Annotated in this window: 52 protein-coding genes and 1 tRNA gene (2 of these 53 cut by a window edge); 20 read left to right on the top strand and 33 right to left on the bottom strand. The window is 47.2% G+C overall.

The annotated features are described in order from the left end of the window. On the bottom strand, nt 1-839 hold the 5' portion of the coding sequence (gene metX / locus ACBP46_RS02360) for a homoserine O-succinyltransferase MetX (RefSeq protein WP_371015128.1). It extends 379 nt beyond the left edge of the window; only the first 839 of its 1,218 coding nucleotides appear in the window; the start codon lies at nt 837-839; the stop codon falls past the left edge of the window. A 272-nt stretch (nt 840-1,111) separates the two neighbouring features. Between metX and ACBP46_RS02355 the strand changes: the two genes are divergently transcribed. Then, nucleotides 1,112-1,348: a response regulator transcription factor gene (locus ACBP46_RS02355; protein ID WP_371015127.1), complete on the top strand. Its 237-nt coding sequence runs from the start codon at nt 1,112-1,114 to the stop codon at nt 1,346-1,348. A gap of 150 nt (nt 1,349-1,498) precedes the next feature. Next, the gene (gshA, locus tag ACBP46_RS02350) at nt 1,499-3,076 is read left to right on the top strand and encodes a glutamate--cysteine ligase (protein WP_371015126.1); all 1,578 of its coding nucleotides are present in this window, start codon (nt 1,499-1,501) and stop codon (nt 3,074-3,076) included. Nucleotides 3,077-3,107: 31 nt separating this feature from the next. Here the strand turns inward: gshA and ACBP46_RS02345 are convergent. After that, nucleotides 3,108-3,182: transfer RNA gene (locus ACBP46_RS02345), tRNA-Arg, on the bottom strand. Nucleotides 3,183-3,380: 198 nt separating this feature from the next. On the opposite strand from ACBP46_RS02345, the gene ACBP46_RS02340 reads away from it, so the two are divergent. Next, entirely contained in the window at nt 3,381-4,259 is an 879-nt protein-coding gene (locus ACBP46_RS02340) for a c-type cytochrome (protein ID WP_371015125.1), read from the top strand. Between the two features lie 77 nt (nt 4,260-4,336). On the opposite strand, the gene ACBP46_RS02335 is transcribed toward ACBP46_RS02340, so the two are convergent. Then, nucleotides 4,337-5,857: a 3-hydroxyacyl-CoA dehydrogenase gene (locus ACBP46_RS02335; RefSeq protein WP_371015124.1), complete on the bottom strand. Its 1,521-nt coding sequence runs from the start codon at nt 5,855-5,857 to the stop codon at nt 4,337-4,339. A gap of 127 nt (nt 5,858-5,984) precedes the next feature. After that, the gene (locus ACBP46_RS02330; protein ID WP_371015123.1) at nt 5,985-8,357 is read right to left on the bottom strand and encodes a xylulose 5-phosphate 3-epimerase; all 2,373 of its coding nucleotides are present in this window, start codon (nt 8,355-8,357) and stop codon (nt 5,985-5,987) included. A gap of 276 nt (nt 8,358-8,633) precedes the next feature. Here ACBP46_RS02330 and ACBP46_RS02325 point away from each other — a divergent pair, with 276 nt between their 5' ends. Beyond that, the gene (locus ACBP46_RS02325; protein WP_371015122.1) at nt 8,634-8,810 is read left to right on the top strand and encodes a hypothetical protein; all 177 of its coding nucleotides are present in this window, start codon (nt 8,634-8,636) and stop codon (nt 8,808-8,810) included. 131 nt (nt 8,811-8,941) lie between these two features. Here ACBP46_RS02325 and ACBP46_RS02320 read toward each other — a convergent pair whose 3' ends face one another. The 14 genes from ACBP46_RS02320 to ACBP46_RS02255 form a co-directional block, all read right to left on the bottom strand. Beyond that, nucleotides 8,942-10,963 (bottom strand): UvrD-helicase domain-containing protein, encoded by a 2,022-nt coding sequence (locus ACBP46_RS02320; RefSeq protein ID WP_371015121.1) that lies wholly within the window; start codon nt 10,961-10,963, stop codon nt 8,942-8,944. Then, complete coding sequence (locus tag ACBP46_RS02315) at nt 10,964-13,021, bottom strand: primosomal protein N' (protein WP_371015120.1); 2,058 nt, start codon at nt 13,019-13,021, stop codon at nt 10,964-10,966. Nucleotides 13,022-13,298: 277 nt separating this feature from the next. Continuing rightward, nucleotides 13,299-14,375, bottom strand: a complete 1,077-nt coding sequence (gene hemE / locus ACBP46_RS02310; protein WP_371015119.1) for a uroporphyrinogen decarboxylase — start codon at nt 14,373-14,375, stop codon at nt 13,299-13,301. A 32-nt stretch (nt 14,376-14,407) separates the two neighbouring features. Beyond that, the gene (locus ACBP46_RS02305) at nt 14,408-15,181 is read right to left on the bottom strand and encodes a hypothetical protein (RefSeq protein ID WP_371015118.1); all 774 of its coding nucleotides are present in this window, start codon (nt 15,179-15,181) and stop codon (nt 14,408-14,410) included. 144 nt (nt 15,182-15,325) lie between these two features. Further along, nucleotides 15,326-15,748 (bottom strand): F0F1 ATP synthase subunit epsilon, encoded by a 423-nt coding sequence (locus tag ACBP46_RS02300; RefSeq protein ID WP_371015117.1) that lies wholly within the window; start codon nt 15,746-15,748, stop codon nt 15,326-15,328. A 12-nt stretch (nt 15,749-15,760) separates the two neighbouring features. Next, a complete protein-coding gene (gene atpD / locus ACBP46_RS02295; RefSeq protein ID WP_371015116.1) occupies nt 15,761-17,179 on the bottom strand; it encodes a F0F1 ATP synthase subunit beta in 1,419 nt (472 codons plus the stop codon). Between the two features lie 44 nt (nt 17,180-17,223). Beyond that, on the bottom strand, nt 17,224-18,138 hold the full coding sequence (atpG, locus tag ACBP46_RS02290) for a F0F1 ATP synthase subunit gamma (RefSeq protein WP_371015409.1): 915 nt from the start codon (nt 18,136-18,138) through the stop codon (nt 17,224-17,226). Nucleotides 18,139-18,201: 63 nt separating this feature from the next. Then, nucleotides 18,202-19,743 carry a F0F1 ATP synthase subunit alpha gene (gene atpA, locus ACBP46_RS02285; RefSeq protein ID WP_371015115.1) on the bottom strand — a complete coding sequence of 514 codons (1,542 nt, stop codon included), beginning with the start codon at nt 19,741-19,743 and terminating at the stop codon, nt 18,202-18,204. Nucleotides 19,744-19,779: 36 nt separating this feature from the next. Further along, entirely contained in the window at nt 19,780-20,316 is a 537-nt protein-coding gene (locus ACBP46_RS02280) for a F0F1 ATP synthase subunit delta (protein WP_371015114.1), read from the bottom strand. Nucleotides 20,317-20,330: 14 nt separating this feature from the next. After that, nucleotides 20,331-20,801, bottom strand: a complete 471-nt coding sequence (locus ACBP46_RS02275) for a F0F1 ATP synthase subunit B (RefSeq protein ID WP_077734423.1) — start codon at nt 20,799-20,801, stop codon at nt 20,331-20,333. A 138-nt stretch (nt 20,802-20,939) separates the two neighbouring features. Next, the gene (gene atpE, locus ACBP46_RS02270) at nt 20,940-21,182 is read right to left on the bottom strand and encodes a F0F1 ATP synthase subunit C (RefSeq protein WP_077734422.1); all 243 of its coding nucleotides are present in this window, start codon (nt 21,180-21,182) and stop codon (nt 20,940-20,942) included. Between the two features lie 108 nt (nt 21,183-21,290). Beyond that, nucleotides 21,291-22,172, bottom strand: a complete 882-nt coding sequence (gene atpB / locus ACBP46_RS02265) for a F0F1 ATP synthase subunit A (RefSeq protein WP_371015113.1) — start codon at nt 22,170-22,172, stop codon at nt 21,291-21,293. Nucleotides 22,173-22,212: 40 nt separating this feature from the next. Beyond that, nucleotides 22,213-22,692 (bottom strand): ATP synthase subunit I, encoded by a 480-nt coding sequence (locus ACBP46_RS02260; protein ID WP_371015112.1) that lies wholly within the window; start codon nt 22,690-22,692, stop codon nt 22,213-22,215. A 252-nt stretch (nt 22,693-22,944) separates the two neighbouring features. Next, a complete protein-coding gene (locus tag ACBP46_RS02255) occupies nt 22,945-23,721 on the bottom strand; it encodes an enoyl-CoA hydratase (RefSeq protein ID WP_371015111.1) in 777 nt (258 codons plus the stop codon). A 32-nt stretch (nt 23,722-23,753) separates the two neighbouring features. On the opposite strand from ACBP46_RS02255, the gene ACBP46_RS02250 reads away from it, so the two are divergent. The 5 genes from ACBP46_RS02250 (at nt 23,754) to ACBP46_RS02230 (ending at nt 29,187) form a co-directional block, all read left to right on the top strand. Continuing rightward, entirely contained in the window at nt 23,754-25,529 is a 1,776-nt protein-coding gene (locus tag ACBP46_RS02250) for a M61 family metallopeptidase (RefSeq protein WP_371015408.1), read from the top strand. Next, nucleotides 25,526-26,281 carry an SDR family oxidoreductase gene (locus ACBP46_RS02245; RefSeq protein ID WP_371015110.1) on the top strand — a complete coding sequence of 252 codons (756 nt, stop codon included), beginning with the start codon at nt 25,526-25,528 and terminating at the stop codon, nt 26,279-26,281. Before ACBP46_RS02250 ends, ACBP46_RS02245 begins: the two co-directional genes overlap by 4 nt. Nucleotides 26,282-26,299: 18 nt before the next feature. Continuing rightward, complete coding sequence (locus tag ACBP46_RS02240; protein WP_371015109.1) at nt 26,300-26,671, top strand: dihydroneopterin aldolase; 372 nt, start codon at nt 26,300-26,302, stop codon at nt 26,669-26,671. A gap of 5 nt (nt 26,672-26,676) precedes the next feature. Then, complete coding sequence (gene ttcA / locus ACBP46_RS02235; protein ID WP_371015108.1) at nt 26,677-27,645, top strand: tRNA 2-thiocytidine(32) synthetase TtcA; 969 nt, start codon at nt 26,677-26,679, stop codon at nt 27,643-27,645. Between the two features lie 225 nt (nt 27,646-27,870). Further along, a complete protein-coding gene (locus ACBP46_RS02230) occupies nt 27,871-29,187 on the top strand; it encodes an amidohydrolase (protein WP_371015107.1) in 1,317 nt (438 codons plus the stop codon). A 2-nt stretch (nt 29,188-29,189) separates the two neighbouring features. Here ACBP46_RS02230 and ACBP46_RS02225 read toward each other — a convergent pair whose 3' ends face one another. Further along, nucleotides 29,190-30,011: a helix-turn-helix transcriptional regulator gene (locus ACBP46_RS02225; RefSeq protein ID WP_371015106.1), complete on the bottom strand. Its 822-nt coding sequence runs from the start codon at nt 30,009-30,011 to the stop codon at nt 29,190-29,192. 500 nt (nt 30,012-30,511) lie between these two features. On the opposite strand from ACBP46_RS02225, the gene ACBP46_RS02220 reads away from it, so the two are divergent. From ACBP46_RS02220 to ACBP46_RS02200, 5 genes are all read left to right on the top strand, one after another. Continuing rightward, nucleotides 30,512-31,315, top strand: a complete 804-nt coding sequence (locus tag ACBP46_RS02220) for a thiazole synthase (protein ID WP_371015105.1) — start codon at nt 30,512-30,514, stop codon at nt 31,313-31,315. A 1-nt stretch (nt 31,316) separates the two neighbouring features. Beyond that, on the top strand, nt 31,317-32,147 hold the full coding sequence (gene thiD / locus ACBP46_RS02215) for a bifunctional hydroxymethylpyrimidine kinase/phosphomethylpyrimidine kinase (protein ID WP_371015104.1): 831 nt from the start codon (nt 31,317-31,319) through the stop codon (nt 32,145-32,147). Nucleotides 32,148-32,198: 51 nt separating this feature from the next. After that, nucleotides 32,199-32,921, top strand: coding sequence for a 5'-methylthioadenosine/adenosylhomocysteine nucleosidase (locus ACBP46_RS02210; protein WP_371015103.1), 723 nt, complete (start codon nt 32,199-32,201; stop codon nt 32,919-32,921). Between the two features lie 77 nt (nt 32,922-32,998). After that, a complete protein-coding gene (locus tag ACBP46_RS02205; protein WP_371015102.1) occupies nt 32,999-33,679 on the top strand; it encodes a protein-L-isoaspartate O-methyltransferase family protein in 681 nt (226 codons plus the stop codon). Nucleotides 33,680-33,684: 5 nt separating this feature from the next. Continuing rightward, nucleotides 33,685-35,016 (top strand): TolC family outer membrane protein, encoded by a 1,332-nt coding sequence (locus ACBP46_RS02200; RefSeq protein ID WP_371015101.1) that lies wholly within the window; start codon nt 33,685-33,687, stop codon nt 35,014-35,016. On the opposite strand, the gene ACBP46_RS02195 is transcribed toward ACBP46_RS02200, so the two are convergent. The 11 genes from ACBP46_RS02195 to ACBP46_RS02145 all read right to left on the bottom strand — a co-directional run bounded on the left by ACBP46_RS02195 (nt 35,013) and on the right by ACBP46_RS02145 (nt 45,858). Continuing rightward, nucleotides 35,013-35,495 (bottom strand): adenylyltransferase/cytidyltransferase family protein, encoded by a 483-nt coding sequence (locus ACBP46_RS02195; RefSeq protein ID WP_371015100.1) that lies wholly within the window; start codon nt 35,493-35,495, stop codon nt 35,013-35,015. The genes ACBP46_RS02200 and ACBP46_RS02195 overlap by 4 nt on opposite strands. 1 nt (nt 35,496) lies before the next feature. Next, nucleotides 35,497-36,351 carry a ferritin-like domain-containing protein gene (locus tag ACBP46_RS02190; RefSeq protein WP_371015099.1) on the bottom strand — a complete coding sequence of 285 codons (855 nt, stop codon included), beginning with the start codon at nt 36,349-36,351 and terminating at the stop codon, nt 35,497-35,499. Between the two features lie 143 nt (nt 36,352-36,494). Further along, entirely contained in the window at nt 36,495-38,048 is a 1,554-nt protein-coding gene (ubiB, locus tag ACBP46_RS02185; RefSeq protein ID WP_371015098.1) for a ubiquinone biosynthesis regulatory protein kinase UbiB, read from the bottom strand. Between the two features lie 3 nt (nt 38,049-38,051). Next, nucleotides 38,052-38,696 carry a ubiquinone biosynthesis accessory factor UbiJ gene (locus tag ACBP46_RS02180; protein WP_371015097.1) on the bottom strand — a complete coding sequence of 215 codons (645 nt, stop codon included), beginning with the start codon at nt 38,694-38,696 and terminating at the stop codon, nt 38,052-38,054. Between the two features lie 52 nt (nt 38,697-38,748). Beyond that, nucleotides 38,749-39,714, bottom strand: coding sequence for a Tim44 domain-containing protein (locus ACBP46_RS02175; protein ID WP_371015096.1), 966 nt, complete (start codon nt 39,712-39,714; stop codon nt 38,749-38,751). Between the two features lie 130 nt (nt 39,715-39,844). Continuing rightward, nucleotides 39,845-41,425 carry a phytoene desaturase family protein gene (locus tag ACBP46_RS02170; RefSeq protein WP_371015095.1) on the bottom strand — a complete coding sequence of 527 codons (1,581 nt, stop codon included), beginning with the start codon at nt 41,423-41,425 and terminating at the stop codon, nt 39,845-39,847. A gap of 3 nt (nt 41,426-41,428) precedes the next feature. Then, a complete protein-coding gene (locus ACBP46_RS02165; protein ID WP_371015094.1) occupies nt 41,429-42,223 on the bottom strand; it encodes an SDR family oxidoreductase in 795 nt (264 codons plus the stop codon). Between the two features lie 9 nt (nt 42,224-42,232). Beyond that, the gene (locus tag ACBP46_RS02160; protein WP_371015093.1) at nt 42,233-42,820 is read right to left on the bottom strand and encodes a cysteine hydrolase family protein; all 588 of its coding nucleotides are present in this window, start codon (nt 42,818-42,820) and stop codon (nt 42,233-42,235) included. Between the two features lie 16 nt (nt 42,821-42,836). Then, nucleotides 42,837-43,370, bottom strand: coding sequence for an aromatic-ring-hydroxylating dioxygenase subunit beta (locus tag ACBP46_RS02155; RefSeq protein WP_371015092.1), 534 nt, complete (start codon nt 43,368-43,370; stop codon nt 42,837-42,839). A gap of 9 nt (nt 43,371-43,379) precedes the next feature. Next, nucleotides 43,380-44,681 (bottom strand): aromatic ring-hydroxylating dioxygenase subunit alpha, encoded by a 1,302-nt coding sequence (locus tag ACBP46_RS02150; protein ID WP_371015091.1) that lies wholly within the window; start codon nt 44,679-44,681, stop codon nt 43,380-43,382. A 10-nt stretch (nt 44,682-44,691) separates the two neighbouring features. Continuing rightward, nucleotides 44,692-45,858 carry an ABC transporter substrate-binding protein gene (locus ACBP46_RS02145; protein ID WP_371015090.1) on the bottom strand — a complete coding sequence of 389 codons (1,167 nt, stop codon included), beginning with the start codon at nt 45,856-45,858 and terminating at the stop codon, nt 44,692-44,694. Between the two features lie 179 nt (nt 45,859-46,037). Here ACBP46_RS02145 and ACBP46_RS02140 point away from each other — a divergent pair, with 179 nt between their 5' ends. After that, entirely contained in the window at nt 46,038-47,018 is a 981-nt protein-coding gene (locus tag ACBP46_RS02140; protein WP_371015089.1) for an AraC family transcriptional regulator, read from the top strand. A gap of 46 nt (nt 47,019-47,064) precedes the next feature. Here ACBP46_RS02140 and ubiE read toward each other — a convergent pair whose 3' ends face one another. After that, a complete protein-coding gene (ubiE, locus tag ACBP46_RS02135; RefSeq protein ID WP_371015088.1) occupies nt 47,065-47,829 on the bottom strand; it encodes a bifunctional demethylmenaquinone methyltransferase/2-methoxy-6-polyprenyl-1,4-benzoquinol methylase UbiE in 765 nt (254 codons plus the stop codon). 145 nt (nt 47,830-47,974) lie between these two features. Here ubiE and phoB point away from each other — a divergent pair, with 145 nt between their 5' ends. From phoB to ACBP46_RS02120, 3 genes are read left to right on the top strand one after another with little or no spacing between them, the layout of a single operon-like run. Beyond that, entirely contained in the window at nt 47,975-48,682 is a 708-nt protein-coding gene (phoB, locus tag ACBP46_RS02130; RefSeq protein ID WP_371015087.1) for a phosphate regulon transcriptional regulator PhoB, read from the top strand. A gap of 10 nt (nt 48,683-48,692) precedes the next feature. Next, nucleotides 48,693-49,991, top strand: coding sequence for a phosphate regulon sensor histidine kinase PhoR (gene phoR, locus ACBP46_RS02125; RefSeq protein WP_371015086.1), 1,299 nt, complete (start codon nt 48,693-48,695; stop codon nt 49,989-49,991). 53 nt (nt 49,992-50,044) lie between these two features. After that, a complete protein-coding gene (locus ACBP46_RS02120) occupies nt 50,045-50,476 on the top strand; it encodes a VOC family protein (protein WP_371015085.1) in 432 nt (143 codons plus the stop codon). A gap of 46 nt (nt 50,477-50,522) precedes the next feature. Here the strand turns inward: ACBP46_RS02120 and ilvA are convergent, their stop codons facing one another. After that, nucleotides 50,523-52,031, bottom strand: coding sequence for a threonine ammonia-lyase, biosynthetic (gene ilvA / locus ACBP46_RS02115; RefSeq protein ID WP_371015084.1), 1,509 nt, complete (start codon nt 52,029-52,031; stop codon nt 50,523-50,525). 113 nt (nt 52,032-52,144) lie between these two features. Here ilvA and ACBP46_RS02110 point away from each other — a divergent pair, with 113 nt between their 5' ends. Next, nucleotides 52,145-52,690 (top strand): YqaA family protein, encoded by a 546-nt coding sequence (locus ACBP46_RS02110; protein WP_371015083.1) that lies wholly within the window; start codon nt 52,145-52,147, stop codon nt 52,688-52,690. A gap of 117 nt (nt 52,691-52,807) precedes the next feature. Further along, nucleotides 52,808-56,740 (top strand): DUF3683 domain-containing protein, encoded by a 3,933-nt coding sequence (locus tag ACBP46_RS02105; RefSeq protein ID WP_371015082.1) that lies wholly within the window; start codon nt 52,808-52,810, stop codon nt 56,738-56,740. Between the two features lie 60 nt (nt 56,741-56,800). On the opposite strand, the gene ACBP46_RS02100 is transcribed toward ACBP46_RS02105, so the two are convergent. Further along, on the bottom strand, nt 56,801-57,671 hold the 3' portion of the coding sequence (locus ACBP46_RS02100; protein ID WP_371015081.1) for an MFS transporter. The gene runs 350 nt beyond the window's last position; 871 of the gene's 1,221 nt are visible here — the last part of the coding sequence; its start codon lies beyond the right edge, outside the window — the gene reads right to left on this strand; its stop codon occupies nt 56,801-56,803.

Here is a 57,671-nt window from a genome sequence, read left to right as displayed (position 1 = left end):
CGCAAGTAAGACTCAACCTCGAATTCCACATCGTAGTTATAGCGGTATTGACCGCTATCGTTGGGGTTGCGTTGAGCGCGACCAAACTTTTCTGCCATGACCTCGTCTGACAAATACGTAATATGACCAAGCATGCGTGCGACAGATAAACCACGGGTGGGAACGGTTTGGTGTTTATAGTAATTCCCATCATGAAATTCGGGGTCGGTAATAATGGCACGACGCGCGACCTCGTTAAACGCAATATTTTGTGCGCTTAATCGGGGGGTACTGGCAATAACAATACAGTTTTCTACGCGGTCAGGGCAGGTAATAGCCCAGCTTAGTGCTTGCATGCCACCTAAAGACCCGCCCATCACGGCAGCAAACTTTTTTATGCCCAAGTAATCCGCCAAACGGGCTTGAGCATGGACCCAGTCTTCTACAGTAAGCATAGGGAAACTTGCCCCCCATGGTTCGCCTGTTGCGGGATTAATAGACGCAGGCCCTGTTGACCCAAAGCAGGAACCAATATTATTGACACCAATCACAAAAAAACGATCAGTATCTAGCGCCTTGCCTGGTCCAACCATATTATCCCACCAGCCCACACTATCTGGGTTTTGAGCGTCGAAGCCTGCCACATGATGGGAGGCATTTAAGGCGTGACAAATCAACACCGCGTTGCTGTGATCGCGGTTAAGTTGACCATAGGTTTGTATAGCTAATTCGTACTGAGGCAGGACTTGACCGCTAGATAAACGTAACGGTTCGTCAAATTGAATAAACTCGGAAAGAACCACCCCCACCGAGCCCTGGGGAATAGAAATTGATGTATCAGTAATAGATGTCGAGACCATTTATGGACCTCTTTAGCTGGATTTATGGAGCGCCCGCAAGCGGATCAAGCAAATCGGCGCCAACAATAAGAAATAATGAGTTTACCACCTTGAACAACAAAATACAGGCGGAACTAGCAGCAAGATCACCTTATTGCCTACTGTGACAACTACGTAAGGATTAATCCTAAAGACAAAACACTTGAATAATTTGTAGAAAAACACAAATATTAGACACTATGAGAAATCTTTAGATACATTTTTACGACTTTTTGATTTAAGGATGCAATAACATGAGAAAAATACCCTTAAGCCCTAAAGAAAGAGAATGTTTGTACTGGGTCGCTCTAGGCAAAACTTCGGTGGAAATTAGTTATATCTTGGGTTTAAGCCGCCATACCGTTAATTTCCACATTCGCAATTGTTTTATTAAACTCAACGTATCAAGCCGACCAGCAGCTATAGCTAAAGCACTGACTCATTCCTTGTTGCCTTTACCAAACCCCACCATCCCATCCAGACACTCGTAGCTCTAGGCCAATACGGCATTATTTTCCACTTATACCCAAGGGTTTTCAGTTCGTCTGATAACCCTTGTCCTTGCCAGATGTCTTTCCCTTTATTCTGAATGCGCATTACAATCAACGGCATATTTAGCCAGTTATAAGCGAACTTAGGTAATGACATTAAGCCAGAATCACATAAAAAAACTAGCATCTAATTTAACTCTACTTAGTGATATTCGTCGTGGAGTTGAAAAAGAAGGCTTACGTGTAGATACTCAGGCCTCTTTAAGTGCCACCCCTCACCCACGTTCATTAGGCTCTGCTTTATGCAATGGTCATATCACCACTGATTATGCTGAAGCCTTATTAGAGCTCATCACTAGTCCTCGCTCTTCAGTAGAGGGTCTACAGTCTGATTTGTTGCATGTGCATCAATTCGTCGCGCAACACATAGGCGAAGAAATCATGTGGAACCAATCCATGCCAGCGTATTTGCCTCCCGAGTCTGAGATTCAAATTGGCTGGTATGGCACCTCTAACTCCGGTTTGTTTAAAAATGTGTATCGCCGCGGACTAGCAGAACGTTATGGAAAACGTATGCAATGTATTGCTGGTGTGCATTACAACTACTCCTTACCCGATCAGATTTGGGCATTATTAGAAACAGAGGGGCATACCCTTCAAGAGCAGCGCTCTAACGGATATCTGGCTTTAATCCGAAATTTCACGCGCTTTTCTTGGCTACTTATGTACCTGTTTGGGGCATCACCTATTGTGTCCAAAGACTTTCTGCATGGGCACGATCTTCCCCTAGAGCAACTTGGCCCTGACTCGTACTACCTTCCTTGGGCTACAAGTTTGCGCATGAGCAACTTAGGCTACCAAAACAAAGAAGCTCAAGCAGAACTGCAACTTTGCTACAACGATTTAGACACGTTTTTATTACGTATGCGCCGCGCGGCGACTACTTCTTGGCCTGCCTACGCCGCCATTGGTACACACCGTGATGGTGAGTGGATTCAACTCAACACCAATATCTTACAAATCGAAAACGAATACTACTCGAACATTCGCCCCAAGCGCACGCCTAAATCAACTGAGCGCCCTGCTACTGCCTTAGCTAATCGTGGCGTAGAGTATATAGAGGTACGTTGTCTCGATATTGATCCGTTTGACCCCATTGGTTTGTCGGCGGCATCGTCGCGCTTTTTAGATGCTTTTTTATTATTCTGTGCTGCCGAACCAAGCCCTATTTTCCCAGATGGGGGCTTCTGTCAAGACAGTAAAAACAACTTTGCTTTGGTCGTTACCGAAGGGCGTAAACCCGGTTTGCTCTTAAAGAACCAGTGCAAACAAGATGTCGAATTAAAAAGCTGGGCAGAGGAAATCCTAATTGCTATGCAGCCTTATGTAGAGCTGTTCGACAAAGGCACAGGGCATACCTATTACCAAGACGCATTACAAGAACAATTCGCCAAAGTACAAGACGCTAGTCTCTGTCCTTCTGCGCAGCTTTTACATCAAGTTAAAGCCTCGGGTCTAAGCTTTGTAGATTTCACCTATGCCCAGAGTCAAGCACATAAGATGGCTTTGCTTGAGCAAGAAATAGCGTCGGATGCGTTAGAAGCCCTAACAAAAGAAGCCAACGAGTCACTACTACAGCAAGAGCAAGTCGAGGCCAACGAGGCCGGGCAAAGTTTTGAGGAGTTTGTATTGGCTTTTGAGAAAAAGCTAGAGATGGCTAAAGGCTAAACAGATGAAATAAGCGATTAGCTAAAATAGATGGCGCGCCCGACAGGAATCGAACCTGTATCGAGAGCTTCGGAAACTCTAATTCTATCCATTGAACTACGGGCGCCTAATAAAGCATTTTAACCCGTATAATGCTTTTTGTTGAGCTATTTTTATTATAGATTGAATTTAGCCCCCCAGACCCTATCCCTATAGTGCGCTTACTCCGCTATAATTATGGGTTAGTAACTCTCCTTTATTTTTGTGGCGACGTCCTAAACAGTAGTCAGCCCGCCCACTTTGTACGATTTCGCAGGATCCGACTATGAGCCTTACGGAACAACAACCTCACAACAACGATAGCAAAAGCACCATAGAAGTCAAAAATCCAGCCCGTATTTTCTGGTTGTCTATTTTGTTCTTGGTCGTTGTTGGTGCAGCCATGTATTACATCGACATCAACACCAATGACTTACGTACTGGTAAATCACGCTCAGACCACACCGAAAGCGTATCTGCTCGTATTCAGCCAGTCGCTAAATTTGCTTTGGCCGTAGTCGAGGGCGATCTCCCCTTAAAATCAGGTAAAGAAGTCTACGATACTACCTGTACAACCTGTCACGCAGCCAGCGTAGCGGGTGCGCCTAAATTCGGCGATAGCGCAGCGTGGGCTCCTTATATTCAAACCGGTTACGAAGCCATGCTGCAAGTCGCCTTAAATGGTAAAGGCGCTATGCCAGCCAAAGGCGGTAACACTGCTCTCGAGGACATCGAAGTAGAACGCGCCATGGTTTATATGGCCAATGCAGCGGGTGCTAACTTCGATGAGCCCACTGACGGCGATGATGTGGCCGCAGAGAAATCCGACGCCGCTCCTGCTGAAGCCACTGCTGCCGATACCGCTCCTGCTGCGGACACTGCCGCTGCTGGCAACGACATCCCTGCTGCCACCGCAGACCAACTCGCTAATGGTAAAAAACTTTACGATGCAGCGTGTTTTGCTTGTCATGGTTCTGGGGTAGCGGGTGCACCTAAATTCGGCGATAACGCTAGCTGGGCACCTTATATTGAAACAGGTCTAGATACCATGTTGCAAATTGCTATTGCGGGCAAGGGCGCTATGCCTCCCCGTGGTACCGCAATGAATGCGTCAGATGACGATTTACGTGACGCTATTTTGTACATGATCGAAGACGCTCGCTAGGCAGAATCAGCACATCAATAAAAAACCGAATGGTAAATACCATTCGGTTTTTTTATTCACCCCACCGTGTCGTCTACTTAGCCTGTGGTGCGCAATGACGTATTTAACTGAACACGACGTTGTAGCCACAGACTAGGCCTATAACGCATATCGCCTGTTATATGCTGCATAGATTGCAGTATCTCTAACAATAGGTCTCCCCCTATCGCATCCCCTAATGACAAGGGCCCACCTTGAGGGTAACCCAAGCCTAAAGCAACAGCAGTATCAATATCAGCTGGGGTCGCAATACCTTGCTGGGCAATGTCACACGCTCCATTAACTATAGACGCAACCAAACGCTGCGCTACAAAACCAGCTGAATCCTCAATCAAGCTCACAGGGGTCTGATCATGACTAAACAAAGCTAAGGCTTTGTTGGCCCAGTCTTCCGTCGTTAAAAGCGAGCGCATCAAGACGCGTCGTTGACCTGCCTCTAAACCAAAAGCCGTGTCTAATGCAATGGTGCGCTGCGCATCTAAGCCAAAATTAGCCACCACTGTTGCTACATCTTCGCCATACGGTGTGATTAAAATCAGCGCATCATCAGGAGGCAGTTCGCTTTCATCCACTACTATGCCTAAACGCTCTAATAGCTCTGTTGCGCGTGCATAACCCACCTCGTGGTGTGGTAATACCCAGACTTTAACTTCGCCGTTTAACGCAGGTATAGCTACCGGCTCGGGAAGTTGCTTCTTGCCATTCACATACGTATAAAAGCCTTGACCTGTTTTACGCCCATACATACCCCCAGCATGACGCACGGCAGTAATGGGAGAGGGCCTAAAGCGTGGCTCTTCATAGAACTGGTGATAAATGGACTCCATCACAGGATGAGATACATCTAAAGCGGTAAGGTCCAAGAGCTCAAAGGGCCCCATTCTAAACCCAGCTTGCTCGCGCATAATGGCATCGACCGTGGCAAAGTCAGTGACTTGCTCTTGGGCAATTTTTAACCCTTCTATATTCATTGGACGACCGGCATGGTTCACTATAAAGCCAGGCATGTCTTTGGCTCGGACTGGCGTGTGGCCCATACGCTGCGCTACTTGAGCTAACGCATCACAGATCTCAGGCTCTGTACGCAAGCCCTCAATCACCTCCACGACTTTCATTAATGGCACAGGATTGAAAAAATGGAATCCGGCTACTCGCTCTGGGTGCTCACACGCTTGTGCAATAGCTGTAATAGATAAAGAAGAGGTGTTAGATGCCAAAATACATGAAGCGTTAACAAGCGCTTCCAGTTGTTTGAAAACCCCCTGTTTAACCTCGAGGTTTTCTACAATAGCCTCAACCACCAAATCAACATCAGCCATTTCTTCTAAGGTAGCACACGCTGTAATTTGAGCTTGAGCAGCTTTGACTTGCTCAACACTCATGCGCCCTCGTTCTATTTGACGCTCCCAAATGCTTGTTAGCTGGGCTTGGGCCTTACTGACTGCAGCAGCACTGACATCAAATAAAAAGACCTGCAAATTGGCTTGGGCGGCAATTTGAGCAATACCTTGGCCCATCGCGCCTGCACCAATAATGCCTATTTTTTGTATTCCAGACATAATGTCTCCTCTGGAGTGAAAAACTAAACGATACGGATTAAAAGAATAATATCAAATAAATGTAATATGTTTAGTCTTTAAAAAACCCACTGTACTTTCTGTACAGTGGGTTGAACAACTCTGGCTTTTAATCGCTCCGCAATACAGTTGGGTCACCTTTGCCTGCTACAGCAGCCCGTTCCTCTGCATTTAGAAATAGAGCTAAATCCATACCCGTTAATTGCGCATAAGCTGCGACTGCATGTGCCCAGGTAGACTGATTGGCAAACAACATACCAAAATCATCTAGAGTCCCTCCTCTATTTTTGTAACCCAAGACCTGCTGGAATTGTGCTTGGGGGAAAAGGGTAGGTAAATGTCCCCTGAACACCTCGGGTCGAATATGGGTTAATGCGACTCTATAAGCATAAGACGCCGGAAACAGCGTGTCGAACTGCTCTGCGCCCAATAACACTTGGGCCTCGTACTCATCACGAGGTTGACGTAGGCGACCCGGCTCCTGAACATACACAAGCCGATAACCAACCCCTTGCTCATGTAAGCGCTGTGCCGCTAACTCTAATTGAGTTAACTGGTAACTACCGTTGGCAATTAATAAAACAGGCTGCTCTCCAGACTGCTCAGTCACCACTAGTGCACCTTCCTCAGCAAGTTGTTCAGCCTGCGTGGCACTAAACCGTGTTTTTTGATCGCGTTTAGGCACAACCATACATACAATTTGCCCGCGTGATTGATAGATACCTGGTAAAAGCGCTAATACACTATTGTAATCCGCTGGAAATACCACTTTAGACACATCGCTCATTTCCCCCAAGAGAGCTTCTGCAAATGTGGTGTCCTGATGAGACTGCTGATTTTTCCCATTTTCCCAGGTGTGTGAGGTAGCCATGACAGGCCAGCTTAACCATTGTGCAGGTCGCCCCACTTCTTTCTGCTGACGTGCAAAAATAATGCGCTGCCGTAATGCCCCTAACATCTTGACGCAAAACGCCTCATAACTGGCAACTAGATTAAGACCGGCTTGGTTACCTATACACGCCGAAACCACGGCCTCTTCGTTTAAAGCAGTAATAATATTGCCCGTAAGTGATTCGCTTGCGCTTTCAGGGTCAGATACTCGATGTTTTAAGTGCTGTAACACCGAATTCAGACGATTACTCGCCAGCTCGTCTGGGTTGCCAACCCGCGCCCGTAAGCTTGGGTTTAAACGCACTAACTCGACGAAGAAGCGGTCCATTGCGGTCATAGGACTGAGCTTAGTATCTAAAGCCTCATAAGGCACTTCAGGCAAAACGGGCAACGCAGGACGTCGTGTTGCTAAAGCATTATCACGCTCTAAAGCGCGATTTTGTTGCTGATGCGTCTGCAATAACTGTATGCTCTCGTCAAGCTCTGTAGGGGCCACCCATAAAGGAGCCGTATAAGTCGTAAATAAATCACGTGCGGCTTGATCCAAACGTGGATTAGCAGGCAAGGGTAAGTTATGGGCCCGATTCTCATCAGCGCCATAAAAACCAAATCCTTTAGTGGTATGAGCAATCCCATAAGGGATTTTCACTGGATAGTGCAACTGCCCCGTTTGCACGGCCTGAGTGCGCTGCGCCAATCGTTGTTCCATGTCCCACAGCACATAAACAAACATAGCTGGGTCGCGCCCATCAAACGCAATGGGGTCAAATCCACACCCTTTTAAATGATCAATAAAACTACTGAGTCCCTCTAAGGTACCCATTTGAGTACGTTGTTCAATCCGACGCCCATTTGCAATCATAATAGGCAGAGGCATGCCTGTATCATGGGCGCGCCACCACCGTGGAATCCAGTCGCTACCGCGTTGCTCTTCAGCAGCTCCGTCTGAAAGAAAGGTGACTAATTTTTCACCTGGCAAAGGCATATGCACATATTGCAACTCGGCAAAGCCCAGATAGCCGCCCTCAATCAACCCACCAGCTGTGTGTGGGTTCACATGGCTTCCTAGTGGTGCAGCCGCTGAACCGTCTGCTGCCTGCGCATAACCATAAAAATCTTGGACCAATTGATTTAAACCAGTCTCCCCGTGCCCATACACTTCTTTTTGCTCGGGATGCATATTTCCTAGTAAAACATTAATAGCATCAACAGCGGCAACGCTATGCCCTTGCCCCATCAACCATGCCCTCGTTTCACCGGTTAAAGCATTCAGTGTCATATAAGCAGCATAGGCAGGAACCATATTTAAGGCTCCACCTGTATGCCCCTCGGGTTGAGTTTTAAAATCCTCTGCTTCTAGGGGCTGACCATCCATTCGCACTCGATTCGCATAGGTCATGTGTATCACTAACCACATCGCTGCAGCGGTTAATCGGTCTAAGGCAATCATCTTTTTATAAAAAGTATCTAGGTTAGGCTGCAAGTTCAGCTCGACCATGCGCTGCCCCATTTGATGAATAACTTGACGTGTTTCTTCGCTATGCTCAATAGGCCCGTAACCTTGTTGCCATTTTTTTCTCGTTTGACTCATCGCCTTTCCTCGTCGTTATCAGATACCTGTATTGACACCCTCGCCTTTAAGGACGAGACCTTTCATCCTACTAAATAAAATAGCGTACTTCGCCTTGGCCTTTTGTGTTCTTTACCAACAACCTAGGGTTTACCCTTGACTAGACACTAGGGAAAACCCTACAATATGGATACTGTCAGTTTCTAAATGACTTTTCTAACTGAGGATTTACACATGGCAACGCTAAATGCTAATTTAAAAGACGCACGCTAGAGCGATTCGATTGAGCGTTCAATCATGGATCAGACTCTAAGCAATGGCGAAGCTGTATCCTTAAAAGATGTAGTGACAACCATTGGTGGCACGATCAAAAAAATTGCTAAAGCTTTTGGCAATAAGATGATTGCTTTATCCGAGGCAGTATACGAGGCACGTATGGCAGATGCTCGTATTCACTCTCGTATGTTTTATTAAAGAGCTACAGCCTAAACTAGGCTCAGCCACATTTGGGAACACTTCGTTCTTAAATAAGACTACCGCCGCTTAGCGGTACTCTGGATACCAAGCGCAAAGCACCACTTATTATCGTGGTGCTTTTATTTTTTCTACTTTAATAACTCTTTCAACATACTTAAACGCTGCTTAGGCGTCATATGAGCCTGCGCCTCTTCAACAATAGCGGCTTCAGCCAAACCCATTTCTGGGATAAAGCGTGATTTTTCTCTGACGGTGTACTCCTTGGCTCGACGTCGTCGTTTACACCAGCTAATACGCAAGCTACGTTGTGCTCGTGTAATACCTACATACATGAGGCGACGCTCTTCTTGAATACGCTGGGTTAGCACAAGCTCTTCTTGGCCTACAGGTATATCCTCATCATCGCGGCCTAGGTGTGGCAGCAGCCCCTCCTCGACGCCAATTAAAAACACATGCTTGTACTCTAGACCTTTGGCTGCATGCAGTGTAGATAAATGCACCGCATCCACCTCGTCTTCTTGCTCATTGCGCTCAAGCATCGTGATCAATGCCACATGCTGTGATAAATCCAATAAGCTCATATCATCGGACTCCGCTTTGCTTTTTAACCAGTCGACGAACTCCAACACATTATGCCAACGCGCTAATGCGGGCTTGTCATCAAATACATCGTATAAGTAACCCTCGTAATTAATAGCGGACAAAAGCTCATCCAACACCGCAGCCCCCTCTAGCCCCGTTTGTTCGGCCTTGCGTGTTAGGCGCAGAATAAACTCACGAAAAACCTGCAGTGGCTTGTGCTGACGCTCGGCTAGCTGCTCAGTTAAAGCCGCTACCTCGATGGCTTCAAACATAGAAAGCTGATGTGCTACAGCGATTGCCCCTAACTGAGTTAATGTGGTTTGACCTATACCGCGTCGAGGTGTGGTAGCTGCTCGGATAAAAGCAGGGTCATCGTCATGATTCGCTATCAATCGGATATAAGCCAAGATATCTCGAATTTCAGCCTTATCAAAAAAACTTTGACCACCACTCATTACATAAGGGATCCGCAGCTCACGAAGCTGCTGCTCGATTAAGCGTGCTTGTTGGTTACTACGATACAGCACCGCAAAATCCCCCCATTTTGCCTTGCGCTCAAACTGCTCGGCAGAGAGACTAATACCTACCCACTGTGCCTCGGACTGCTCATCGTCACAGTCTTTAATATGGATGGACTCGCCTAAGCCTAATTCTGACCAGAGCTTTTTGCCAAATACCACGGGATTGTGACCAATCACGTTGTTGGCTGCCTCGAGGATACGCTGAGAAGAACGGTAATTTTGCTCGAGCTTAATCAGTTTTAACTGCGGATAGTCCACTGTAAGCTGCTCTAGGTTTTCCACCGTAGCACCACGCCAAGCATAAATGGCCTGATCATCATCACCAACGGCTGTGAACATAGCTCGTTCACCCACTAGTGCCTGTACCAAACGATACTGACACGTGTTTGTATCCTGATACTCATCGACCAATAAATAATGGACTTTTTTCTGCCAACGGTGACGCACCTCGGCATTTTGCTCTAGCAGTTCGGTAGGTAAACGAATTAAATCATCAAAATCGACAGCTTGATATGCACGTAAAGTTTCCTCATAACTACGATACACTTTAGCGGACTCGGCTTGGCTAGGTGTTTGCACTGCCTGAGCCGCTGCATTAGGCCCTAATAACGCATTTTTCCATAAAGAGATGTCTTGCTGTACTGCTCGTAAACGAGCCTTATCTGTTGTAGCTAGAATTTCTTGAATAATACCCAAGGTATCATTGGCATCCATGATGGAAAAGCGCGGCTTTAAGCCTGCGTGCTCAGCCTCCTCACGCAAAATTTTTAAACCTAGAGAGTGAAAAGTACTAATAGTTAAGCCCCGTGCCAAGCGGCGTTCTATTAAGCCATGTACACGCTCGGCCATCTCTCGAGCCGCTTTATTTGTAAAAGTTAAAGCCGTAATCTGCCTAGCACTATAGCCGCACTCGCCAATTAAATAAGCTATTTTTTGCGTAATAACTCGCGTTTTACCACTACCTGCTCCGGCTAATACTAAAGCGGGACCATCTAAGTATCGCACCGCCTCTGCCTGAGCCGGATTTAATCCTAACGCAGCACTCATTTATATTTCCTGGGGATCCACTTCTAGGGTAAATTTGCATCGAAAATGTTTGGCTAACTGGTCTAGCTGAGCCCCCCATGCCCATAAGAAAGCTTGTAGCGCAGAGCGGTTCTGACTTTCTATAAGCAATTGCGCACGCTCGATATTAGCCACCCTAACAATACGTAGTGGCACAGCATCATACAAAAACACCTGTTCTGCACCAGGCATGTCGGGATGCTGTGCCCATTGCTTGGCATGTTTTAAAAAGCTTAGGGCTTGATCTAAGGTTTTGGCCTCTGCGGTAATAAGTGCCAAATGCACATAGGGCGGTAAGCCAACAGCCTGACGTTGCTGTAGCTCATGATGGGCAAAAAGTGCATAGTCGTGCTTGATTAAGGCTTGGTAAACCGCCTGATCGGGATAATCTGTTTGCACCAAAACCTGGGCCCCCTCGTGATGACGACCAGCACGCCCAGCTACCTGCATCAGCTGCGCAAACAAACGCTCGGGTGCCCGAAAGTCTTGGGCAAATAACATGGTGTCGGCGTTCAATATACCTACCAATGCCAGACGGCTAAAATCGTGACCTTTAGAGACCATTTGTGTGCCAATCACAATATCGACCTCGCCAGCATGCACCTGAGCAAATAAGCGCTCTGCACTACCTTTACGCCGTGTGGCATCCGCATCAATACGCAGAATACGGGCGTTAGGAAAACGATCTGTTAGGAACTCTTCGATACGTTGAGTGCCATGACCAACGGGTTTTAAATCTACGTGTCCACAATCTGGGCAATGTCTGACCACTGGCTGTTGGGTGCCACAATGATGGCACTGCATGTAGTGTTTATGCCCTTTATGCAGCACCGAGTAAGCAGAGCAATGAGGGCATTGGCTTAGCCAACCACACGCACCACAATGCAATACAGGTGCATAACCACGTCGATTAAGAAAAATTAACGACTGCTGCCCTTGGTCTAAGGTGCTTTGCAAAGCCTCTAGCAGTTGTGGTGACCACCCCTGCTCGAGTTGAGCGCGGCGCGTGTCAATGAGTCGTACACTAGGTAATGCCACCGCTTTGGCTCGTTGCGTTAAGCGTAATAGTTGGTAGTGCCCCTGCTCTGCATGACGCCAACTTTCAAAAGAAGGCGTTGCCGAACCTAGAATTACGTGTATTCCTAGCTGCTGTGCGCGCCATACAGCCAAATCCCGCGCAGAATACCGTAAGCCATCTTGTTGTTTATAAGAAGCGTCGTGCTCTTCATCGACAATAATTAAGCCTAGCTCAGGCAGAGGACAAAAAATAGCCATGCGGGTGCCTAGTAACACACGCGCCTTGCCTTGGCTTGCTGCTAACCACGAGGCCAATCGCTTGCCATCAGCCAAACCGCTATGCATAACGGCAATAGGATAAGGATGCCCGTCAACACTAACTAAGCGCTGACGTAAGGTTTTTTCAAACTGCGGGGTTAGGTTAATTTCAGGCACCATAAATAGCACCTGTTTACCCTGAGCTAAGACCTCTAGCGCAAGACGCAGATAGGTTTCGGTCTTGCCACTACCCGTCACACCATAGAGTAAAAAACGCGTAGGGTGTGGGCTTTGTACAATGCTATCTACTACGACTTGTTGCTCGGCATTCAGCTCTGGTGCGGACTGTGGCATTATTTTTTTTGGGGATGCCGTTTTTTTCTGTTCCCGTGCGATTAAGCGTGCTACTGGCCCACCTGCAGCATTTTTCCCTGTATATGCGGCAGGCCGCCGTAATGGAGCAGGCAACACAGGTAAAACCACTTCGCCTAGAGGCCGTTGGTAGTAGCGTGCTGCAAACTGTGCCATGGTTAGCCATGATGCAGGCATAGGAGGCAAATCGGCTAGCACTTGTTCAATGCTTTTAACGCGATCCGCTTCATATGCAGGCTGATCGGGTGTTTCTATCACCATCCCAACCATCTGCCGATGCCCAAAGCGAACTAGGACTCGCACCCCTATGGCAACCGGCTCGGTATGAAAATAATCAAATAAATCGGGCAAAGGCACATCCAATGCCACTCGAAGCCAATAACGCGCTGTCATATTAAAAGCGCCATGTTAAACCTGAGACAGACCCCTTGTGCACCATTTTAGAGAGGAAATGCTTTTGACTACAGTAGACGCTTAGAGCGCTGCAACCTAATTGGGCTGAAAGAACAGTAGCACCACTTTGCTTGAGTGTCTGAGCGTATGCGGCCCCAGCAAATAAACCTAAAAACATAATACCAATCAATTTTTGATACAGCTTCACAGCAGGTTCCTTGTGAGAAAAAGGGCGCAAGAGGAAGAAACAAAAGCGGCCGAAGCCGCTTTTGTTTTATTAGGCTTGATGCATTTTTTTACTGTAGCTGTGAACCTCGTCCACTAATACTTTAACCATTTCAGGGTCGGTAAACTGAGAGATACCATGACCAAAGTTAAAGACATGACCGCCCTTGCCTACTACACCGAAATCATCAATAACACGACGAACCTCTTTGGTGACGGCCTCTGCACCGCCAAACATGACCATTGGGTCCATGTTGCCCTGGAAAGCAACCTGATCTTGTAAACGCTGACGGGCACGCGTTAGATTAACGGTCCAATCCACACCTACAGCATCAGCACCACACTGAACAATGTCTTCGAGCCACTGACCACCGCCTTTAGTGAAAACAATAACAGGCACACGACGGCCATCGTTATCACGGATAAGGCCATCAACCACTTTTTTGGTGTAGGCCAAGGAGAATTCTTGGAATAAGGTGTCAGCCATAACACCACCCCAGCTGTCGAAAATCATGGCTGCTTGAGCACCAGCACGGATTTGCTCGTTGAGGTATTCAATAGTGGTTTGGGCGTTGATTTCAAGGATTTGATGAACCAAGTCAGGGCGACCATACATCATGCCTTTGATTTTACGGTAATCTACAGAACCACGGCCTTCGACCATATAGCAAGCAATAGTCCATGGGCTACCTGCAAAACCAATAAGAGGTACTTTACCATCTAGTTCACGGCGAATTAAATTAACCGCATCAAATACATATTGCAATTTAGCCATATCTGGAACAGCTAAACGCTTTACATCCTCTTCGTCTTTAATGGGATGCGCAAACTGGGGACCTTCACCATGCACAAAATCTAGGCCTAAACCCATCGCATGGGGAATGGTTAAAATATCTGAAAACAGAATGGCCGCATCTAAATCAAAACGACGTAAAGGCTGCAAGGTGACCTCGCACGCGTATTCCTTGTTTTGCGCTAACCCCATAAAAGAACCGGCTTCCGCACGTGTTGCACGGTATTCAGGCAAATAACGACCGGCTTGACGCATCAGCCAGACGGGAGTGTAAGGCACGGGCTCGCGCAATAAAGAGCGCAACAAAATATCGTTTTTTAGTTGGGGTAATGACACGGCAATTCCTAATAAATCAATGCCTGCTTATTTTAACGAATTGATAGCTGTTCTGGGCAGGCAGACACCCGATAAATTTCAGCATCAATGTTATGTTTTCGCATGAGCTCCCAAAAGGAGCGTCTATGTTTTTGTGCACTGCGCGCAGCCCGAGTGATATTGCCCTGATTACGTACCAAAATAGCGCGTATATAAGCTTTTTCAAAGCGTTGAATCACTGTGTTTTTAGCTTGCTGAAAAGGCTGACTATGCACAGCGTATCGAGTGGCTAATGCTGCAGTATAGGCCTCTAGGGAGCTTGGCTCGTGGGCTTCGGCATGAGGGGAGAGGTTTTCCTCTGGAGGAGCTTGTTCAGATCGGTTGAATAATTTGTGCAAACGTTGCTGCAAAATCTTAACACGAATGAGAAACTCTGTACTAAAACGGTAGTCCATGATGAAATCGACAGCCCCTACATCTAAGACATCCTGAATTGCAATTGGTTGCAAGTCTTTAACTAAAGCTAGTACAGGAGTGCGTAAATAAGGACGGGCATAGTAGAGTTGACTACGAACCCAAGCCACATTGCTAGGACTAACAACCACAATAGCTAAATCGTAATAAAGCAGGTTTGTAGCGAGGTGACGCACCCCTTGTTCAGGCGTAGCGCCCTGCAACAACGACTCGAAACTAAGCGCATGAACCTGCAGTTGTTTGTAAGTGCCCGCATAAGTTTGGGCCCAAGCACTGTGCTGATCCAGCAATAATACACACTGATTAATAGGTTTCATGGTGATCCCCTGTAAATAACTAAGTGCTTTCATCATAAAAAGCCCTGAGTAGAGTCACCATTCGTATTAAACGCAAAAACTCATTATTGTGGGAGCGTAGTAATACGTAAGGTTAAACCTGCAGTTAGCACTCACAAAATAGGCGCCTAAAGGCGCCTATTTAAGCAAATTCAACTCGACTTAGTGACGAGGTGCTTTGCGGAATTTGCGGGCAGCTAGAGCTTGAGCTGCCAACATAGCTAGTTCAGCTTCGACTACGGCGATATCGGCTTTGTCTTTGGTTTTGCTTAAGGCTTCTTCAGCTTGCTGACGTGCTGCAAGTGCTTTTTCCTCATCCAAATCCTCGGCACGAATCGCTGTATCAGATAAGACCGAAACCATACCGGGCTGAACCTCGAGAATACCACCAGCAATAAAGATAACCTCTTCAGTGCCATCGGTAAGTTCGATTTTCATGGTACCCGGACGAACGCGAGAAATCAAAGGCGTGTGGCCTGGCAAAATACCTAGCTCACCGGTTTCTCCGGGTAACACCACAAATTTGGCTTCACCGGAGAATAATGATTTTTCTGCGCTGACTACGTCAACTTGAAGCGTACCCATGATCAATCCTTATTAGAGGGTTTTGGCTTTCTCGATGGCTTCGTCAATACCACCTACCATGTAGAAGGCTTGCTCGGGCAACGCATCGCACTCGCCATCAACAATCATCTTGAAGCCACGTAAAGTTTCAGCCAAGGACACAAACTTACCTGGTGCGCCAGTAAAGACTTCAGCAACGTGGAAAGGCTGTGACAAGAAGCGTTGGATCTTACGTGCACGGGCCACGATGAGTTTGTCTTCAGGGGACAATTCATCCATACCCAAAATAGCAATAATATCGCGTAGCTCTTTATAGCGTTGCAATGTCTGTTGTACACCACGTGCAATAGCATAGTGCTCTTCACCCACAATTTGTGGATCAAGCTGACGGCTGGTGGAGTCTAGTGGATCTACTGCAGGATAAATACCCAAAGCAGCAATATCACGAGACAATACAACCGTAGAGTCTAAGTGCAAGAACGTAGTGGCTGGAGACGGGTCAGTCAAGTCATCCGCAGGCACGTAAACGGCTTGAATCGATGTAATAGAACCGGTCTTAGTGGAAGTAATACGCTCTTGGAGCTTACCCATTTCCTCGGCTAGAGTAGGCTGATAACCTACAGCAGAAGGCATACGGCCTAGTAGCGCAGATACCTCTGTACCGGCCAAGGTGTAACGGTAGATATTATCAACGAAAAATAGAACGTCACGACCTTCGTCACGGAATTTCTCAGCCATGGTTAGGCCGGAAAGCGCAACACGTAGACGGTTTCCAGGTGGTTCGTTCATCTGACCGAATACCATGGATACTTTGGACTCTTTCAGGTCATCAAGTTGAATTACACCCGCTTCAGCCATTTCGTGGTAGAAGTCGTTACCTTCACGAGTACGCTCACCCACGCCAGCAAACACAGATAAACCGCTGTGCTGTTTAGCGATGTTGTTAATGAGTTCGAGCATGTTAACTGTCTTACCCACACCCGCACCACCGAATAGACCTACCTTACCACCTTTAGCAAAGGGGCAAACCAAGTCAATCACTTTAATACCGGTTTCGAGTAATTCAACAGAAGGAGACAGCTCGTCAAATTTGGGGGCTTCTTGGTGAATAGAACGAGTCTCGTCTGACTCGATCGGGCCTACCTCATCAATTGGACGCCCTAACACGTCCATAATGCGGCCCAAAGTGCCCGTACCTACAGGCACAGAAATAGGTGCACCTGTGTTTAATACGCCCATACCACGGCGTAAGCCATCGCTGGAACCCATAGCAATAGTGCGAACTATGCCGTCGCCTAATTGCTGCTGCACTTCAAATGTTAAGTCGTGTTCTGCAAATTTAGAATCTGCATCCACTAACTTGAGTGCATCATAAACTTTTGGAATGCTGTCGCGGGGGAACTGAATATCCACCACGGCGCCGATGCACTGAACGATGGTACCGTTGCTCATGTTTAGTCCTTGCTTAATAACGTATACGGTAAGCCTAGCGATAATTAAACCGCAGCGGCTCCCCCCACGATTTCAGAAATTTCTTTAGTAATAGCAGCTTGACGAGTTTTGTTGTAGACCAATTGCAACTCATCAATCACTTTTGCCGCGTTATCGGATGCGGATTTCATCGCAACCATACGCGCTGATTGTTCCGAGGCCATATTTTCAGCCACAGCTTGGTAAATCAGGCCTTCTACGTAACGCTGTAATAGATCATCGATTACAGCCTTAGGATTGGGCTCGTAGATATAATCCCAGCCATATTCGGACTTATTAGCTTTCTGTGCGTGTTTGAGGGCGTCGTCGTCTTTAGACTGGAAAGGATCATTAAGATCGCTAGGCAGTGGTAAAAGACGAATAAAAGTGGGCTCTTGTTTCATGGTGTTTACAAACAAACTAGTTGCTAAGTAAACGGCATCAATTTTGCCATCCATGTAATCATCAAGCTGTACTTTAATTGAGCCGATTAGACGGTTTAGGTCTGGTTCGTCACCCAACTGCACCTCTTGTGACACCAAGTTCGCACCAATACGTGCTAGCGTCGATGCACCTTTGCTACCGAAGGCAGTAGCCTGAACTTGAACATTTTGATCCGCAAAGTCGCGCAAGCGGCTTAAAACCAAACGTAAAATGTTCGTATTCAACCCACCACACAGGCCTTTATCGGTAGTAACTACAATCACGCCTACGCTTTTCAGCTCTTTGGCTTCAACCATATAAGGATGAGAGTAGTCAGGGTTAGCCTGCATCAAATGTGCAGCAATTTCGCGCACTTTTTCTGCATAGGGACGGCCAGCACGCATCCGTTCTTGCGCTTTGCGCATTTTGGACGCCGCGACCATTTCCATGGCTTTGGTGATCTTGCTCGTATTTTGTACGCTCTTGATCTTTGTACGAATTTCCTTAATTCCGGCCATCACACTTTCCTGTAAAGGCATTGTTGAGCCTGACTAAGCAGGCTCATTCAATGTGCCTATGAGTTAGAATGCGCCGTTCTTTTTAAAGTCTTCGATAGCAGCAACTAATTCGGCTTCGTCTTCTTTACCGAGCTTGTTGGCTTCGGTAATACGTTGTACCAAATCAGCCTTCTGACTGCGCAAGAAGTCTTTAAGCGCTTTTTCAAATGACAAAATCTGCTCGACTTCGAGGTCATCAAAGTAGCCATTATTGATGGCAAAGAGAGAGACAGACATTTCCCATACTGGCAGTGTGACGTATTGAGGCTGTTTAAGTAGCTCTACAACACGACGGCCACGCTCTAGCTGACGACGAGTTGCCTCGTCAAGATCAGAAGCAAACTGAGCAAAAGCGGCTAACTCACGATACTGTGCCAAGTCGGTACGAATCCCACCGGACATTTTTTTCATGATGTTAGTTTGTGCTGCACCACCCACGCGAGATACAGAAATACCAGCGTTAATCGCAGGACGAATACCTGCGTGGAACAAGTCTGTTTCCAAGAAGATCTGACCATCTGTAATAGAAATTACGTTGGTAGGAACGAAAGCAGACACGTCACCCGCTTGGGTTTCAATAATAGGCAGAGCAGTGAGTGAACCTGTTTTACCTTTTACTGCGCCATTGGTGAATTTTTCTACGTAGTCGGCGTTTACACGAGCAGAACGCTCGAGTAGACGGGAGTGTAAGTAGAACACGTCACCGGGGTAAGCTTCACGCCCTGGAGGACGACGCAACAAGAGAGAAACCTGACGGTATGCCCATGCTTGTTTGGTTAAGTCATCGTAAACGATCAGTGCGTCTTCGCCGCGATCGCGGAAGTACTCACCCATGGTACAACCCGCATAAGGGGCCAAGTACTGCATGGCAGCAGACTCAGATGCCGCTGCAGCAACCACGATGGTGTACTCAAGCGCACCGTGCTCTTCGAGCTTGCGTACTACGTTGTTGATGGTAGAGGCTTTTTGACCCACCGCAACGTAGATACATTTAACATTTTTACCTTTTTGGTTGATGATGGTGTCAACTGCTACAGCTGTTTTACCAGTCTGACGGTCACCAATAATCAACTCACGCTGACCACGACCAATAGGTACCATCGCGTCAATCGCTTTAATACCAGTTTGTAGAGGCTCATCAACAGACTGACGTGCAATTACCCCTGGGGCAACTTTTTCAATAACGTCGGTTTCTTTTGCGTTGATAGGACCTTTACCATCAATCGGGTTACCTAGCGTATCTACCACGCGGCCTAAAAGTTCAGGGCCAACGGGAACCTCTAGAATGCGACCTGTTGTTTTAACGGGGTCGCCTTCGGAAATGCTGGTGTATTCACCTAGAATTACCGCACCAACGGAATCACGCTCTAAGTTTAGAGCTAGACCGAAAGTGTTATTTGGAAACTCTAGCATTTCGCCTTGCATTACATCGGACAAACCGTGAATGCGTGTAATACCGTCAGTAACGGCTACTACCGTACCTTGGGTGCGAACGTCTGTGGACACGCTTAAGCCTTCAATTCGGCTTTTTAGCAGTTCGCTGATCTCAGACGGGTTAAGTTGCATGTTCAGACTCCTGGAATCCTGTATTCTGGCCGGCGATCAAGCTGCCAGTGTGTCGCGCATGCGGGCCAGCTGGGCCTGCACGGAAGTGTCAAGTACTTGGTCACCAACCATTACGCGTACACCACCGATCAGAGCAGCGTCCACGGTCACCTCGGGTATAAGTTTCAAGCCAAACTTCTTTTCTAGAGCACTAACCAGCTTGTTAAGTTGCTCGGGGCTTAATTCAAAGGCGCTTGTAATTTGCGCCAACTCAGAGCCTTCGAGTTGGTGTTTCAATGCCTCGAACTCTTCATAAATATTGGGTACTACTGATAAACGCCCATTATCTATGAGTAATTCGAGAAAGTTCCGCGCTTTATCTGTAAGCGGGGTTTTCATCAGACCTGTAAACAGCTCGTAACGCTGTTGGTTAGTTATACCTGGTGTATCCAGGATCTCGCTAACCTCTGGGTGACCGGCCACCTGAGCCATTTCGGACAACAGGGCCGACCACTGCTCCAGCGTACCCTCTGTGCGTACAGATGCAAAGAGAGCCTCGGCGTAAGGTCTGGCAATAGTCGATAGTTCAGCCATGGCCTGCCTTCAGATTAAAGTTCAGCCTCTAGCTGCTCGAGCAGCTGGGCATGCGCTTTGGAGTCAACTTCGCGTTGCAGGATCTGCTCAGCGCCTTTAACTGCCAATACCGCCACTTCGCTACGCAATGTATCACGTAAGCGTTGCACTTCTTGTGCGGCATCGAGTTGAGCTTGCGCAATAATGCGCGCTTTTTCCGCTTCTGCCTCATGGCGAGCCTGTTCGATTAGCGCGGCAGCTTGCTTTTCAGCTTCGACCAAGCGCGAATGGTTATCAGACTTTGCGGATGCTTCCATCAGACTAATACGTGCCTGAGCTTGTGCTAGGTCAGCTTTGCCTTTTTCGGCAGAGGCTAGGCCATCAGCAATTTTCTGGCGACGATCATCGATTGCTTTTGTCAAAGGTGGCCATACGAACTTCATCGTAAACCAAGCTAAGACGAAAAACACGATCATCTGAAAAAAGAGAGTCGCGTTTAAATTCACGGTCGTTTCCCTTATATACCACTCGTGTCCGGTACTATTGTGCTACCTGACACCATCTAATCAAGCCGTTTGCGGCGCGCTTATGAGCACCGCTCACGACTGCCTGTCCGCCATAGGGGCAGCGGACCCGCGCCGCAATTAACCAACAAATGGGTTAGCGAACGCAAACAACATAGCAATACCAACCCCGATTAGGAAGGCCGCATCAATTAGACCTGCTAAAAGGAACATTTTGGTTTGCAATGCGTTCATTAGCTCTGGCTGGCGAGCAGAGGCTTCTAGGTACTTACCACCCATTAGGGCGATACCGATACTGGCACCAAACGCACCCAGACCGACGATAATACCGCAAGCAAGGGCAACGAAAGCAACGTTGGTCATGACAACTCCTTGGTTAAAAAGCTTATGAGTTCAAAATTACAAAAAAACGGCGTAGCAGAAGAATTCTGCATCCCGAGTCTCGGTGACCGACCAAGACTCGGAAACTGATTAATGGCTTTCGTGAGCTTGACCGATATAAACCAAGGTCAGCATCATGAAAATAAATGCCTGCAAAAGCACGATTAAGATATGGAAGATAGCCCATACAGAACCCGCTAATACATGGCCAATACCCAAGCCTATGCTTGCGCCATTAAACCCTGTCCATGCACCACCCAACAAGGCGATCAACATGAAAACCAATTCACCAGCAAACATGTTGCCGAATAGTCGCATCCCTAGGGACACAGTCTTTGCACCGTACTCAATGAGGTTTAAAAGTACGTTAAAGGGTGAAAGCAATACACCTGCAATCCCACCAAAAGAGAAGGGAGCAGTAAAGAGTTCTTTGACGAAACCACCTGGGTTCTTAATTTTAATGCTGTAGTACAAGGTGAGCAGTAATACACCTAGGGACATACCCATAGGTACGTTCAAGTCAGCAGTAGGTAGAATACGATGGTAGTAGAGAGGATCGCCAGGTTCGGCACCTAGACCAGTAGTTACTAGAGTCCAGGGCAGCAAATCAACGGGCAACAAGTCGAGCACGTTCATCAGAACGACCCAGAGAAAAACGGTTAAAGCAAGCGGAGCAACGAACTTGCGTGACTCAGCATTCAGCACAATGGATTTAGCCTGATCGTCTACCCAGCTAACAAGCATTTCAATAGCGGCTTGGAAGCGACCTGGTACGCCCGGCGTAGCAGTGCGCGCAGCACGATACATAACATAGACAGCAATTAGGCCTGTCAATAACGACCAAAAAACGGAGTCATAGTTGATTATGCTGAAATTAGCGAGTACATCCTGTTTGGCACCAGTACTGTTTAAGTGCACAAGGTGGTGCTGGATGTAATCTGACTGAGGCGTATTAGTACTTGCGGCAGCCATCTGTTATTACCCTGTTATGTTAAAGGCCTAAGCCAAACTATTAAGGCAGCTTGCCCAACGCAAGCAGCACTACGTATCCTTTTAAAACACCTATCAAACCAAACAACAAAGCAGGCCAAACTAACCAGCTACTGAATTGCCACGCAGCCACACCTAAAATGGCTATAGCTGAACCCAACTTAAATGCTTCGCCCCAAAAAAAGGACATAGCTGTGGCATTGGCTCCGCCCATTAGCCCAATAAGTAACCGCACGGCAAATATGGAATTTGGTAAGAAATAAGCCCCTGCACCAACCAATGCCGATGCTGCCGCTTCATTACCACCTAGCCACCACGATATAAGCACTACGACTAAAGCCAAAAATGCTTGCGCAGTTAATATCTTTACTATGCCTACTGAAGAGCGCTTTGCTAAACGAGCACGCTGTTCTGGCGTTAGTACGATGGCTTCAGTATCTGTTTGACTTTCAACTGCTGGCATCTGCTTTACAGTTTGAGTAGGTTTGTTGACCCGCTGCATATCTTAGTCGTTCCTGATAAATCTAGCAAAAAAGCGTTTAAAATCACACCTTTTCGCGCTAAATAGGGAGTACCAAAAGACAGGCCGTCGGTGTCAAGCCCATGAAGTATAGCTTTATTTTTTTGATGGAAGCAAATCTGTTTTCATTTTTGTAGAACAAAAAACAACCAATTTGCCAATACAACGATGTATTTTTAGGCTCAAACCCCAGCGAAAAGCCCTAAAAACAAGGGTCTGAGCCATGATTTTATTTTATTTATGCTTAAACTGCGGTTGACGCTTTTCTACAAATGCCGCCATCCCCTCTTTTTGATCTTGGGTACCAAACAGGGCGTGAAAATTGCGCCGCTCAAAATGCAGACCTTCTTCGAGGCTACTTTCAAACGCTCGGTTTACACACTCTTTAGCCATCATTACTGATGGCAGCGACATGGATGCAACAGTTTGGGCTAATTGCATGGCTTCTGTCATCAGCATTTCGGTCGGCACAACTCTAGACACTAAACCCAAGGCATCGGCCTCCTCTGCATTGAGCATGCGACCAGTTAAGATCAAGTCCATCGCTTTAGCTTTACCTAGAGCTCGTGTTAGGCGTTGTGTACCACCATAACCAGGAATGACCCCTAACTTAATTTCAGGCTGACCAAAACGCGCATTTTCTGCTGCCACAATCATGTCGCACTGCATGGCTAGCTCGCACCCCCCGCCTAAAGCATAGCCAGCGACAGCGGCAATAACGGGTTTACGCAAACGACGTAGTGCCTGCCACGGACCGCCTAAATAATCGTCGTTATAAACATCGCTAAAGTTCCACTGTGCCATCTTGCCTATATCGGCCCCGGCAGCAAATGCCTTTTCATTGCCTGTAATGATCATTACACTGATAGAAGGATCGGCATCAAACTGACCTGCTGCATGGGCTAACTCTGCAATCAAATCATTACTAAGGGCATTCAAAGCCTGTGGACGATTTAATGTTAAAACGCCTACGCGGCCTTGTGTTTCAACTAGCACTAATGATTCACTCACATTGCCTCCGATTATTTACATAAAATGAAATGATGGAACACGATCACATTCTTTACCGCCTACGCTTTGATGACTTGCATGGGCATCGCATTCATGTACGTTTACGTATTCCTCAGCCAGACCCCGCAGGCCAGACTCTTTTTCTACCAGCATGGATTCCTGGCAGTTATTTATTACGCGATTTTAGTCGCCAAATAGAAAACATTCAGGCTTTTTGCGAAAACCGTCCTCTGACCATACAGAAAATCGCAAATCATGAATGGCGTTGTGCACCTTGTTCGGGCGTATTAGAGATAGAGTACGTGGTCTATGCATGGGACTTATCGGTACGCAGCGCCCATGTGGATGACAGCCATGCGTTTTTTAATGGTACCAGCGTCTTTTTAGGGGTAGCAGGCCAGGAAAGCCAGCCTTGTTTTGTGCACCTCAGTGCGCCACCCAGCAAACCTGACTGGAAAGTTTATACTAGCCTACCCGAAGCCAAAAATCACCCTGATGCCGCACAACGACATGGTTTTGGTCTTTATACGGCACCGGATTACGACGCCCTGATTGACCATCCTTTTGAACTGGGCACCCCCTACTACATTGCTTTTGAGGCCTATGGCGTTACACACGAGCTCGTTTTTACTGGGTTAATACCTTCTATAGATTTGCAGCGTATTGCCGCGGATGTAAAAAAAATCTGCGAAGCTCAAATTGCTTTGTTTGAGCCCATTACCCACGAGGTTCCCGTACTAGATAGCTCTGACCGCTATGTGTTTATGACGCTGGTAACGGCAGATGGCTATGGTGGCCTAGAGCATCGCAGCTCCACCGCTCTAATGGCAGCCCGCCACGATTTGCCTACTTTACACTGCGACCCACAAACCAAATCTAAAGGCTACCAAGATTTTTTAGGCTTAGTCAGCCATGAGTATTTCCACACATGGAATGTAAAACGCATCAAGCCTGCTGCTTTTGCCCCCTACGACTTACTACGTGAAAACCACACTCGACTCTTGTGGGTGTTTGAGGGCTTCACTTCTTATTACGATGAGCTCATGTTGTGGCACTCAGGGGTTATTGACCAAAAAACTTTTTTAGAGCGTCAAGCCCATGTGATAGGTTTGGTGCAGCGTACCGGCGGCAGACTCAAGCAATCCACCGCAGAAAGCTCGTTTGATACCTGGACACGTTTTTACAAACAAGACGAAAACTCCCCTAATGCCCTTGTTAGCTATTACAGCAAAGGGGCCTTGGTGGCGTTGGCATTGGACTTGTATATTCAGCACCACAGCCAAAAACAAAAAAGCTTAGATGATGTAATGCGTCTAATGTGGCAACGCTATGGGCGTGATTTTTACCGAGGCAAGCCTATAGGGGTCGCTGAAGATGCTATGCCGGCGCTTATACTCGAAGCAACCGGTGTGGATGTGACCGATTTAATTACTCGCTACGCGGAAGGCCGTGAAGACCCGCCTTTGACTGAGCTATTTGCTTTGCACTCGATTGAGCTTAAAGCCGTAGTTAAAGACCCAACCTCTACCTTAAATGTACGCTTAAAGGACAGCGGCTCCGAAGTAAGCATTGCCACCGTTTATGAATTTGGGGCCGCTCACCAAGCCGGTCTTTCAGCAGGTGACCTACTTGTTGCCGTAGATCGCTTGCGTATCCGTTCATCGCAACAACTACAGCAACTACTTGCGCGCTATCAAGCCCAAGACGTCGTAACCCTAACGGTCTTTCGCGGCGATGAGTTGCGCCACTACGAGGTTACCTTGGCCGCTCCTATTGCTGATCATTTTGAACTGACGGCGCAATCATGACTTCACGTAAAATAGCGCTTGTTACTGGTGCCGCTAGGCGTTTAGGCCAACACATTGCATTAAGCCTGGCCCAAGACGGCTGGGATATTGCATTGCACTACCATCAATCACAAGCCGATGCTGAGCAAACAGCTGTCTCCATTCGAGAGCTTGGGCAACGTTGTGAGCTATTTAACGCTGACCTAAGCCAAGACCAAGCAGGTCTCAAACTAATGAACGCAGTGCATGAGCGCATGGGGCCAATTCAGGCCCTCATTAATAACGCAGCGCGCTTTGAATATGATCATGCAGCCAATTTTTCCGCTGCCTGCCTGCAACAGCACTTAGGGTCAAATCTAATCGCTCCGCTTGAGTTAATTAATGCGTTGGGCACACAAAAACCACAAAATGAGCCTGTAGTCGCAATAAACCTGTTAGATCAAAAGCTTTGGAGCTACAATCCTGATTTTTTCTCGTACACCTTATGCAAAGCTGCCCTGAAAGCTGCCACCACCATGATGGCCCAAGCGCTGGCTCCACATGTACGAGTGGTAGGCATTGCGCCAGGTTTAACCCTGCCAAGCCATTTGCAAAGTGCTGATGATTTTGAGCGCACCCATAAAATTTCCCCATTGGGCCATGGCAGTCGCGCCGAAGACATTTGTCGTACCGTGCACTATATTCTACAAACCCCCAGTCTAACAGGCAGTTGTATTTTGGTTGACGCGGGGCAACATCTTTTAGGGCTACAGCAAGACTTCAGCCTGCTTTAATTTTGGAATTGTGGTTTTATGATTACCCCCCCTTTTATGCGTCGCATTTTTATTGATCAGCTTGTTATTGCCGCACGCATCGGGATCCTAGAGCACGAGCTACGCGCCACGCAGCCTATACATGTTAATGCAGAGTTTGACACGGTCGTGAACCAGCCCAGTAATGACAAAGACATTGATAGCGTTTTAGACTATAGGCAACTGCGTCAAACCATTATTGATTGTTGCACTAGTCAACACGTTAATCTTTTAGAAACACTGATTGAGCATACCGCTCAAACCATTTTGCAGAAATTTCCTAGTATTCATCGCGTTCACTTACGCATTAGTAAACCCCAAGCTTTTTCCGACTGCGCTGGCGTCGGTATTGAACTTGAACTTACCCGCTAACTCCTATGGCTCCTACCCACGAATTCCCCACTAAAGCCGAGCTAAAACAAAAGCACGAAAACAATAAACTAGAAAAGCGCTTATTACGGGAAACCGGCCGTGCTATTGCTGACTTCAACATGATTGAAGACGGCGATAAAGTAATGGTTTGTTTGTCCGGCGGTAAAGACTCGTATGGTCTATTGGATATTTTGCTTAAACTCAAGGCTCGAGCTCCTATTCATTTCGACATAGTGGCTGTAAACCTAGATCAAAAGCAACCTGGTTTTCCAGACGATGTATTGCCAAACTATTTAGAAAGCATCGGTGTGCCTTATCATATTGAGACCCAAGACACTTACTCTATAGTGACTCGAGTTATCCCCCAAGGCAAAACCTATTGCTCATTGTGCTCTAGACTGCGTCGCGGTATTTTGTACCGTGTTGCCGAAGAGCTAGGTGCTACAAAAATTGCATTAGGCCATCATCGTGACGATATTTTAGCGACCTTTTTTCTGAACCTGTTTTACGGTGGCCGCTTAAAAGCCATGCCACCCAAGCTGCAATCAGATAACGGCCATCATATTGTGATTCGGCCTTTGGCCTATGTGGCAGAAAAAGATTTAATTGCCTATGCTAAGTTGCGTGAATTTCCTATTATTCCCTGTAATTTATGCGGCTCCCAAGAAAACCTGAAACGCCAGGAAGCCAACCGTATGATTGCTGAGTGGGATCAAAAATTCCCAGGCCGCACTTGGAATGTATTTGGCGCACTGAACTCGGTAGTGCCTTCGCACCTGATGGATCGCGAGCTATTCGATTTTGGCAACTTACGCGCCACAGGTACTCCTGATCCAGCTGGCGATACCGCTTTCGATAGCCCCGACTTCGCCCTCGACCCAGCCATGCCTCGTTTTGGTGAAGACGAAGAGGAAAGCCAAATCGTAACCTCAGAGAAAACCACACCGCGTGTGATTCCCCTAAGTCGTATTTAAAATTATCGTAATACAGATGGGCTAGTCATTTTCTGCCTATTACAGTTAATAGCTGACCTAGTCGAAAACCATAAAAATACTGACGTCATAGAATCGCTACTGATATAATCAGGCTACCTGACAGCGTGCGAATACAAACAAAAGGTCTAAAAGCTCGTGCAAGCACGAGCTTTTTTGCATCGGCTCAGGTTCTACAGATGAAAAATACAATACGAGGAGCTTATTATGCGTTTAACTGCCAAAGTCTTAACTTTAGCTTTTACTATTTTGACCAGCACATCCATGGGCGTTGCCGCAGCCACCCCAGAACCCAATGCCATTCAAAACTACATCAATCAAATTTACCCTCAGGTCGAAGCCCTTTATCACGATTTGCATGCTAATCCCGAACTCGGCTTTGAGGAAGTTAACACCGCCGCCAAATTAGCTGAACAAATGCGTGCGCTTGGTTTTGAAGTAACTGAAAACGTAGGTAAGACCGGTGTAGTGGCTTTGTACAAAAATGGCAAAGGCCCAACCATCATGGTACGAACTGAGTTAGATGCATTACCTATGGAGGAAAAAACCGACTTGGCTTATGCCAGCAAAGCCAAAGCCCAGTATGACGGTGTTGAAACCTTCGTCGCTCACAGTTGTGGACATGATTTGCATATGGCCGCTTGGGTAGGTACCGCCCAAACCCTACTGAAGCTAAAAGATCAATGGCAAGGCACGCTGATGTTCATAGCTCAACCTGCTGAAGAAATAGGTACAGGGGCTCAGGCCATGATCGATGACGGCTTGTTTACACGCTTTGCAAAACCAGATTTTGCTTTTGCTCTGCATACCGACCCAATGGCCTATGGCAAAATAGGTTACCGAGCAGGGCCTATTACTTCTGCCTCCAACGACTTAGATATTACTTTTTTTGGACGCGGGGGCCATGGATCTGCACCACATAAAGCCATTGATCCCATTATTGTCGCCGCCAATTTCATCACAAATGTACAAAATGTAGTCAGCCGTCAAAAAGCACCCAGTGAGTTTGGTGTAGTAACCATTGGTTCTATTCAGGGGGGCTCTGCAGGCAACATCATCCCCGACTCTGTACGCTTGCAAGGCACGATTCGCAGCTATGAACCAGAGGTACGTGACCAACTGCTTACAGGCATTCGTCGTACCGCTTTGGCTACAGCTGAAATGGCCGCAGCTCCTACACCAGAAATCAGTTTAGAAGGCAGCACATCTGCTATTACTAATGACGCTAAAGTCGTAGAACAGGCCGTTCAAGCGATGAAGGTGCAACTGGGTGATGCGAATGTGGTGGAGGTCCCCCCAATTACTGCTAGTGAAGACTTCTCGGTCTTTGTCGATGCAGGGATTCCATCTATGTTTTTTTTAGTGGGCGTTACCGACCCCAAACTGATAGCTGCCGCTAATACAGCCAATGGTAAGCCGGTACCTTTTAATCATTCTCCATTTTTTGCCCCAGTGCCCGAACCTAGCATCAAAACGGGTGTACAAGCCATGACAGCCGCTGTGCTGAGCGCTTTAAAACCTTAGCATTACAAGGGGGCATGGCCCCCTTCAGGTGCAGGTAAAAGCATAACAAGCTTGCAATCGCTGCGTACTGCTAACCTAAAAGTAAATTGTTGATATACGCGTACACCATGCACTGGGTGGTTAAATTCGCGCACCCCTCCTTCGCGTTCGGTGACCAATTGCCGTCCCCACCACTGAGCAAACACCTGACTTTGCTCTTGCAGCTCGGCCACTACAGCTCGCAGTTCGGGTTCATCCACATGGGCTCCTACATCGGCCCGAAACTCTGCCACCACACGTTGAGCGCGGCGATCCCAATCCATAACTAAGTCACGCGCTGCGGGATCAGTAAAAATATAACGCAATAAATTCGGCATTGAGCTGTTATCTGGCCACCCATCAAATAGCTCTAGCAAGGCCGAGTTACGGGCCAAGACATTCCAACTACGATCTAAAATATAAGCCGGTGCAACAATGTGGTCTACGCAATCGCTTAACCCTTGAGGCAAGGGCTTTAGCTCGGCCCGCCCTGCTTCGGGGTCTGTACATTCAGCAAGCTCAAATAAGTAATGGCGCTCAGCGCGCGATAATTTAAGAGTTTTAGCCAAACGCGCACAAACGGTTGGGGAAATGGACACATCACGGCCTTGCTCGATCCAGGTATACCACGTGACACTAATCGCACATAACTGGGCCACCTCTTCACGACGTAAACCAGGTGTACGACGGCGTGTGCCGGTTGGTAGCCCCCAGTCTTGGGGCTGAACGTGGGCGCGCGCTTCACGTAAAAAATTACCCAGCGTTTTTCTGCGCAGCGTGGCTGCACTGGATGAGGATGTACTCATGCTTAGCCTTTTATGATACTAAATTGATTTTTTTAAGTTTATTAACTATCTTTTCGGCTAACCGAACCGTATTCGCAGAGCTTTGATAGAGCATTGAAAACGATCATAGACAAATGCCCTTATTTAAATCTATGCAAACAACATAACACAACCCTTTCACGCTTGCCGAGCCATGCTTTAAGGCTAGTTTTTATTATTAGCAGGCGTCTTTTTCAACATAGCAATACACCGAAATAACAGACAAAACTAAGAACGGACGCTTGCCAACCCTGCTTGGGTTACAAGTCAATACTATGGGCACATGAAAGATTTTACTGCGCCTCTAGCATCAGAGCTTTATGTTAAGCTTTTTTTGCTTATTTTTGCTGCACCGCACCAATCTTATTTTCTCTTTTCTCTGCGCAAAAAGTGGTTATTTTCCAGTTGAAACTTCTTAAATCGTTTATGCTTAGTGTCTAGCAGTGATAGCTGTAACGATTTCTTTTTCAGACATACTTATTATGAGCCACACAACCTCAAACGATCCTTTTGTTATCGCGGGTAAAACCTATTCCTCACGCTTACTTGTGGGTACAGGGAAATACAAAGATTTTGACGAGACGCGCAAGGCGATTGATGCCAGTGGCGCTGAAATTATTACGGTAGCCATCCGTCGCACTAATATTGGCCAAGACCCCAATCAACCTAGCTTGCTGGACTATGTTCCGCCTTCTGAGTTCACTTTACTACCTAATACAGCTGGTTGCTATACCGCCGATGACGCCGTTCGTACCTTACGTCTCGCACGTGAGCTTTTAGATGGTCACAACCTAGTAAAACTGGAAGTGCTTGGGGACCCAACAAATTTATTTCCCAACATGCCTGAAACTCTAAAGGCGGCCAAAGTGCTAGTAGATGAAGGCTTTGATGTGATGGTTTACTGCGCAGACGACCCCATTCAATGCAAAATGCTAGAAGACATAGGTTGTATTGCCATTATGCCCTTAGCTTCGTTAATTGGCTCTGGTATGGGTATTATCAACCCGTGGAATCTACGTTTAATTATTGACCAGTCCTCTGTACCTGTGTTGGTGGATGCCGGGGTTGGTACCGCATCCGATGCCACGGTTGCCATGGAGCTAGGCTGTGATGGGATATTAATGAATACCGCTATTGCAGGGGCTAAAGACCCTATTTTAATGGCTGCGGCAATGAAACACGGTGTGCTTGCTGGTCGTCAAGCCTATTTAGCTGGTCGTATTCCTCGCAAATACTACGATGCCGATCCTAGTTCTCCTACCGAAGGTTTAATTCACTCTCGTTAACATGTCTACGATTATCCCTAATACTTTATCCATTGCCGGGGTTGACCCCTCTGGCGGGGCTGGTGTGTTAGCTGACATCAAAGCCATGAGCGCCGTTGGTGCCTATGGCACTGGCGTCATTACCGCGCTAACCGCACAAAACACACAAGGCGTTATGGGCATTTATCCCATAGATCTGGCCTTTATAAAAAAACAAATTGATGTACTTTTCGAAGACGTGCGTATTGATGCGGTCAAAATCGGTATGCTGGGCCAAGAGTCTGTCATTACCACTGTGGTTGACTGCCTTAGTCGTTGGCAACCGCCTCATCTTGTGGTCGACCCAGTTATGGTCGCCAAAAGCGGCGATCATTTATTAGAAAAAGCCGCCACAGCAGCCATGCGTGAAGCCATGTTGCCTTTAGCTACGGTTATCACCCCCAACCTGCCCGAAGCCGGAGTGCTGCTTGATATGCGCCCTGCCGAAACCTTAAAAGAAATGTATGGTGTAGCAGAAAAGCTGCGCCGCTTAATGGCAGACCAAGAAGACCGCTGGGTTTTTCTTAAAGGTGGTCATTTGCCTGGCTCAGACTGCACTGACCTGTTTTACAACGGAGACCAAATGGTGGAAATGCCAGCGCATCGTATTCAAACCAAAAATACGCATGGCACCGGCTGCACCTTGTCTGCTGCGTTGGCTGGGTTGCTGCCCCAAACAGACAATGCAATCCAAGCCGCTAAAATAGCCAAAGAGTACCTCTACAAAGCAATTGCACGCTCTGGCGACCTTAGTGTTGGATCTGGTCATGGTCCAGTCAATCATTTTCATGCTTGGTGGAAGCCTAGCGTTTAACTCAGACCCAGACCACCCCTAAAGGTGGTCGCTTACTTTGTTTTTATCACAATGAGTCACCCCTTAACTGGCATTATTGTTGCCATGCAAGAAGAGCTTGAGGTGATCTTGCAATCCCTTGTTAACGAACGTACAGTTCACCGTGCAGGCATGGAGTTTCATGTCGGCCAATACGCTAACCGCCCTGTAGTGGCCGTCATTTGTGGCGTAGGAAAAGTTAATGCCGCGTTATGCACGCAGATTCTTATTTCTGAATTTCAAATTGCACGGTTAATAAATATAGGGGTGGCAGGTGGCCTAGGACATGACATAAAGCCGGGTGACATCGTAATTGCCAATAGTTTAGTGCAACACGACATGGATCTTAGCCCTCTAGGTTTAGAGCGAGGGCAACTGTTCCGTTTGGATGTTTTTGACTTTAAAACGGATCACACCTTGCAAGAGTTAGCACTGCAAGCCGCAACTCAAATTTCCCAACACGATCATTTCATCGGTAGAATTGTGACGGGTGATCAGTTTATTGCCAATCCCGAACAAGCCCAAGCTCTGCATGATCAGTTTTCAGCTCTTGCTTGTGAAATGGAAAGTGCAAGTATTGCTCAGGTCTGTTATTTGAACCAGGTTCCTTTTATCTGTATACGTTCAATCTCAGACAATGCAAACACAGGTGCCCATATGGACTTCGCGCAATTCACTCCTATTGCCGTCGCCAATGCCAGTACTCTGTTACAGGTTATGATTCCTCTATGTGACCCAATGTCCATAGTCGCCTAGATCAAGGCATAATACGTAGTATGACAGTTCGTTACGCTCTGTCCTATTTTTGATTGTCCTGCTAATTAATAACTGCTATGAATATACATGCGCTGTCTGAACTGGAACTCGCCCGCTATTACATGGTCGAGCAACAAATTCGCCCTTGGTACGTAGAAGATGAAGATGTCTTGCAGGCACTCATGCAGATTCCTCGTGAAAATTTTGTGCCTCCCGCTTACAAGGCCATGGCATTTGCTGATACCGAAATTCCCTTAATCATTGACTCGGTCGATACCAACGAGTACATGCTTAAACCAGTTATCGAAGCCCGTTTAGCTCTTAGTCTCGAGCTAACCCCTAGCGATGGCGTGCTTGAAATTGGTACTGGCTCTGGCTATCAGGCGGCTCTTTTAGCTCAATTAGCTCAGCAAGTGACCTCTGTAGAGATCAACAGTACATTGGCCGCTTTTGCTACCGCAAACCTACAGCGCCAACATATCCAAAACGTTATTGTTGAAACCGGCGATGCTCATGAAGGCTGGGGCACAACAGAATACAACGCTATTTTGCTCACAGGCTCTGTGCCCACCGTGCCTGATGCACTTAAATATCAGCTTTGCATTGGCGGACGCTTAGTCGCTGTAGTAGGCACCAACCCCATCATGACGGCCATACGCATCACTCGCACTAGCGCTGCTAGCTTCGAGACAACGCCACTCTTTGATACGGTAATTAAGCCCTTGCGCGGCAGCCGCGTTTCCCGTTTTAACTTTTAATTCTTATGATGCGACTGCTTAGTAGTGTTGTTTTATGTTTTGCGACAGCAGCAACTGCTGCCGCTTCTTCGTTAGATTTATGGCAGGCATGGCAGTCTGCCCAACACAGTGACCCTCTGTATGCGGCTCAACAAGCCCAAACGCTTGCGTCTCAAGAGCAAATTGCTCAGGCCAGAGCCCAGCTTTTGCCTGAAATCGATGCTGTAACTAGTCTTCAACGAAACGACACGCGTCGCGCCAGTCGCTTAAACCAAGCCCAACAAAGCAACGCAAATCAATGGCAGTTACGACTCACTCAGCCACTGTTAGACCTCTCTGCCATCGCGCACTTCGAACGCTCTAAGTTTTTGGCAGCAAGCGCTCTTTTTGCTTTAGATAACGCCAAAAACGACCTACTACTGCGATTAAGTACGGCGTATTTTGACGTGCTAGCCGCTCAAGACAGTTTGCACTCCTTGCAGGCCGAGCACGACGCTATTACTCAACAAATGCAATCCGCAAAACTCGCGTTTGAGTTAGGCGGTGCAACCATTACCGATACCTACGAAGCGCAGTCACGACTGGACTTAATTAACGCGCAACTTATTCAAACACGCCAACAATTAGAAAGCCGGCGTCAACACTTAGCGCGTATTACCGGCTTACCTATTTATGAATTGGCCCCGCTACGCAACCCTATTACCCTTCCTCAGCCCGAACCTCGACAAGCTGACGCATGGGTTTACCAAGCCCAAAACCACAATCTTGAGTTAGCCCAGCGCCGTCTTGCGGTACAAGCACAGCAATACCAGCTTAAAGCAAGCCAGCGCGAGCACGCACCAACCCTATCGCTTCAAGCACGTAGCGGCAGTCAAAACACAATGGGTATTTATGGGCCCAACACCAGTCCGCGTGCACTAGATAGCAGCATCGGCATTGAACTCAGCATCCCGCTTTATAAGGGCGGCGCTATCAACTCCAAAGTGCGCGAAAACGCTTCGGTATTGCAACAACGCCTTTCCGAACAAGAAAATGCCCGTCGTGCCGCCACAGAAGCGGCTCAGGTGCATTTTGTGGGAGTAGAGTCAGGGTTGCTACAGGTACAAACATTAGAGGCAGCAGAGCGCTCTAGCCTTCAATCGGTACAAGCTAACCAAACCGCCTACGAAATAGGAGTACGTACTACTATTGATGTGCTCAATGCCCAGCAACAGCTCTATGAAACCCAACGTGCTTTAGCACAAGCGCGTTATAACACCCTGCTTCATGGGTTGAACTTAAAAAATGCCGCCGGACTACTACAAGAAAATGATTTACTACAGCTCAATCAACTTTTAGAGCACCCTTCCGGCTCTTAGCTGGCGCGTATTTTTTGCACTAAATCGGTGGTAGAGCGTGGGTGCTCGATAGGAATGGCTACGGCATCCCCTCCCCAGCTGCGTACCAAATGGGTTTCTGCCAAGGTTTCCATGTCGTAATCCCCCCCTTTAACAATAACGTCAGGACGTAGTAAAGCAATAAGGGCTTCGGGAGTATGTTCTTCGAACACGGTCACATAAGTGGTAGAGCTTAACGCAGCGAGCAATGCACAGCGGTCCTGCTCGGTATTCAGCGGACGCTCATCCCCTTTATTTAACGTCCGCACCGAAGCATCCGAATTTACAGCAACCACCAGGCTTGCGCCCAACTGTGCTGCTGCGTCTAAATAGCTCACATGACCACGGTGCAAAATATCAAATACCCCATTCGTAAAAACCAAGGGGCGTGGCAGCAATCCTGACTGTAGTGCTGCCACTAATGCATCGTGACTCAGAATTTTCTTATCGAAACGAGGCATATTATGGGGTAACGATTTTACGAGAAAGATCTTTGCGGTAACGGTTCAACGAAGCGGCTGACTCGAAATCCTCGCCCATTAAGAGCGACATGTTGTGCAAAATACGAGTGCTGACGCGTCCTTCCCACTCTTTATCAAAGCAAATTTGATTATCGAGCCAGTTTTCGAGCCAACCCGGTGAGGGCAGTTTGGATTGCACAGTATCATTAGGGAACATGGCTTTATTGACATGCAAGTTAGTGGGGTGTAGTGCCTGAGCCGTACGATGTGCAGATGCCATCAAAACCCCAATCTTAGAAAAAGCCAATCGGGTTTCAAGCTCTGATTGCTCGGTACCACCTAACTTCAAGGCTCGACGCATATAACGTAGATACGCGCCTGCATGGCGGGCTTCGTCTTGGGCCACAATTTGATAAATAGCCTTAATGACTGGCTCGGTATGCCAATCGGCAGCGCGTCTATACCAGTGATTAAGACGAATCTCGCCACAAAAGTGCAGCATCAAAGTTTCCATTGCGGGTGCAGGGTCAAACTCAAAACGCACTTTGTGCAGTTCTTCTTCTGTAGGCACAAGTTCAGGTCTAAAGCGTCGTAAGTACTCAATGAGCACTAATGAATGCTTTTGTTCTTCAAAAAACCAAACCGACATAAACGCACAAAAATCGCTATCGTCGCGATTATCGCGCATAAACATTTCTGTAGCTGGTAGTGCAGCCCACTCTGTAATGGCGTTCATTTTAATGGTGTAAGCTTGTTCGTCGGTTAGCTTACTACCATCAAACTCGTCCCAAGGAATATCATGTGCCATGTTCCATCGAACGGCTTCCATGGATTTAAAGAGTTCTGGGTAAAGCATAGTCATCCTTATGAATCTAGGCGTGGTAACAAGACACAATGCTTACACCACCGCATGACAAGTATTAGTTGCGGTCACCGAAATGTTGTAAATAGGTCTAATACTTGAATTAATAACAAAGAAACTTGGCGGCCGTGAATGAGTTAGCGCACCAACGCCCATAACCCAACCACTATTGCCACAGCCAACACCCCACACAGCACCATCAAAACTTTGTTTTGCTGCTGTTGCGCTAAACGAAGTCGTTGGAGCTCTTGCTTTATGTAGGGAGCCTGATCTGGGCGGCTCAAGTTTTCAAATACCAAACGAGGCAATTGAGGGAGCATTTGCGACCACTGACCTGCCTCTTGAGTCAGACGCTGTTTTAACCCTTGTAAACCGATACGTTGACGCATCCAGTTTTCCAAATACGGTTTAGCGGTATCCCATAAATCTAGCTCTGGGTCTAAGTCGCGCCCCATTCCCTCGACGTTTAATAGGGTTTTTTGCAACAACACCAGTTGTGGCTGAATTTCCACATTAAATCGTCTAGAGGTTTGGAACAAACGCAAAAGCACTTGCCCCAATGAAATTTGCGATAAAGGGCGATCAAAGTAGGGCTCACACACGGCACGTACGGCCCCTTCTAGCTCTTCTTCGCGCGTGTCAGACGGAACCCACCCTGATTCTATATGGAGTTGCGCCACACGTCTGTAATCCCGTTGGAAAAAAGCCAAAAAGTTTTGTGCTAAGTAGTTTTTATCAAATTCAGATAAAGACCCAACAATACCAAAATCGAGAGCAATATAGCGCCCTAGCGTGGCCGGATCATCAGAAACATAAATATTCCCTGGGTGCATATCTGCATGAAAAAACCCATCGCTAAAAACCTGACTAAAGAAAATTTCCACGCCTTTGCGTGCTAAGTCTTTTAGGTCTACACCGGCCTCGCGTAGTCGCTCAACCTGACTAACGGGGATGCCTTTCATACGCTGCATAGTTAAGACATTCGTAGCGCAGTAATCCCAGTACACTTCGGGCACAATCAGCAGTTCAGCTCGGCCAGACTCAAGGGAAAAATTGCGACGTAACTGGCTGCAATTGGAAGCCTCCCGAATGAGGTCTAGCTCATCATGTAAGTACTTTTCAAACTCAGCAACCACTTCGCGAGGGCGTAAACGTCGGGCGTCAGCCATCAAACGATGTGCTAAGTTTGCGAAGGTACGCATTAAAGCTAAGTCTTTATCTATAATTTCACGCATGCCAGGGCGTAAAACCTTTACTGCGGCCTCGCGCCCATCGTGCAATACGGCAAAATGCACCTGAGCAATAGAAGCAGAGGCCACCGGATCTATATCAAACCGCTTAAAAATAGTATGAGGCGACCCGCCGAGCGCTTTTTCTACCGTTTGAGCTGCAAGCTGAGAGGAAAACGGAGGCACACGGTCTTGGAGCAACGCTAACTCAGCTGCCACATCCGCAGGTATTAAGTCACGCCGTGTAGAAAGAACCTGCCCAAATTTTACAAATACTGGGCCCAATGACTCTAAAGCCAAACGTAAACGTACGCCACGACTAAATTTAGGCTTGCTGCCTAGACGCACCCAACGCAATAAACGAGCCGCCCATGGGTGCCGAATGCTAGAAAGCACGAGTTCGTCAAGACGGTATTTCAGCACCACACACATAATAAAAAGGAAACGATTAATTCTGAGCATCGTTTATCCTTTGACTGGAACCATAAGCTGATGAGTACGCTGCTCAAGCCTACCTAGCTTTTGTTCTAAATGCTGTAATTGGTCTTGCCAAATAGCCAAATAATCGCGGCTTACTAGTACCCCACTTTCTTCACCTAAGAACTCGGCCACGTTACCCTCTAGATGTTGAGCGCTACGTTGACCAGAAGTCATTAGGTGTCTGAGCGTAGCAACAATACGTACAGCTAAAAGGTCGCCAGTAAACCGAGCAATCTCGGCCTCTGGATCAAAACGTAACTGAGACACCACCTGTGCCACTGCATTCGCTAAACCTGCGTCGCCTTGGATATGCACCAGAGCCAACACCGCATCTGGGTTTGTGCTAGCAAATGCACCGGGAAGCTGACTCAGATGAGACGTAGGAAGAAGTAGCTCTACATCAGCAACTACGGCAGGGTCCGTTAAGCTAAGTTGGCCGTCATGGGTGAAACTTAACGATAACGGTAATGAACCAAGCGTACATTTCAGCGTGCGGCCTGCATACTGAGCCAAACGTTGCTGAGCCCAAGGCTCGCGGCTTAAGACAGCATTAAGCGCCCGCACTACTAAAGCAGTGGGGCGCATAGTGGCTGGTAAAGGCAGTGAAGCAAATAGGGTTGGCAAAGACACAGTCCACCTACATATTGGAATAAAGCCTTAGTTTAACCCGTAGAGCTATACATTAGTTATTTGTATTAATTTGCTGAATACCTGCTAACAACCAACCTGTGTTATCCGCTTTATAGAGATTCCAGACCTCTTCAAAACTAAAGGCCTCGGAATTGGGGTCTTCACGCAACATACCAGAATAACGTACGCTAGCTAAATGCCCATCTGTGACTTTTTCAATGCCAAGTAGCTCAGCATTTAACAACACAATCTGTGTATGCTGTGCTCCTTCGCGCGCTAAGATCTCGGGCGTAAGCTCCTTGAGCAAATCATCGGTAAGGTATTCGCTTAGGGCAGCTGGGTTGCCTTGATCCCAGAGCTCTTGAATATGACGGAACTGTTGTTTGGCATTATTCAAGAAGCTAGTGATGTCAAAGTCGGCCGGAATAAACCATGAGGGGTCGATGGCTTGAACAGGCTCGGTAGAAGCATCAAGGCCTGAAACAGGGGTGGCTTGGAAAGGCGTGCTTTGCGTTGCCGAGCCAGATGGCATTTGTGGGGTGGCGTCACGATACATAGATGATGCCTGCGCTGCGGACTGCGTAGCAGGTCGAGCTGCACCACCACGTAAACGACGCACTACAAATACGACAGCAAAAATGACTAGCGCAATGAGCACAGCACTGGATAAGGCTTCGAGTAAGGCCCCACCTAGACCTAAGCTAGACAATAAGGCAGCAATACCCAAACCAGCGGCAATACCTGCAATAGGACCTAGAAAACGTGAAAATCCGCTTTTAGGCTGAGCGGCGGCACCACTACGCGCCGCATTCGCATTGGCTGGCGTAGCACTGCGGTTAGTCGCAGCTGGCGGCTGAACGGCCTGACGTTGTTGCATCACATTGGATGACTGACGGCCAAAGCTTTTACCGCCCCCCATGCGACGCGCCTCGGCATCAAAAGATGCCGTCATCATCACTACGGTGGAAAAAGCCAAAACGGCTACAGCGGCAAAACGAGCTAGACGCTTAGAAATCATGAGAAACTCCTGTGGGTAAGATTTTTCACCCCAAACAGCGTAATAAAACTGACTATAAGCTGACAGATTAGCATAAGATCTGGGCCTTTAACCACCTTTATCTTTAGGTGTATACCTGTAGGTTATATGTCTACTTAATCAAGTCAGCCACTAAGAGCCCAGAGCCACCACCTAAACCAGGGCCTGGGTGCGTAGATGCCCCTATTTGATACACGTTGCTAACAGAAGTTTGATGCCCTTTAATTGACCCTTTTTTGGCAAAAGGTCTAAACCAAAAGAACTGGTCCAAAGAGCACGCACCGGAATAAATGTCCCCATCTACCAAATTCACATTTAACTGGTATAAGTCTTGTGGTGAAAGCACATGACGCCCCAGCGTCGCTTGCTCTAGATTGGGTATGTGTTGGGCCAGCTGCTGTACGAGACGATCTGCCACTTGCTCTTTGATCTCGTCAGTCCAACCGTGTGAGCCGACAGTAATACTGTGTGCAGAATCACCTTTTAACACTCTGGGCATGTCTTGAATTTGCAGCCAAAGAATCCACCCCCCTTCTGGAGCTCGGCTGGCATCCACTGCTACAGGCTGACCTACTGCAATGGTGGACTGACGGGGAATAAGTCCGCACTCAGCTTCCATCACCGACATGGAAACTTGATCTAAATCGGTCGCTAAATGCAATAAAGGCACGTTCAACATCTCTGGGTCTGCCCATTGTGGTTTTTCTTTTAACGCCAAGTGAATTTGCATCGCCCCACGCCCATAGTGGTAAGTACTGGCTGCTTTTTGCACCGCTGGAGAGGCGGTTTCTAACAGCGAACCATATAATTGGGTGGGCGTCACATTACATACCACCGCTTTGCTCGCGTAATACGTATCTTGACCACTTTGAACACCAATAGCACGACCGTTTTCAAGCAAAATGCGCTCTACATTTACGTTGGCATAAAGCTCGCCACCATGCTGACGAATTAAGCGCACAAAACCATCTACTAACTTTTGCCCGCCCCCTTTTACCACCGGCATACCGCCTGCCACTACCGCAGCAAACGTCAGCTTACCTATTAAGGCCGAGCCAGCATCTTGAGGCCCTAAGCCGGAATGCAAAACCCAAGGGGCTATTAGCGCACTAGTTTGTGGGTTGTGTACATGGTGTTGAGCCCATGTCCTAAACGGAGTCAGCGCACCTTTTGCAAAATCCAATACATCATCCAGCCCCCGTTTACGCCATTGCTGATACAGCAATTTAAAGGTAGCCCACTTGTAGGGAGAGCCCCCTAAAAGTCCAAACAGTAACTCAGCATTTTTTTCAAAAATCTCACTAACCATAGCACCAAAGACAGACCCGTCTTCGGGTGCAAAATGATCTATACGTTGAATCGCATCAGCCACATCTTTTTTTAGTGCTATGCTTTGCCCAGAAGGCGTCAAGACCCCAGTGGTGTAGCCATTATCTAGGAACTCAACGCCTACACTTGCCAAATCAGATTGCAGGCGTTGATAAGCCCCCCCTCCTAAAAATAAGGGGTACCAAGACGCCATCAATTCGTGGTGATAGCCAGGAAATAATTCAGTAGTGTGAATACAGCCACCAAAGTGCTCATTTCGCTCTAACACCAACGGTTTAATACCTCGCTTCACCAAAAGCAAAGCACACACCAATGAGTTCAAACCACTACCTACAATGAGTACGTCGTATTTGTTGTCTTTCATTTTTTATTCCTTTGTATTCACGGCTTGATTTAACCAATACCGCGGCCCTTTGCCTTGATCTGGGCCCAACACGGAAAAGCCCCCATCCACAGGAATGTCTACCCCTGTGATCCAACTGGCCTGAGGTGATACCAAAAAGCCAATCACAGCAGCCACTTCACTGGCATCCGCTACACGCCCTAAAGGATGAACCAGAGCCCCTACTTGATCTGCTTGAGAACGATTACCACTCACCATAGAAGAAAGAGCTGGCGACCATGTCCACGCTGGCGAAACAGCCACCACCCGTATCCCTTGGGGAGCCAACTCAGCGGCTAAGTTTTTAGTTATTTGTAATAATGCCGCTTTTGAAGCGGGATACAGTAAACGTCCCACCCCAGCAATTTTGCCACCAATACTGCCCAAATTAATAATCACACTGCCTGCTTGCATTAGGGGCACAATTTTTTGTGTTAAGAGCGCTGCAGAAATCAAATTTACATCTAAGGTCTGATGCCACTGCGCCCGAGTAGAAGCCAAACCTGCATCCTGATAAGAACAGGCATTGTTAACTAAATAATCTACCCGCCCAAACCTAGCTTCTATGTCGGCTAAGGCGTGATCCACTGCCTCGTCATCACAAATATTGACATGAAAAAAGTGATAAGCGCTCGCTGCTAAGTCAGCCCCTAAGGCTTGACCTGCTTCTAGATCAATATCAAGGACAACCACTTGATCGCCTTGGTGTAAAAAGTGCTGCACGACGGCAGCACCTATACCTTGAGTCCCCCCTGAAACCACAACGACTTTTTGAGTCATAGCTTCCCCTTAGCGCCAATCTGCCGCGCTCAAATGCGGCACGACATCAGCAATTAAACGCATGCTTTGTAATGAGTTCGCATGTGCTTGGGGTGGTGCCCCGCATGCATCTGCCGCTACAACGACTTTAAACCCCATATCCACCGCATGACGTACCGTACTTTCCACTACAGAGTGCGTTGCCACGCCTCCAATAACTAAACGCTGAGCCTGTAGTTTTTGTAGAATTACGTCAAGATCAGACCCATAGAAAGCATTAATACGCTTATGACTGACCACAAACTCCAACGGACTATGTTCTAAAGGCTCTAGTCCTGCATAGAACTGGGCACCCCAACTGCCGTCCTGCACTGCCCCCATCTGCTTCACCGCTTCTAGGATGGGAGCATTACAGGTTAGGTCAGCATAATCAGGGCGATAGGCCACACGCACATGGACAATGGGTACATTCATCTGTCTAGCCTGAGACAATAAAAGCTGTGCTGCATCAATCACTCGTTGGCGATCTGGGCTATTTGCTTCTATGCCTACGCGTATTTTTCCGTTTTCATGCAGCACTTCGTTTTGATAGTGCAATGCCAACAACACAGTACCCATGTGACTTCCTTAAAACTTACAGATGAACTTCTAGATTGCTATGTACATCTTCGCGATTCACCAAATTGACCTGTTTGAGATAAATTTGCCAACTGTCTTGGTGTGCTTTTAATTTGTAAATGTACGAGCCAGCTAATAAACGTTGCTCTCCTTTGCGCCACTCAACCACCTGAAAAGCGGCCTGTATAACCAAATACCCTTGTGAGTCCTCGCCAAGTATGGATACATTACTGATCAAGCGCGAGGACCGCGTAGGCGGTTGCTGCGACCAGTTTCTGTTATTTTCTAAACGCTTCATGCGCAACTCGCGCAGCATTTTGTTTTCCCAAAACAGAGAAATATGGTTGTACGGACTGGTCTGCTCAAACGAGTGAGGAGCCCAATACATGCCGTCCTCTGTCCATAAATTTAACCAAGGCTCCCATTGACGCTGATCTAAGTAGCGAGCCTCAGCATAAAGAAACTGTTTTACCTGCTCCAACTGCTCTAAGCTAAAAGCCACGGGGCGTAAACTGTCTATGCTGACATCAAAATCTATATCAAAAAGCATCGTTATTCCTTATGCAGCGTTCAACATGTATTTTTTCCAAGCGCGGTATAAATTACGTACAGGAAGCTCACTCGTCCCATTTATTGCTTTATACCCACCTTCGATGGTTTCATCCGTGCCATGGTAGCGGTGCATGCTGATCCAGTCTCCTCCATCGGTTAGGTTGCCTTGCTGACAACGACCATACAGCTCTACATCATCCGGCATCACATTAGAAGAAGGAGAGTTGATGAGATTGGCGTACATTAGACCGCGATGGAACAGTTCCTCTGGAGCGCCTTTTAAACGGAACAACTGAATTTCCACTTCAGTCTCATCTACTGCTACAGGACGAATAACGCGGAACTGTTGAAAAACAGTATGAGGAGAACCACTGCCGTACAAAACTGTGTTGTGGCGATTTTCACTTAATATTGCTAAAGCGCGCTCTGCGCCATACGCCTCTGTTAAAAGCTCATAGTGACGCTTAGAGACCGGGTCGGACTCAATAGAACCTGGGTCAAAAATGCCCTCCATATAGCCATGACCGTTATCAAACGCATACAGATCTAACTTTTCCCAAAACGTATAAGGTTCGCCATTTCCCGCCATAATGTGCAGCTCTAGTGGCATATGACCTTCTTCCGTCGCCTGTTCTTTAGCCGCAGCATGCGATGACTCATGCGTTACTACTGCATGCATGGTGTCATGCAAATTCTCATAAAACACTTTCCAATTCGAAGGCTGACGTACTTTAAAACTACCGCTAACAACTTCCACCTCTCCCACTGGAGAGCGATCACACATATTGTCAATGGAGCTTAAAACGCCACCCAAAAACTCAACCAAGCTCTCACCTTCTGGCGCTTGACTCGCAAACACAAAACCCCGATAAGAATCAACACGCGCTAAACGTCGCATGGAAAAATCGGGATGCTTGGGGTCAAAACAGGTCCCTTCGAAACCCGCTCGCATAGGAGCCGCTAAATGAGCGCCATCTAACTTAAAAGTCCAAGCGTGATACGGACAGCGGAAAAACTTTCCAGCATTACCACAGCCTTTAGCCACAACTTGGGCTCCTTTATGGGGACAACGGTTATAGAGCACATGCACTTGCTTATCACTACCACGCACCATAATCACTTCTTGAGTACCAAGAGTCGTCGTAATGTAATCCCCCACATTAGGCACTTGGCTTTCATGGCCCACATAAACCCAAATGCTGCCGTAAATGCGCTCCATTTCCATATTAAATATCGCGGGGTCGGTATAAAGACGTTTATGTACACTTTCGTCTCGAACCATTTTTGCTATGTCTTGTGTTGCAATCATTGTTGCCTCCTTACATGCTGCAATTTTTGTAGTAATTATCTTTGTAATCACTAAAAACCAAACCTAGAGTCTTATTTTTAATTTCCCCAGCATCGTCCTTATACACCTCTCGCATGTAATAGTTTTGGATGGGGTAATTATTGGTGTTAAATGCAAAGTCGCCTCTTACCGAGTCAAAATTTGCTTTTTTAAGCTCTGCTCTTAATTTGTCTTTATCGGTAATATCACCATTTAAGTTTTGAACTGCGGCTCCCAGTAAACGCGCAGCGTCATAACCCTGGGCCGCATACATAGAAGGAATACGACCATATTGTTTTTGGAAAGCTTCTACAAACTGCTTATTGGCTTCATTATCTAAATCAGCGGACCATTGCGCTGCATTACGCATCCCCACCATGGGTTCGCCTACGGCTTGGATGGTGTCCTGATCCGCCGAGAACCCAGGCGTATAGATAGCAATCTGTTGATTCAAACCCGAACTCACTAACTGCTTAATAAAGCTCACTCCCATACCGCCGGGCAAAAAGAAAAATACAGCATCGGCACCAGAGGCGCGGATTTGTGCAATTTCAGTCGCAAAGTCTAACTGTCCTAATTTCACATAGGTTTCATCAGCGAGCTCGCCTGTATACTCACGCTTGAAGCCATCAATGGTTTCACGACCACCCGGATAATTAGGCGCGATCACAAACACTTTTTTATAATTTGCTTCGCTCATGGACTTGCCCATCGCTGCAGGGATATCCTCGTTCTGCCATGACACAGTAAAAAAATTAGGATGGCATTTTTCTCCAGCAAAATCTGCTGGGCCTGTGTTGGTAGACAGATAAATGGTGTCATTATTTAAAATGCGTGGCATAACCGGCAACAGCACATTAGAAAACACCATTCCGGTCATGACATCCACTTTGTCACGCTTTAATAGGCGCTCCGCGGCTTGGCGTCCCTCATCGGGCTTTTGTTGGTCATCGGCAATCAATAAGGTGGTTTTTATACCGCCCAGTTGTTGATTACTTTGTAGAACTGCTAGCTCAAATCCGTCTTTTATTTCATTACCTAGTGCTGCACCAGGACCTGAAAACGTAGAAAGCAAACCAATTTTTAGCTCTTCTGCCACCGCTGCATTACAGGCTAAACCTCCTAAACCCAGCAAAACGGCTAACGCGGTTTTTTTCATTGCTGTCTCCTTAGTTAAGTAAAAACCCCAAGGGTTTTAAACTCAGATTGTTTTTTTTAGTCTGTTTTTTTATCTAAAATACTTTATATATAAAACAATCATAAGTAAGACATCCCGCCCTAACTAGCCATTTTGGGCACACCTTATCCACTTTAGGTAAATAGTTGGAGACACACTTTATGACGTCATGGCTTATGCATGGATTACAAAATTTGTATGCGTTGCCTCCGGTTTTTGAGTCATCAGATCCCCACATGACTAAAACAGAAACCACAGAATTTTTAAAAGAGCACACCTTGACTTGGCAAACAGGCACAGTTAACTCTGCCCTGCGCTGTACAAGTGTGGGGGCACTTTCTTTTTTAGTGCTACGTTATGGAGCAGCTGTACACGTGGCACCAGGGGCATTACATGATTTTTATTTGTTTCAAGTACCCATTCAGGGCCAATCACGTATTGGTGTCGGTCAGCACCGTATTCATGCCAATTACTCTACTGGAACCATTATCTCGCCCGAGTTAGCCTTACGATTAGATTGGGAGGAAGACTGCGAACAGTTTTTAATTAAAATTCCAGCAGAACGCTTAATTGAGGCCTGTGCGGTGCTATTAGATGTCACACCCCAAGAAAAAATCGAATTCCATCCCCGCTTTGATTTGACTCAGGCGCATGGTATGGCTTGGAAGCATCAAATAAATGCTTTATTAACTTATATTTCCACCTGTAGTCAGCCACCTGCGCAATGGTTAAAAAGCTACGAGTCTTCGTTGTTACAACATTTGTTGCTGACCCAGCCCAATAATTTTTCACATTATTTTAACTCGCCCACTGCTGTTAACGGCTCTAGACGGCTCCGTTTGGCAAGGCGCTATATTCATGCCAATCTCAATCAGGATCTAAGCCTAGCGCAAATTGCTGCAGCATGCGACTCCAGTGTGCGCAGCATGACGCTTGCATTTAGAGAACAACTAAACCTCAGCCCACAGTTATATATACGTCAGGCTCGACTTGAAGCCGTACGTCATGCGTTACTGCACGCGGCTCCCACTGCTACCGTGACAGAAATAGCTACTTTTTGGGGTTTTAATCACTTGGGTAGATTTAGTGCTTGGTATAAAGAGCGTTATGAGGAGTCCCCCTCTGACACTTTGCACAAATAACAGTGTCAAAAAAAGCCTGTTTTAACAGGCTTTTTAGGGTGTGCGCTTAAACCAATTTTAGACCCTCGTGCAAAGCACAAACACCGGCGGTTAAGTTGAAATACTGTACACGCTCAAAGCCGACCTCTTCCATCATGGAGGCTAAGGTGGCTTGGTCTGGATGCATCCGAATGGACTCAGCTAAATAACGGTAGCTGTCTTCGTCTTGAGCCACCACCTTGCCTATTTTGGGCAACACATTAAAGGAATACCAGTCATAGACAGGCGCTAGAGGTTTTGCCACCTGAGAGAACTCGAGAACCAAAAGCTTTCCTCCTGGTTTTAACACCCTAAGCATTTCAGCCAATGCTTGGTCTTTATGCGTCATGTTACGCAAACCAAATGCCACACTGACACGATCAAAATAGTTAGAGGGGAAAGGCAGAAACTCGGCGTCACAGACTGCCACCGGCGTCAGAATCCCCTTGTCTAAGAGGCGATCGCGACCGACCCCCAACATAGAGCTGTTAATATCAGTAAGCCAGACTTGACCAGTAGGGCCTGCTTTACGGGCAAAAGCCTTGGATAAATCGCCTGTACCCCCTGCAATATCAAGTACTTTCATACCAGGGCGTATGGCTGCACGCCCTATGGTGAACGATTTCCAAATACGATGCAGTCCAGCCGACATGAGGTCGTTCATAACGTCATAGCGTTGTGCGACCGAGTGAAAAATCTGGGCGACCTTAGCGGCTTTTTCTGTTTCAGCCACCGTTTGAAAACCAAAGTGCGTGGTTTCCGTAGATTGTGTTGGGGATGTTTTATTTTCCATGATGTCGTAATCGTACCGTAAATAACGGGGAAAACCCACGTAAAAAAGGAAATAACACACTATTTACTGGGTTGTTTTCACAAACTTGAAACATTAGCGCCATATTATGAAGCTATCTACTTAACTACGAGACGTATTTCACATTATGAGCACGACTATTCTTGTTATCGAAGATGAGCCAGCTATCCAAGAGCTGATAGCCGTGAACCTGTCATTTGCTGGGCATAAGGTATTGCGTGCCTATGATGCCGAACAAGCCCAAACCCTGATTCGGGCTGAGCTACCCGATCTTATTTTACTAGATTGGATGCTACCGGGGGCCTCGGGTATTACTTTGGCCAAAAAACTTCGCTCCGATGAGCGTACTCGTCAAGTCCCTGTGATTATGTTAACCGCAAAAGGCGCTGAAGCCGACAAAATTGAAGGACTAGAAGCCGGAGCAGACGATTACATCACCAAACCTTTCTCTCCCAAAGAGCTTCTAGCTCGTATCAAAGCCGTATTGCGTCGTCGTGCACCACAGCTAACAGATGATCTTATTGAAATAGGAAGTTTACGCTTAGACCCTACAACCCATCGGGTGACGGGTGCAGAAAAAACTCTTACTATAGGCCCAACTGAGTTTAGACTGTTGCATTTTTTTATGACCCACACAGAACGCGTTTTCTCCAGAGCCCAATTGCTTGATAAGGTGTGGGGGGACCATGTGTTTGTGGAAGAGCGCACAGTCGATGTACATATACGTCGTTTACGCAAAGCTCTAGAGCCTACGCAGCATGACGCACATATTGAAACCGTCCGCGGCGCAGGCTACCGATTTGCCGCCTCTCTTCCTGACAACCCAACCAAATAACACCTCAATCATGAGCAAAAACCTAAACACTCTCTTTTTTTGGGCCGTTTTTTCTGCCGCAATTGGATGGTGGTTAGGCCCCGCTACCGGCTGGGGACTATTTGCCTTAGGTTTATTGCTACTAATCCTAGTCGGAACGTTTCAATTACAAAAAATTCAACGTTGGGTAACTAATCTGGATGCACCTCCGCCTCCATCAGTAGGGCCATGGGATGAGGTGCTAGCCCCAATTTATCGAAAGCTAAAACAAAACCGGCTTTATATTCATGACCAAGATCGCCATATAGAAAGCATGATGATGGCAGCAGAGGCCCTGCCTGACGGAGCGGTAACGTTAAACAAAGAGCTGCATGTGCAGTGGTGCAATAAATCCGCCAGTCAGCATCTGGGTTTAAACCTAGCTACGGACCGACAACAAAGCATTTTTAATATTGTGCGATCTCCCGAGTTTGCACAGTATGCCCAAAGCCAAAACTGGGACCAAACCCTCACCCTACATATCCACCAAGGCAGCGAGGAAAAAACCCTAGCCTTGCATTTAACGCCATACGGTTTAGGGCAGTTTTTACTGGTTTCACGCGATATCACACAAATGGAAAAGCTAGAAACCACGCGTAAAGACTTTGTAGCCAATGTTTCGCACGAGTTACGCACACCATTAACGGTTTTATTAGGCTTTTTAGAAACCCTACAAGACATGCCAGCAGACTCGTTAGGGGTAGAGCAGCGAGCACGCTATGAACAAATGATGATTGAGCAGGCCCAGCATATGCAGGCCATTGTGGCGGATCTGTTAACCCTCTCCACGCTTGAGTCCTCTCCTACTTCTGATCAAACACCTATTGCTGTCACCCACCTAATTGAACAAGCGCTTACCCGTGCCCATGCTCTCTCAGACGGTCAACATGTATTTGTTACCGCTTTGGACGAAACGCTTTGGATTGAAGGTTCAGAAACTGAGCTGAGCTCTGCAATTAGCAACTTGCTAACCAATGCCGTGCGTTACACCCCCAAAGACGGCACCATCACCACCAGCTGGTTTGTCAACAATGATGGCACTGCCACTTTTTCTGTCCAAGACACAGGTATTGGCATAGCACCACAAGACATTCCACGGCTTACTGAGCGTTTTTATCGTGCCGACAAAGGCCGCTCGCGCGCGACCGGAGGCACGGGATTAGGTCTTGCCATTACCCGTCACGTCGTCTCTAGGCATCAGGCCGAACTGGAAATTAAAAGCCGCTATGCCGCAGGTAGTACATTCAGTATTCATTTTCCTGTGGATCGAGTTCGCATTCATAACAGTTAAGGCTATTATGGTCAGATAATACGTATAACACTTTACTTTGGAGTACAAAATTTATGTCTGATCAAGCCTCCATTCGTCCTTTTCACTTGGCGTTTCCTGTACGCGACCTTGACGAAGCTCGTGCTTTTTATGGTCAAAAAATGGGTTGCCCCGAAGGCCGATCCTCTGACCAATGGATTGACTTTAATTTATTTGGACATCAAATCGTTGCACACCTTGCTCCCGAGGAGTGCACGCCTGTTGCCACCAGCGATGTAGACGAGCACAACGTGCCGGTGCGTCACTTTGGTGTGGTGCTTGATATGACCACTTGGGAAGCGCTGGCCCAACGTCTTGAAGAGGACGGTACCGAATTCGTCATCAAGCCTTACATTCGCTTCAAAGGTCAGCCTGGTGAACAAGCCACCATGTTCTTTTTAGATCCCTCTGGCAATGCGCTAGAGTTTAAAGCCTTTCATTCTTTAGACTCTCTTTTTGCCAAATAAAAAAAAGCCACCCTCAAGGTGGCTTTTTATTTAGCTAATGAAGCAATTATAAAAACAGCTTATAGACGGGGTTATCGGACTCATTCCAATACGGATAACCCAGCTCATTCAAGAACTCTTTAAAAGCTTTCTTATCGGCAGGCGGCACCTGAATACCGACTAAAATGCGACCATAATCATCGCCCTGATTTCGATAATGGAAAAGACTAATATTCCACTCGGGGTTCATGCTGCTTAGGAAGCGGCGCAATGCACCAGGGCGTTCTGGAAACTCGAAACGATACAACACTTCATGCTGAGCTAAATCTGATTTCCCTCCCACCATATAACGTAAATGCGTTTTAGCCATTTCGTTATGCGTTAAGTTTAGGGTGGGAAAACCTTTAGCCACAAAATGCTGCTCGAGTTTGTCTACCTCTTCGGCTGACTGCGTTTGCAAACCTACAAACACATGGGCAGTGTCAGGATCAGAAATACGGTAATTAAACTCTGTTACAGAGCGATCCCCTAGTGCTTCACAGAGCCGTAAAAAACTGCCATGTTTTTCTGCTAGTGTGATGGCAAAAAGCGCTTCACGATCTAAGCCCACATCAGCGCGTTCGGCCACAAAACGCAGCCGATCGAAGTTCATATTCGCACCGGATGTGATAGCAATAACCGTCTCATCGCTGAGCTTGTGCTCTCGAATGTATTTTTTTGCACCTGCCATCGCCAATGCGCCCGCTGGCTCAAGCACACTACGTGTGTCTTGGAATACATCTTTTATGGCGGCACAAATAGCGTCCGTATCTACTAATACAAAATCATCAGCGTATTTTTGAGTGAGTTTAAAGGTCTCCGAGCCCACCTGTTTGACTGCAGTGCCATCAGAAAACAAACCAACATCATTTAGCACTAAACGACGCTTTGCTTTTACACTACGTTTCATAGCTGCAGAGTCTTCGGTTTGCACCCCTATGATTTTTATTTCGGGACGTAGCTGTTTTATATAAGCCGCAACCCCTGCAATAAGCCCGCCCCCACCGATAGGCACAAAAATGGCATGAATAGGGCCTGGATGTTGGTGCAGAATTTCCATCCCTACGGTGCCCTGCCCGGCAATGACATCGGGGTCATCAAAAGGGTGTACAAAAGTTAAGCCCTGCTGCTCCATTAAAGTCAGAGCATGGTCATAAGCGTCTGAATAACTTTCACCGGCCAGAACCACCTCGCCACCCAAATTACGTACTGCTTCTACTTTAAGCTGCGGCGTAGTAGTGGGCATCACAATTACAGCGCGACTGCCTAAACGACGTGCGGAAAAAGCCACCCCCTGTGCATGGTTGCCTGCTGAAGCGGCTATAACACCACGCTTTAATTCCTCTTGAGTTAGCTGCGCCATTTTGTTGTAAGCGCCGCGTAACTTAAAACTAAATACCGCCAATTGATCTTCACGTTTGAGTAGAATACGGTTGTTTAGTTTGGCTGAAGCTAATGCTGCAAGCTCAAGAGGGGTCTCTGAGATCACATCATACACTTTAGAAGTTAGGGTTCGTTTTAGATAGTCGTTGGACATAATGGGCTGGTTACTTCACAAAATCTGACGCAGTAAAATCAAAAAGAATACCATACCCCCAACACAAATAGGCGTCATACTACGCAATTAATCGCTAGCAAATCAGGACATTTATGGAAGCTTGGACACATGACACCGTTATGTGGCTACTCGAGATATGGGCTTTGCCTAAGGTCGGTCTGAGTGCCATTTTTATTATTAGCTTAGTTTCAGCTACCTTATTACCGCTTGGGTCTGAGCCAGCCGTTTTAGCCTATGTTGCAGTAGAGCCTACTCATTTTTGGTATGCCGTTACCGTGGCAACCATTGGTAACACCCTAGGAGGCGCTATTAGCTACTGGATGGGTTTAGGTGCGGCCAAAACCTATGCTACCTGGCGTAAAAATCACCCTAATGAGTCCTCTGACCAAAGCCACTACAGCCAAAAAGCAGCAGGACGTTGGCATAAAACAGTTACCCACTGGCTACAACGCCTAGGGCCTAAAGCATTGCTGTTCTCTTGGCTGCCTCTAGTTGGCGATCCACTTTGTGCATTAGCTGGTTGGATGCGACTTTCTTTTTGGCCTTGTGTGTTTTATATGACGATTGGGAAGTTTTTACGCTATACGCTTATGACCTCTGCCATTTTGTGGCTCTTGCCTTATCTAGGTTGGAATTAGCGCTTTTTTCCTTAATTCCACATAAAAACTACAATCTGCCCATACCTTGCTGCCATGAATGATTTAAACTAAAGCGTTCCCTGTTTAACACATCTTAAACGCTTTAGTCCAAACACTATGAATGCTCCGGTCGCAAGCCAATTTCTAGCCGCGAATGCTCCCGATTTAACCAGTCGTCTGCGCGAAATCCCCTATAACTACACCTCTTATTCTGACAGAGAAATTGTGCTCCGTTTACTGGGCTCTGAGGCATGGGAAAAGCTCTCCGAGCTACGCTCAGAGCGTCGCACTGGCCGTTCCGCTCGGATGTTATTCGAAGTGTTAGGTGATATTTGGGTAGTGCGTCGCAACCCGTATCTACAAGACGACTTGCTTGCTAACCCCAAACGTCAACAACAGTTGACTGAAGCCCTGTCACACCGCTTAAATGAAATCAATGCTCGTCGCGATGCCCATGTGCCTGATCGCGATCAAAAAGTACTAACTCTCTTAGCTGCTGCACGCCAAGCCGTTACCGACTTTGAACGTGAGTTTCACGAGGCTCGCGATTTACGCCAACAGGTTTTAAAGCGCCTTTCATCTATTACCGCAAAGCATAATATTAAGTTTGATGGCTTATCTCGCGTTTCCCATGTTACAGATGCCACCGACTGGCGCGTTGAATACCCCTTCGTGGTCTTAACACCCGATACCGAAGAAGAAATTGCCGCTCTGGTACGCGCCTGTATCGAACTCAAACTCACCATCATCCCTCGTGGGGGTGGCACCGGTTATACCGGCGGCGCTATTCCGCTTAGCCCTCGCTCAGCCGTTATCAATACAGAAAAACTGGATGCCATTGGCCCTGTCGAAGCCGTACAACTACCTGGCCTAGACGAGCCCACCCATACCATTCTAACTGGGGCCGGCGTAGTTACACGCCGTGTAGACGAGGCGGCTCAAGCCGCAGGTCGCGTTTTTGCTGTGGACCCCACCTCTGCTGACGCCTCCTGTATTGGCGGCAACGTCGCCATGAATGCCGGTGGCAAAAAAGCCGTCCTTTGGGGTACGGCGTTAGATAACCTAAGCTGGTGGCGCATGGTGGACCCCGAGGGTAACTGGCTAGAGGTCACACGTATTAATCACAGTCTTGGCAAAATCCACGAAGTAGACGAAGCTATTTTTGATCTGCGTTGGTATGACGGGGCATTTGCGCCGGGTGCCCAATTGCTACGTCAAGACACCTTAGTCATTAAGGGTCAACGCTTCAGAAAAGTAGGTCTAGGCAAAGACGTCACCGATAAATTCTTGGCTGGTCTACCTGGGGTACAAAAAGAAGGCTGTGATGGCATTATTACCGCAGCGCGGTGGATCTTACACCGGATGCCCGAGCATACCCGTACCGTGTGTTTAGAATTCTTCGGCTCGGCACGCAACGCTGTGCCATCCATTGTAGAAATTAAAAATTATCTAGACACTGCGGGCCAAGCTATGGGTGCAGTTTTAGCAGGTCTCGAACATTTAGACGAACGTTATTTACGTGCCGTCGGTTATGCCACCAAAAGCAAACGCAGTGGTTTACCCAAAATGGTGCTTATTGGCGATATTGTTGGTGATGATGAAAGCGCCGTAGCCAAAGCGGCTAGCGAGGTCATCCGCTTTGCCAACACTCGTCATGGTGAGGGCTTTGTGGCAGTCAGTGCCGAAGCCCGCAAACGCTTCTGGCTTGATCGTGCTCGTACGGCCGCTATCGCGCGTCACACAAATGCGTTTAAAATTAACGAGGACGTTGTTATCCCCTTGCACCGCATGGGCGAATACACGGACGAAATTGAACGCATCAATATTGAGCTTTCCACGCGTAATAAATTGCGACTGGTCAACGCGCTAGAGCACTTCTTAAAAGGTGATTTGCCCATAGGCAAAATTACCGACCACGATGATGCCGACCATACACGCAGCGAAGTCATCGAAGAGCGTCGTCAAGACGCACTGGCTACATTACAACAAGTGCGTCAACGCTGGACCTGGCTCTTAAATAATCTCGAGGCGCTAGCCAAAAATGAGACTCAAACGTTTGAGCAACTAGGCATTCAACCCCTAAGCCCACTTGATGAACGCCTAGCACAACAACCAGACGTAACCGTTCTTGAGCTACTCCAAGACCATACCTTGCGTACCTCGTGGAAAAATGAAATTCGCGCCGCCATGGAAAAGCACTTTTCTGGCGCGTCTTGTGCTGCTATTTTGGCTGAAATTCAAGCAATTCACGATCGCATCCTGCGCAGCCGTGTTTTTGTAGCGCTGCACATGCATGCAGGCGATGGCAACGTACATACCAACTTGCCTGTTAACTCTGACGATTATGAAATGCTCCAAGAGGCCAATGAAACAGTGGCTCGCATTATGCAAATCGCACGCAATCTAGATGGGGTCATCTCGGGCGAACACGGCATTGGCTTAACCAAGTTTGAATACCTTACCCAAGAAGAACTACAGCCCTTTCAAGACTACAAGCGACGCATAGACCCCGAGGGGCGCTTCAATGCAGGCAAACTTATGCCTGGGGCTGACCTCAGTCATGCGTGGACACCTAGCTTTAATCTATTAGGTCACGAATCCTTGATTATGCAGCGCAGCGAAATCGGTGCGATTTCCCATGCTATTAAAGACTGTTTGCGCTGCGGCAAATGCAAACCTGTATGCGCTACCCATGTACCGCGTGCAAACTTACTGTACTCTCCACGCAATAAAATTCTAGCTACATCGTTATTAATTGAAGCCTTTCTGTACGAAGAGCAAACACGACGTGGCATTAGTCTTAAACACTGGGAAGAGTTCGAGGACGTGGGCGATCATTGCACGGTCTGCCACAAGTGCTACAACCCCTGTCCAGTCGATATTGATTTTGGTGATGTATCCATGGAAATGCGGCACCTATTACGCCGCATGGGGAAAAAATCAGCCAATCCCGGTACGGCTGCAGCCATGTTTTTCTTAAACGCTAAATCTCCAAAAGTGATTAACGCTTCGCGTAAAGTCATGGAGGTCGGTTATAAGGCACAACGTTTAGCCCACGATGTGCTCACTGTGCCGGCGCGCCAACAAACACAAAACCCACCCGCTACGGTAGGTAAAGCCCCCATCCGTGAGCAGGTCATTCACTTTGTGAATAAGAAAATGCCGGGGGGTCTACCCAAACAAACAGCCCGTAAGCTCTTGGATATCGAAGACTCAAACTACGTGCCAATTATCCGAGACCCAAAACGCACGCACACCGAATCCGAAGCTGTTTTTTACTTTCCCGGTTGTGGTTCCGAGCGTCTGTTTTCTCAGGTGGGCCTAGCTACACAAGCCATGCTCTGGCATGCTGGGGTACAGACCGTTTTGCCCCCTAGCTATTTATGTTGTGGCTATCCACAACGCGGTAACGGCGAGTTTGAAAAAGCGGATCAAATGATTACCGATAACCGTGTCCTTTTTCATCGTATGGCAACCACGTTAAATTACTTAGACATTAAAACAGTGGTAGTAAGTTGCGGTACTTGTTATGACCAACTGGCTGGTTATGAGTTTGAAAAAATCTTTCCCGGCTGTCGCTTAATTGATATTCACGAGTTCTTGCTAGAAAAAGGCATTACGCTGGAAAACAGCACTGGGGTGCGTTATATGTATCACGACCCCTGTCATACCCCCATGAAACTCCAAGACCCAATGCGCACAGTTAAATCATTGGTAGGGGAAAGCACCATCAAATCCGACCGCTGCTGTGGGGAATCAGGCACCTTAGCCGTATCACGTCCAGATATTTCTACTCAAATTCGGTTCCGCAAACTCGAGGAGCTACAAAAAAACCAACAGACCATTGCTGCCGATGGCTTTAACGGCACGGTCAAAATGTTGACCTCATGCCCCTCCTGTTTACAGGGCTTGTCTCGTTACCAGGACGACACCCAAGTCGAACCCGATTACATTGTGGTCGAAATGGCAAAACATATTTTGGGTGAAAACTGGATGCCCGACTATGTGCAAAAAGCGAATCATGGTGGTATAGAGCGCGTATTACTTTAATTATTGATTCTGCGCATCTAAACAAAACGCCTTCTGTGCCAGAACCCAGAAGGCGTTTTATTAATTGCGCTCCCTTTCTTGCATGAGTTGTTTTAATAGCGGTAATGAATAGCGAATAAACAGAGCTAAACTGAGCGCAATCATTACAATCATCGCGCTCAAACCCCACGCGCTATAAAGATGACGAGTTATTTCTATCAGTACGGCATAAAACATCATGTTTAAGGTCGCAATAGCAGCAGCTACTGTGCCCTTGCTAACAGGGGAAGACACCAAAGCAAACCGATACATCACGGCAAAGCTCAGCCCTTCACCAAAAGCAATTAAGCTCATACCAAAAATCAAAGCAAAAACCAGATGAGCACTGAACAGCACCCCCATCAACAAACTAAGCCAGCCACAGAGCACAAAAGGAAAACCAATTAGAACCGTCTTGCCCAAAGGCATGCGTTCTACCCAACGAGCCACCACGAAATTACCTAAGATCAACCCACCTAGTACCGGAATTTGACTTAATGCATAGTCAATATTGCTTAGCCCTAGCTCTTGCACTAAAAACACCGGTGATAATGCAATCCACAGCATCACCGGCAAGGCCAACAACGGGCCTGACATAGCAAAAATAATAAAACGTCGGCTAGTAAGCACCGCTTTATAATCGCCCAACACTTGTTTAATGTTTTTTGGCGTGCGTTCATGCTCAGTTAGGGTTTCGGGCATATGACGCCATAAGCCCAACCACGCCAAGCCAGCCAGTGCCGCAATACCAATAAAGCCCCAATGCCATGACACATGCTCAATTAATATCGCGCCTAAAATAGGACCTAATAACGGGGCTAATAAAGTAATGTTGGCAATCATGGCTGTGACGCGCACAGCATGAGCCTCGGAATACGCCTCTTGGATGGTGGCTAGACCTACCGCGGTGATT

Source organism: Paenalcaligenes hominis, assembly GCF_041359055.1.
Lineage (GTDB): Bacteria > Pseudomonadota > Gammaproteobacteria > Burkholderiales > Burkholderiaceae_B > Paenalcaligenes > Paenalcaligenes hominis_A.
Note: the sequence above shows the minus strand (reverse complement) of the source record. Positions and strands in the feature narration are given on the sequence as shown.

What these genes read in the sequence shown, in the direction of transcription:
- ACBP46_RS02300 (WP_371015117.1), bottom strand. Translation starts at nt 15,748, where the DNA reads ATGGGTACGCTTCAAGTTGACGTAGTCAGCGCAGAAAAATCATTATTC.
- atpA (WP_371015115.1), bottom strand. Translation starts at nt 19,743, where the DNA reads ATGCAACTTAACCCGTCTGAGATCAGCGAACTGCTAAAAAGCCGAATT.
- ttcA (WP_371015108.1), top strand. Translation starts at nt 26,677, where the DNA reads ATGGCTCCTACCCACGAATTCCCCACTAAAGCCGAGCTAAAACAAAAG.
- ACBP46_RS02240 (WP_371015109.1), top strand. Translation starts at nt 26,300, where the DNA reads ATGATTACCCCCCCTTTTATGCGTCGCATTTTTATTGATCAGCTTGTT.
- ACBP46_RS02140 (WP_371015089.1), top strand. Translation starts at nt 46,038, where the DNA reads ATGACGTCATGGCTTATGCATGGATTACAAAATTTGTATGCGTTGCCT.
- ACBP46_RS02145 (WP_371015090.1), bottom strand. Translation starts at nt 45,858, where the DNA reads ATGAAAAAAACCGCGTTAGCCGTTTTGCTGGGTTTAGGAGGTTTAGCC.
- atpD (WP_371015116.1), bottom strand. Translation starts at nt 17,179, where the DNA reads ATGAGCAACGGTACCATCGTTCAGTGCATCGGCGCCGTGGTGGATATT.
- ACBP46_RS02160 (WP_371015093.1), bottom strand. Translation starts at nt 42,820, where the DNA reads ATGGGTACTGTGTTGTTGGCATTGCACTATCAAAACGAAGTGCTGCAT.
- gshA (WP_371015126.1), top strand. Translation starts at nt 1,499, where the DNA reads ATGACATTAAGCCAGAATCACATAAAAAAACTAGCATCTAATTTAACT.
- ACBP46_RS02340 (WP_371015125.1), top strand. Translation starts at nt 3,381, where the DNA reads ATGAGCCTTACGGAACAACAACCTCACAACAACGATAGCAAAAGCACC.
- ACBP46_RS02325 (WP_371015122.1), top strand. Translation starts at nt 8,634, where the DNA reads ATGGATCAGACTCTAAGCAATGGCGAAGCTGTATCCTTAAAAGATGTA.
- ACBP46_RS02220 (WP_371015105.1), top strand. Translation starts at nt 30,512, where the DNA reads ATGAGCCACACAACCTCAAACGATCCTTTTGTTATCGCGGGTAAAACC.
- ACBP46_RS02250 (WP_371015408.1), top strand. Translation starts at nt 23,754, where the DNA reads ATGGAACACGATCACATTCTTTACCGCCTACGCTTTGATGACTTGCAT.
- ACBP46_RS02200 (WP_371015101.1), top strand. Translation starts at nt 33,685, where the DNA reads ATGATGCGACTGCTTAGTAGTGTTGTTTTATGTTTTGCGACAGCAGCA.
- ACBP46_RS02155 (WP_371015092.1), bottom strand. Translation starts at nt 43,370, where the DNA reads ATGCTTTTTGATATAGATTTTGATGTCAGCATAGACAGTTTACGCCCC.
- ACBP46_RS02195 (WP_371015100.1), bottom strand. Translation starts at nt 35,495, where the DNA reads ATGCCTCGTTTCGATAAGAAAATTCTGAGTCACGATGCATTAGTGGCA.
- ACBP46_RS02280 (WP_371015114.1), bottom strand. Translation starts at nt 20,316, where the DNA reads ATGGCTGAACTATCGACTATTGCCAGACCTTACGCCGAGGCTCTCTTT.
- ACBP46_RS02245 (WP_371015110.1), top strand. Translation starts at nt 25,526, where the DNA reads ATGACTTCACGTAAAATAGCGCTTGTTACTGGTGCCGCTAGGCGTTTA.
- phoB (WP_371015087.1), top strand. Translation starts at nt 47,975, where the DNA reads ATGAGCACGACTATTCTTGTTATCGAAGATGAGCCAGCTATCCAAGAG.
- ACBP46_RS02190 (WP_371015099.1), bottom strand. Translation starts at nt 36,351, where the DNA reads ATGCTTTACCCAGAACTCTTTAAATCCATGGAAGCCGTTCGATGGAAC.
- ACBP46_RS02305 (WP_371015118.1), bottom strand. Translation starts at nt 15,181, where the DNA reads ATGATGAAAGCACTTAGTTATTTACAGGGGATCACCATGAAACCTATT.
- ACBP46_RS02150 (WP_371015091.1), bottom strand. Translation starts at nt 44,681, where the DNA reads ATGATTGCAACACAAGACATAGCAAAAATGGTTCGAGACGAAAGTGTA.
- ACBP46_RS02230 (WP_371015107.1), top strand. Translation starts at nt 27,871, where the DNA reads ATGCGTTTAACTGCCAAAGTCTTAACTTTAGCTTTTACTATTTTGACC.
- ACBP46_RS02210 (WP_371015103.1), top strand. Translation starts at nt 32,199, where the DNA reads ATGAGTCACCCCTTAACTGGCATTATTGTTGCCATGCAAGAAGAGCTT.
- atpG (WP_371015409.1), bottom strand. Translation starts at nt 18,138, where the DNA reads ATGGCCGGAATTAAGGAAATTCGTACAAAGATCAAGAGCGTACAAAAT.
- ACBP46_RS02165 (WP_371015094.1), bottom strand. Translation starts at nt 42,223, where the DNA reads ATGACTCAAAAAGTCGTTGTGGTTTCAGGGGGGACTCAAGGTATAGGT.
- phoR (WP_371015086.1), top strand. Translation starts at nt 48,693, where the DNA reads ATGAGCAAAAACCTAAACACTCTCTTTTTTTGGGCCGTTTTTTCTGCC.
- ACBP46_RS02260 (WP_371015112.1), bottom strand. Translation starts at nt 22,692, where the DNA reads ATGCAGCGGGTCAACAAACCTACTCAAACTGTAAAGCAGATGCCAGCA.
- atpB (WP_371015113.1), bottom strand. Translation starts at nt 22,172, where the DNA reads ATGGCTGCCGCAAGTACTAATACGCCTCAGTCAGATTACATCCAGCAC.
- ACBP46_RS02355 (WP_371015127.1), top strand. Translation starts at nt 1,112, where the DNA reads ATGAGAAAAATACCCTTAAGCCCTAAAGAAAGAGAATGTTTGTACTGG.
- ACBP46_RS02175 (WP_371015096.1), bottom strand. Translation starts at nt 39,714, where the DNA reads ATGATTTCTAAGCGTCTAGCTCGTTTTGCCGCTGTAGCCGTTTTGGCT.
- ubiB (WP_371015098.1), bottom strand. Translation starts at nt 38,048, where the DNA reads ATGCTCAGAATTAATCGTTTCCTTTTTATTATGTGTGTGGTGCTGAAA.
- ACBP46_RS02225 (WP_371015106.1), bottom strand. Translation starts at nt 30,011, where the DNA reads ATGAGTACATCCTCATCCAGTGCAGCCACGCTGCGCAGAAAAACGCTG.
- ACBP46_RS02120 (WP_371015085.1), top strand. Translation starts at nt 50,045, where the DNA reads ATGTCTGATCAAGCCTCCATTCGTCCTTTTCACTTGGCGTTTCCTGTA.
- ACBP46_RS02170 (WP_371015095.1), bottom strand. Translation starts at nt 41,425, where the DNA reads ATGAAAGACAACAAATACGACGTACTCATTGTAGGTAGTGGTTTGAAC.
- ACBP46_RS02315 (WP_371015120.1), bottom strand. Translation starts at nt 13,021, where the DNA reads ATGACAGCGCGTTATTGGCTTCGAGTGGCATTGGATGTGCCTTTGCCC.
- ilvA (WP_371015084.1), bottom strand. Translation starts at nt 52,031, where the DNA reads ATGTCCAACGACTATCTAAAACGAACCCTAACTTCTAAAGTGTATGAT.
- atpE (WP_077734422.1), bottom strand. Translation starts at nt 21,182, where the DNA reads ATGACCAACGTTGCTTTCGTTGCCCTTGCTTGCGGTATTATCGTCGGT.
- ACBP46_RS02205 (WP_371015102.1), top strand. Translation starts at nt 32,999, where the DNA reads ATGAATATACATGCGCTGTCTGAACTGGAACTCGCCCGCTATTACATG.
- thiD (WP_371015104.1), top strand. Translation starts at nt 31,317, where the DNA reads ATGTCTACGATTATCCCTAATACTTTATCCATTGCCGGGGTTGACCCC.
- ACBP46_RS02105 (WP_371015082.1), top strand. Translation starts at nt 52,808, where the DNA reads ATGAATGCTCCGGTCGCAAGCCAATTTCTAGCCGCGAATGCTCCCGAT.
- ACBP46_RS02335 (WP_371015124.1), bottom strand. Translation starts at nt 5,857, where the DNA reads ATGTCTGGAATACAAAAAATAGGCATTATTGGTGCAGGCGCGATGGGC.
- ubiE (WP_371015088.1), bottom strand. Translation starts at nt 47,829, where the DNA reads ATGGAAAATAAAACATCCCCAACACAATCTACGGAAACCACGCACTTT.
- ACBP46_RS02320 (WP_371015121.1), bottom strand. Translation starts at nt 10,963, where the DNA reads ATGAGTGCTGCGTTAGGATTAAATCCGGCTCAGGCAGAGGCGGTGCGA.
- ACBP46_RS02110 (WP_371015083.1), top strand. Translation starts at nt 52,145, where the DNA reads ATGGAAGCTTGGACACATGACACCGTTATGTGGCTACTCGAGATATGG.
- ACBP46_RS02330 (WP_371015123.1), bottom strand. Translation starts at nt 8,357, where the DNA reads ATGAGTCAAACGAGAAAAAAATGGCAACAAGGTTACGGGCCTATTGAG.